A 57,671-nucleotide genomic window follows, 5' to 3' on the forward strand; every position below is an offset into this window, starting at 1 on the left:
CGCTGCGTGCCTCCCCGCTCCCGCTCGTGCCGCACGACGCCGACGGCGCGCGGGGCACCGGGGGGACGGGCGGCGCCGGGGGCAACGGCAGCACCGGGGCTGCCGAGGGGCCGGGCAGCCGACCCGGGTCGGCCCCCGCGCGCGGCCCGGAGGTCTCCGCGTGAGCCGCGGGGCACGGCGTACGCCCGTGGTGGCGGTGCTCCTCGCCCTGCTGCTCGCGGTGTCGGGGTGCGTCGGGCTGCCCGAGTCGGGGCCGGTCGTCGAGACCGGCGAGCGGGCGCGCGACGGGGTCGCGCCGGGCTACTCCTACGTGCCGCAGCCGCCCCAGGCCGGCGCCTCGCCGGGCGAGGTCGTGCGCGGCTTCCTCGACGCGATGACGGCGACCCCGCTGCAGACCGCGGTGGCGCGGCAGTTCCTCGCGGTCGACGCCCAGGCGACGTGGGAGCCCGAGCGCGGCACCGTGACCTACGACGAGGTGAGCGACCCCAGCGGGACCGGCACGGTCAGCGTGCGCCTGAGCGGCGGCGGCCGCCTCGACGCGCGCGGGGCCTGGCAGGGGCCGCTCTCGGCCGAGGCGAGCACCCTGGACTTCCCGATGGTGCAGGAGGAGGGGGAGTGGCGCATCGGCCGCGCGCCCGACGCCCTGGTGGTGCCCGAGTCGTGGTTCGGCCAGCGCTTCCGCAGCGTCGACCTCTACTTCCTCGACCCGACCGCGCGCGTGCTCGTGCCCGAGCCGGTCTTCGCGCCGCGCGGCGAGCAGCTCGCCACGACCCTGGTGCAGGGCCTCGTCGCCGGACCGGGCCCGGCCCTGCGCGGGGTGGCCCGCACGTTCTTCCCCGCCGGCAGCGCCGTCGAGCTGTCGGTGGTGGTGGCCGACGGGCTCGCGGAGGTGTCGCTGCAGGGCGACCCGCGCGCCCTCGACGGGCAGGCGGCCGAGCTGGTCCTCGCGCAGCTGGCCTGGACCCTGCGGCAGGACCCGGCGGTGCGCTCGCTGCGGCTGACCGTCGGGGGCGAGCCCGTCACCGTCGCGGGCGGGCCCTCGGCCACCGACGTCGACTCGGCCGCCGCCTACGACCCCACGGTCGTCACCTCCAGCTCGCAGCTCTTCGGGCTGCGCGACGGCGCCGTGGTCGTCGCCTCCCCCGGGGTCGAGGAGCAGGTGAGCGGCCCGCTCGGCACGGGCGACTACCAGCTGCGCGACCTGGCCGTCGACCTCGGCGCCACCCGCGTCGCGGGTGTGGCGGCCGACGGCAGTGCGGTGTGGGTCGCCCCGCTCGACGGCGTCGCCGGCGCCGGCGGCCGGGGCGGCGCCGGGGTGGTGACGTGGCCCGGCGCCGACCACCTGCGGCCCGGCTGGGACCACGCCGGCCGGCTGTGGCTGCTCGACGCGGGTCGGGGCGGGGCCGAGCTGTCGGTGGTGGTCGGCGGCCGGCGCCGGGTCGTCGAGGCGCCCGGCGTGACCGGGCAGCGGGTGCGCCAGCTGCTCGTCTCCCGCGACGGGTCGCGCCTGGTCACGGTGCTCGCCGGCGGTGGCGGCCGGGTGCAGGTGAGCCGGGTCCGCTACGACGAGCGCGGCCGGGTGCTGGGTGTCGGGCGCCCGGTGCGCCTCGGCCGGGGCGCGGGCGACCCGCTGGTGGTCCGCGACGTGGGCTGGGCCTCGCCGACCGACCTGCTCGTCGTGCACGCCGTGACCGGCGACCTGACCGAGCTGCGCTCGCTGCGCGTCGACGGCTCGCCGGCGAGCCTCGCACCCGAGGGCTCGGCCGACCTGCTGCGCGAGCGCGTGCGGCAGGTGGTGAGCTCGCCCGTCGCCGACGAGCCGCTGCTCGTCTCGACGCCGGCCGGCCTGCTCGACCCGCGCCTGCCGGCGGGCGAGGTGCTCGTGCCCCCCGACGTCACCGACGTCACCTACGTGGGCTGAGCGCGAGCCGGGCCGGCCCGGGCCGCCGGGTGTCCCCAGCGCACCGGGCGGGCCCCGCCGTCCCCAGGTCGACGCGCCGCGGGTGCACACGGGGCGCGCGCACGCTGGAGTGGGGCCGTGCCCGAGCCTGCTGCTCCCCGCCTCGAGCCCGCCGGGTGGTGGGACGCCCTGCTCGACCTCGCGCTGGGTGCCGCGTGCACGGTGTGCGCCCGGCCCGGGCGGGTGCTCTGCGCTGCCTGCCTCCGCGGGCTCCCGACCTCGGCCGGCCCCGCCCGGCCGACCCCGTGCCCCGACGGCCTGCCGCCGACCTGGGCCACCACGGCGTACGACGGGGCGGTGCGCGACCTCGTCCTCGGCCACAAGGAGCGGGGGCGGCTGGCCCTCGCCCGCCCGCTCGGCGCGCTGCTCGCGACCGCGGCCCTCGCCGCGGTGCGCGGTGCGGCGCGCGGGGCGGAGCCCGGTGACGCGCCTGTGGTCCCGGTGCTGCTGGTCCCCGTGCCGTCACGGCCGGGCGTCGACCGGGGGCGCGGCCACGCCCCGACCGCCGCGCTGGTCCGGGCGGCCGCCGCCTCGCTGCGCGCCGGCGGTGTGCCCGCGACGGTCGCGCCGCTGCTGGCCTCGCACCGCGGTGTCGCCGACCAGGCCGGCCTCGACGCCGCGGCGCGCGCGGCCAACCTGGCGGGCTCGCTGCACTGCCCCGCGGCGGGCCTGCGCCGCCAGGCCCGCCGCACGCCCCGGGCGCGGGTGGTGCTGTGCGACGACGTGCTCACCACCGGCGCCACGCTGGCCGAGGCCGCCCGCGCCCTGCGCGCCTGCGGCGTGCCGGTCGAGGCCGCGGCCGTCGTCGCCGCCACCCGGCGGCGCCTCCCGGCGGCGCCTCCCGCCGGCGACCCCACCCCGCGGGGGCCACCCTCGCGGGGGTCGCGGCGCGGACGACCCCGTGCCGTCCCTTCCCACGGGCCGGTGATGCGTCTAGCGTCGGTGCATGGAGTCCCCCTCGACCTGCCCGGGTCCTGACCACCGCGGCGGGTCGCTGCGGTGACCCCGGGCCGTCCACGGGGCCTCCACGCCCGACCCACACAACCCCAACCCCGGGAGGTTCCATGGACGTCGTGGTCACGAGTCGGCACTGCGAGGTGTCGGACCGGTTCCGCAGTCACGTCGAGGAGAAGCTGGCGCGGCTCGAGAAGCACGACCACCGCATCATGCGCGTGGCAGTCGAGGTCGCGAAGGAGCGCAACCCCCGCCAGCACGACCGCGCGGTGCGCGTCGAGCTGACGGCCTTCTCGAAGGGGCCGGTGATCCGGGCCGAGGCCGCCGCCGAGGACAAGATGGGCGCTCTCGACCTCGCCGTCGACAAGATGGCCGCGCAGATGCGCAAGGCCGCCGACCGCCGCCGCGTGCACCGTGGCCAGCACCGACCCGTCTCCGTCGGCGAGGCGCTCGCCGACGTCGTGCCCGACGGCTTGACGCCCCCCGCCGCCGACGACGAGGTCGCCGTGTCCGACCGCCAGGTCGGGCCCGTGGCCGTCGACGGCGACGGCCCGCTGGTCGTGCGCGAGAAGACCCACCCCGCCGCCCCGATGACGCTCGACCAGGCGCTCTACGAGATGGAGCTCGTCGGCCACGACTTCTTCCTGTTCGTCGACAAGGAGAGCGAGCGGCCCTCGGTCGTCTACCGCCGCCGCGGCTACGACTACGGCGTGATCTCGCTCGACCTCGACGGCGAGCAGGCCTGAGCCGGCCGCCCCGCTGCCCCGGCGGCCACCCCCGTGGCCGGTCCGGGGCAGCCGGGGCGCGTGCCATGATGCGGAGGTGGCAGACACGGACGAGGGGGGCTTCCCCGAGGTCGAGGAGGGCGACGCGGCGGTCCGCGTCGTCGTCGTCGACGACCAGGAGCTGTTCCGCCGCGGCCTGGTGATGCTGCTCGGCACCGAGCCGGGCCTCGAGGTGGTCGGCGAGGCCGGCGACGGCCTCGAGGGCACCGAGCTCGCCGCCGCCACCGTGCCCGACGTCGTGCTGCTCGACGTGCGGATGCCCAAGCGCTCCGGCACCGAGGCCTGCCGGTTGATCAAGGAGCGGGTCCCGGCGGCCAAGATCATCATGCTCACCGTCTCCGACGAGGAGTCCGACCTCTACGAGGCGGTCAAGGCCGGCGCCTCGGGCTACCTGCTGAAGGACTCCTCCATCGAGGAGGTCGCCCAGGCCGTGCGCGTCGTGGCCGAGGGCCAGTCGCTCATCAGCCCCAGCATGGCGGTCAAGCTGATCGACGAGTTCAAGCAGATGTCGCGCCCCGAGCGCGACCAGCAGCCGGGCCTGCGCCTGACCGAGCGCGAGCTGCAGGTGCTGCGGCTCGTCGCGCGCGGTCTCAACAACCGCGAGGTGGCCAAGCAGCTGTTCATCAGCGAGAACACCGTGAAGAACCACGTGCGCAACATCTTGGAGAAGCTGCAGCTGCACTCCCGCATGGAGGCGGTCATGTACGCCGTGCGCGAGAAGCTCCTCGACATCCCGTGAGGTCCGCGTGAGCCGGCCCGACCAGCTCTCCCGGGCGCAGGCCCGGCGCGTGGCCCTCGCGGCCCAGGGCTTCCTCGACCCGCCCCACGCCCGGCCGACGGCGGCGACGCTGGCGCGCACGGTGCGCCGCACCGGGGTGCTGCAGGTCGACTCCGTCAACGTGCTGCAGCGCGCCCACTACGTGCCGCTGTGGTCGCGGATGGGCGCCTACGACACCGACCTGCTGCACCGTGCTGCGGAGCGCCGGCCCCGCCGGCTCGTGGAGTACTGGGCGCACGTGCAGGCGCTGATGCCGGTCGAGCTGTGGCCGGCCATGCAGCACCGCATGGACGACTACCGGGCGGCTCGCGGGAAGTGGGCCGCCCAGGTCTCCGACGACGTCGCCGCGGGCCTCCTCGCCGCGGTCACCGACGCCGGGGCGAGCACCGCCCGCGAGCTCGACGACGGGGCGCCGCGCAGCACGGAGCACTGGGGGTGGAACTGGTCGGCGGCCCGCAAGGGTCTCGACTACCTCTACATGACCGGCCAGCTGGCCATCGCTGGTCGCACCCGTGCCTTCGAGCCGGTCTACGACCTGCCCGAGCGGGTGCTGCCGCCCGAGGTGCTCGCTGCGCCGACCCCCGACCGCGCCGAGGCGTCGCGCGAGCTGGTGCGCCGCGCGGCCCGCTCCCACGGCGTCGCCTCCCTGGCCTGCCTGCGCGACTACTACCGGATGGCCCTCGACGACACCACGACCGCGGTGGCCGAGCTGGTCGAGGCGGGCGAGCTGCTCCCGGTGACGGTCGAGGGGTGGCGCCGCCCGGCGTACCTCCACCGCGACGCCCGCCTGCCGCGCCGCGTCGAGGCGCGCACCCTGCTCAGCCCCTTCGACCCGGTGGTGTGGGAGCGCGACCGCACCGAGGCCCTCTTCGGCTTCCGCTACCGCATCGAGATCTACGTGCCGGCGCCGCAGCGCACCTACGGCTACTACGTCCTGCCGTTCCTCTTCGGCGACCGGCTGGTGGGTCGCGTCGACCTCAAGGCCGACCGCCGCACCGGCACGCTGCTGGTCCCCGGGGCGTACGCCGAGCCCGACGCGCCGCCGGAGACCGCGGCCGCGCTCGCCGCCACGCTGCACGACCTCGCGGGCTGGCTGGGGCTCACCACGGTGGCTGCGCCGGCCCGCGGCGACCTCGCCGAGCCGCTCGTCGCCGAGCTGGCCGCGGGTGCCGGAGGTCACGACCCGGCTGGGTAGCATGGACGGCGGTGTGCTCCCGGGTCTCGGGGGCCGACCTGCCACCGACGACTGGAGCTCCGCCCCGTGCCTGCCATCCTCGACAAGGTCCTCCGCATCGGCGAGGGCAAGATCACGCGCCACCTCGAGCAGGTCGCGCAGGCCGTCAACGCCATCGAGGACGACTTCACCGCGATGAGCGACGACGAGCTCCGCGGCATGACCGCGGAGTTCAAGAAGCGGCTCGAGGACGGCGAGACCGTCGACGACCTGATGCCCGAGGCGTTCGCGACGGTGCGCGAGGCCGCCCGCCGCGTGCTCGGCCAGCGCCCCTACGACGTCCAGGTCATGGGCGGCGCGGCGCTGCACCTCGGCAACATCGCCGAGATGAAGACCGGTGAGGGCAAGACGCTGGTCGCCACCCTCCCGGCCTACCTCAACGCCCTCGAGGGCAAGGGCGTCCACGTCGTCACCGTCAACGACTACCTCGCGCAGTACCAGTCGCAGATGATGGGCCGCGTCCACCACTTCCTCGGCCTGACCGTCGGCGTGATCCTGCCGTCGATGCGCCCCGCCGAGCGCCGCGAGGCCTACGCCTGCGACATCACCTACGGCACCAACAACGAGCTCGGCTTCGACTACCTGCGCGACAACATGGCCAGCTCGCTGGCCGACTGCGTGCAGCGCGGGCACCACTTCGCCGTCGTCGACGAGGTCGACTCCATCCTCATCGACGAGGCGCGCACGCCGCTGATCATCTCCGGCCCCACGCAGGACGAGGTCCGCTGGTACGGCGAGTTCGCCAAGATCGCGCGCAAGATGACCATCGACGTCGATTACGAGGTCGACGAGAAGAAGCGCACCATCTCGGTGCTCGAGCCGGGCATCACCAAGGTCGAGGACCACCTCGGCATCGACAACCTCTACGACTCCGTCAACACCCCGCTCATCTCCTTCATGAACAACTCCATCAAGGCCAAGGAGCTGTTCCGCAAGGACAAGGAGTACGTCGTCATCAACGGCGAGGTGCTCATCGTCGACGAGCACACCGGGCGCATGCTCGCCGGGCGCCGCTACAACGACGGCCTGCACCAGGCGATCGAGGCGAAGGAGGGCGTGGAGGTCCGCGAGGAGTACCAGACCCTCGCCACCATCACGCTGCAGAACTACTTCCGCCTCTACACCAAGCTCTCCGGCATGACCGGCACGGCGATGACCGAGGCCAGCGAGTTCGACAAGATCTACGGCCTCGGCGTGGTGCCGATCCGCACGCACCGCCCGATGGCCCGCGTCGACCAGCCCGACCTGGTCTACCGCACGGAGGAGGCGAAGTACCTCGCCGTCACCGAGGACATCGCCGAGCGCCACCGCAAGGGCCAGCCCGTGCTCGTCGGCACCGTCTCGGTCGAGAAGTCCGAGCTGCTCTCGGGTCTGCTGAAGAAGCGGGGCATCCCGCACAGCGTCCTCAACGCGAAGGTCCACGCCGACGAGGCCAAGATCGTCGCGATGGCCGGTCACAAGGGCGCGGTCACCGTCGCCACCAACATGGCCGGCCGCGGCACCGACATCATGCTCGGCGGCTCGGTGGAGTTCCTCGCCGACGCCGAGCTCCGCGAGCGCGGCCTGGAGCCGACCGGCGAGACCGCGGAGGCCTACGACGAGGCCTGGCCCGCGACGCTGGAGAAGATCAAGGCCCGGGTCGCGGCCGAGCACGACGAGGTCAAGGAGCTCGGCGGTCTCTACGTCGTCGGCACCGAGCGCCACGAGTCGCGCCGCATCGACAACCAGCTGCGCGGTCGCTCCGGCCGCCAGGGTGACCCCGGCGAGTCGCGCTTCTACCTCTCGCTGCAGGACGAGCTCATGCGGCTCTTCAAGTCCGACTGGGTCGACCGCGTCCTGACGGTGCTCAAGGTGCCCGACGACGTCCCGATCGAGAACAAGCGCGTCACCAACGCGATCGCCAACGCCCAGGGCCAGGTCGAGTCGCAGAACTTCGAGTCGCGCAAGAACGTCCTGAAGTACGACGACGTGATGGACCGCCAGCGCAAGGTCGTCTACGCCGAGCGCCGCCGGGTGCTCGAGGGCGCCGACCTGCGCGACCAGATCCGCGGCTTCGTCGACGACGTCGTCGCCGGCTACGTCAACGGCGCCACCGCCGAGTACGCCGAGGACTGGGACCTCGAGGCACTGTGGACCGCCCTGCGCCAGCTCTACCCCGTCTCGATGGAGTGGAAGGAGCTGGAGGAGGCCGCCGGCGGCCGCGAGCAGATGAGCCGCGACGTCCTCGTCGCCGACCTGCAGGCCGACGCGCAGGCGGCGTACGCCCGCCGCGAGGCCGAGGTCGGCGAGGAGGTCATGCGCGAGCTCGAGCGACGCGTCATCCTCTCCGTGCTCGACCGCAAGTGGCGCGAGCACCTCTACGAGATGGACTACCTGCGCGACGGCATCTACCTGCGCGCCTACTCCCAGCGCGACCCCCTCGTCGAGTACCAGCGCGAGGGCTTCGAGATGTTCGCCGCGATGATGGACGGCATCAAGGAGGAGGCCGTCGGCTTCCTCTTCAACCTCGAGGTGCAGGTCGAGCCCGAGCCGGGCCCGGGCCAGGAGGCGCTGGTGGAGGCGGCCGCCGACGGTGCCCCCGCCCTCGACACCGCGGCCCAGCCGGTGGGTGCTGCCGCGGCCCCGCAGATCCGGGCCAAGGGCCTCACCGCCCCGCCGCGCCCGCAGAACCTCTCCTACTCCGCGCCCACCGAGGACGGCGACGTCGAGGTGCACGCCGAGCAGGCGGCCGCGGAGGACGACGAGTTCGCGGGTGTCAGCCGCAACGCCGACTGCCCCTGCGGGTCGGGCAAGAAGTACAAGAAGTGCCACGGTGCGCCGGGCGGGCCGACCGGGATGACCACCCGCGCCGGGGGCTGAGCGGGCAGGGGTCTCGACCCCGGGCCTCGCAGGGTCGGCCGCGGTCAGGCGAACTCGAGGGCGGTGCAGGTCCAGCGGCCGTGGTCGCGCTCGAAGCGGGCGGCCACGGCCCGTGAGCGCTGGCCGTGGCGCACGTGGGCGCTGACCTCCACCGCGGTGGGTGAGACCACGCAGGCGTGCACCCCGAGCACGTGCGGTCGCACCTGCGGGTGTCGCCGGGCGGCCGGGGCGGCGGTGCCGTGCAGCCGGGCCCGTGCGACGAGCTGGGCGCGGCGGTCGAGGTCCTGGTAGACCTCCGTGCTGGTCCAGCGCAGCAGCTGCGAGACCGGCCGGTCACCGCCGGCGACCTCCACGGCCGCCTGCGTGAAGCGGTGGGCCCACGCCTCGACGTCGCGTCGCACCCGCACCGCACGTGGCTGGTCGAGCCCGAGGACCTCGGCCTCGCGGCGCGGCGGTGGGTCCAGGCGTGGCCACAGGTCGAGGGCCAGCGCCCCCTGCGTGCTGCGGGCCGCCGCGCTTGCCGGCGAGGCGGTGCGGACGGCGGTGGTCGAGCTGGTGCTCGAGCTGGTGGTGGAGCTGGTCGGTGAGGCGGTCGTGGGCACGGCTGCTCCTCTCACAGGGTCGGCAGCCGGAGCTGCTGGTCGGGGTGGATCAGGTCGGGATCGGCGCCGACGACGGCGCGGTTGGCGCGGTGCACTGCCTGCCAGGCTGCGGTGACCTCGGCGTCGTCGGCCCCGGGTGGCAGGTTGGCGGCGGCGATGCTCCACAGCGACTCGCCGGGCTGCACCACGTGGGCGCCCGACGCGGCGACCTTCGCGGACCCGTGGTCGACCGCCGTGGCCCGGGACGGCAGCGGCAGGCCGCTGAGGGCCGCGGCGCCGGACGAGGTGCCCGACGGCCAGGGCCGCAGGCCGGCGCTGCCGGCGCCCCCGGTCGCACCGGGGTCGGCGTGGGCGGGCAGCGCGAGACCGGTCGCGAGGGCGACGCCGCACGCGGTGAGCAGGGCGCGCCGCACGGCGCGCGGCACCCCTCCTGCGACCCGGTCGGTCTCGACGGTGCCCGGGCGGACCACCAGCGGCACGGCGACGAGGAGCGTCACCGCCCATCCCCAGGCAGCGGCGGCCGCGAGGGCGAGCGCGGCGAGCCAGGTCAGCAGCAGGGGGAAGGAGGCGTCGAGCACCGGCCCGGCGCCGTCCGAGGTCAGCAACCGGGCGGCGAGGAGCAGCTCTGCCACCGATGCACGCAGCAGCAGCCCGGCGGCGGCGGTGACGCCGACGGCGAGCGCGGTCGCGCGGAGGCGGACGAGGATCCGAGACATGCCGCGAACCTTTCGTTTGCGTGCGTTTGCCTCATTGAACGTCCGGTGTCGTGGCGCGTCAACCGCGCTTCCACAACCGGGGCACCGTCGCCGGACGGTGGCCGAGGGCACGGGGCGCCGAGGCACGGCGGCGCGCCGGGGCGGCGGCGCGGCCGGTCGGGGGGTGGTCGCGCGACCGACGGTCCGGGGAGGGGCAGCTCAGAAGCGGTAGTCGAAGAGCGCGAGGTCGTGCGCGTGCGCCTGCTCGACCAGGCGGCGGCCGGCGACGGTGTAGGAGCGCCAGTAGGCCCGGTCGCGGTCGGTGACGTTGGTGCGGGGCACCTGCACCTCGAGGCCGAGAAGGTCGCGCAGGTCGGCCTCGAGCGACTCCATGCGCAGCACGACGTCGGCCTCGTCGACGTGGCCGGCGTTGATGCGGCGAGGACGGCCGGGCTCTCCGACGGCCTTGACGAGCCAGTCGTCGAAGTCGAGCGTCACGGCGTCGACGACCTGGTCGAGCACGCCGGGCGTCGTGTGCACCCACGAGTCGGGCTTGCGGAGCTCCTCGACCCAGCGAGTGCGGGTGCGCTGGTGCTCGGCGACGTAGAAGTCGAACGGGTTGCGCGTCGTGGTGACGGTGCGCCGGGCGGGGTCGTCGTGCAGGAGCCCGGCGGCGACGAGCTGGCGGACCGTGCCGTGCTTGGCGTCGACGCCCGCCGCGCGGGCCCGCTCCGGGTCGGGCACCTGCACGGCGTCGCGCTGCGCCAGCAGGGCCTCGAGCAGCGCCGTGCTGCCGGTGCCGGGCGCGGCGGTCACCACGATCCCCGCCGCGCGGTCGAGGACGGCCATCAGCTGCGACCGCCACGGCGCGGCTGTCGGTGCGGGGTGTGCTCCACGTGGGCCAGGGTGCCAGCCGCTGCGGCACCGCAGGCCCACCCGGTCGCGCCACCCACCCGCCCGACCGCACCCACCCGGCGCGGGCGCCGCCCGGGTGGCCCCTACGCTTCCGCGCATGAGCTGGGAGCACGACCTCTTCGCCGCGCTCGACGACCTCGAGGGTCAGGCCGAGGGTGCCTTCGCCGCCGAGCGCGAGGCGGAGGTCGCCGACCGGGCCGCGGCCGAGTACGCCACGGTCCCGCTCGTCGCCCGCCTCATGGCGTCGGTCAACCGCGACGTGGTGCTCGGCGTGGTGGGGGTCGGCGTCGTGCGCGGCGAGCTGCGCCGGGTCGGCCCGGACTGGTGCCTGCTGGCCGCCGAGCAGCAGGAGTGGGTCGTGCGCGCCGCGGCGCTGACCACCGTGGTCGGCGCCAGCGACCGGGCGCGCCCGGAGGCGGCGTGGTCGCCGGTCGACCGGCTCGGGCTCGGGTCGGCGCTGCGGCGCCTCGCGCAGGCGGGCGAGCGCTGCGTGCTGCGCACCGTCGACGGCGCCGCGCACGAGGCCGTGCTGCGCCGCGTCGGCGCCGACTTCGTCGAGACCACCGACGGCCGGCTGCTCGGCTTCGCGGGCGTGGCCGCCGTGCAGTCGTGGGCCTGAGCCCGACCGCTCAGGTGGCCTCCACGTCGTACGGCGGGACCTCGCCCTCGCCGAGCACCGCACCGGCGCGCCGGCGGCGGCGACGCTCCTCGGCGTCGTCCTCCTCGGCGAGCGCCTCCATGACGTGCTTGCGCACGATGGCGCGCGGGTCGAGGTCGCGCAGCTCGAGGTCGGCGTAGGCCGGGCCCAGCTCGGCGCGCAGGTCGTCGCGCGCGCCGTTGGCCAGGTCGCGGACCCGGCGGATGAGGCGACCCGACTGCCGGGCGAACTCCGGCAGCTTGTCGGGGCCGAAGACGAAGATCGCCACGAAGGCGATCACCACCATCTCGGTGAGGCCGACCCCGAACACGTGCGCGACCCTACCGCGGGCGCTCGGTCAGAACTTCGCGGAGGGCGTCAGGCCGAGCTGCATCCCGGCCAGCCCGCGGCCGCGGCCGGCGAGGCCGTCGGCGATCCGCCGCAGCACGACGGCGGCCGGGGCGGTCGGGTCGGCGTCGACGATCGGCTTGCCGACGTCGCCGCCCTCGCGCAGCGAGGTGTCGAGCGGCACCGTGCCGAGCAGCGGCACGTCGTAGCCGAAGCGCTCCGAGAGCGTGCGCGCGACGCGCTCGCCACCGCCGGAGCCGAAGATCTCGAGGCGGTGCTCGCGTCCCTCCGCCGCGCAGTGCGGGCAGGGGAGGAAGCTCATGTTCTCGACGACGCCGACGACGCGCTGGTGCAGCATCGAGGCCATCGTGCCGGCCCGCTCGGCGACCTCGGCCGCGGCCTCCTGCGGGGTCGTGACGACCACGACCTCGGCACCGGGCAGGTGCTGGCCGAGCGAGATCGCCACGTCGCCGGTGCCCGGCGGGAGGTCGAGCAGCAGCACGTCGAGGTCGCCCCAGTAGACGTCGGAGAGCATCTGGACCAGGGCACGGTCGAGCATCGGTCCGCGCCACGCGACCACCTGGTCGCGGCGCGGCTTGAGCATGCCGATCGAGATCACCGAGACACCCGAGGCGGTCGGCACCGGCATGATGAGGTCCTCGACCTGGGTCGGGCGCGCGTCGGCGACGCCCAGCATCGCCGGCACCGAGTGGCCGTAGATGTCGGCGTCGACCACGCCGACCTTGAGGCCCTGCGCGGCCATCGCCAGCGCGAGGTTGACCGTCACCGACGACTTGCCGACGCCGCCCTTGCCGCTGGCGATCGCGAAGACCTTCGTGAGGTTGCCGGGCTGGGCGAAGGGGATCTCGCGCTGGGCCCGGCCGTCGCTGAGCACCTCCTTGAGGCGCCCGCGCTGCTCGGCGTCCATGACGCCGAGGGTGAGGTCGACGCCGGTCACGCCCGGCAGCGCCGTGACGGCGGCCGTGACGTCGCGGTTGATCGTGTCCTTGAGCGGGCACCCCGCGACCGTCAGCAGCACGGTCACGCGCACGGTGCCGTCGGTCTCGACGACGACGCTGTCGACCATGCCGAGCTCGGTGATCGGGCGCTTGATCTCGGGGTCCTGCACGCCGGCGAGGGCGGCCGTGACCTGCTCGACCGTGGGGGTGGCACTCATGCCTCCCAGCCTACGCGGGCCGGCCGTGCCGCCCGGGGGCGCCGGGGGTGACGCTCGCCTCAGCGCGGGCGGTCGGCGCCGGGCCCGGAGCCCCCCTCGCGGTCGTCCTCGCGGTCGTCGTCGGCCTCCTCGAGGTCGGCCCGCAGCGCGCGCAGCTCGGAGCGCAGGAAGTCGCGCGTGGCGACCTCGCCGAGCGCCATCCGCAGCGAGGCGACCTCGCGGGCGAGGAACTCCATGTCGGCGTGGGCGCGCGCGTTGGCCTGGCGGTCCTGCTCGGCGACCACCTTGTCGCGCTGCTCCTGTCGGTTCTGCGCGAGCAGGATCAGCGGCGCGGCGTAGGAGGCCTGCAGGCTCAGCATCAGCGTGAGGAAGATGAAGGGGTAGGCGTCGAACGCGGCGTCCTCGGGCGCCAGCGCGTTCCACGTGACCCACACGAGCACGAAGAGCGACATGTAGAGCAGGAACCGCGCCGTGCCCATGAACCGCGCGAACTGCTCGGCGAAGCTGCCGAAGGCGTCGGCGTCGTAGCTCGGGCGGCGCACCAGGCTGCGACGGGCCTCGCGCGGGGTGTCGAGCCGGCCGTCGGCCTGGCGTGCCTCCGGGCGTCGCTGCTCGGGCCGTCGCTGCTCGGGCCGTCGCTGCTCGGGACGGCGGGCGTCAGGACGGCGGGCGTCAGGACGGCGGGCGTCAGGACGGCGCTGGTCACGGCGGGGCTGGTCGCGGCGGGGCTGGTCGCGGCGGGGCTCAGACACGCGGCACCCCCCGCGGCGGCGTCACGGGCACCGTGCGGGCGGCGCGCTCGCGCCAGCCCTCCGGCAGCATGTGGTCGAGCAGGTCGTCCACGGTCACGGCGCCGAGGAGTCGGCCCTCGTCGTCCACCACGGGCGCGGCCACGAGGTTGTAGGCCGCGAGGTGCGCGGCGACCTCGTCGATCGTCATCTCCGGGCGCAGCGGGTCGAGCGACTGGTCGAGCGCGGCGGCGACCAGCGTCGAGGGCGGCTCGCGCAGCAGGCGCTGGATGTGGGCGACGCCCAGCAGCCGCCCGGTCGGCGGCTCGAGCGGCTGGCGGCAGACGTAGACGAGGGCGGCCAGCGACGTGGTGAGGTCGGGGTTGCGCACGTGCGCGAGCGCGTCGGCGACCGTGGCGTCGGGGCCGAGGATCACCGGCTCCGGCGTCATCATCGCGCCGGCGGTCTGCTCCTCGTAGGACATCAGCCGGCGGACGTCGGCGGCGTCGTCGGGCTCCATCAGCCCGAGCAGCTGCGCCGCCGTCTCCGGCGGCAGCCCGGCGATCAGGTCGGCCGCGTCGTCGGCCGACATCTCCTCCAGCACGTCGGCGGCGCGCTCGGAGTCGAGGTGCTCGAGGATCTCGACCTGGTCCTCCTCGGGCAGCTCCTCGAGCACGTCGGCGAGCCGCTCGTCGTCGAGGGCGGCGACGACCGCCGTACGCCGCTCGAGGGGGAGGTCGTGGATCATGCTCGCCGCGTCGGCCGGGCGCAGCTCGTTGAGCGCGGCCACGAGCTGCACGGCCGGCTGGGTCTCCTCGCGCCGGGTGAGGCCCTCGACGTCGCGCCACTCGACCACGTGGGTCTGGCCCTTGCGCCGGAAGCCGCGGCCGGCCTCGCGGGCGGCGACGCGGCTGAGGTACCAGTCGCGGGTGCGCGCCTGCTCCATCGCCACGTCGTAGACGGTGCCGGTCACGCGCTCGGCGTCGCTGCCCTCGCCCACGCGCACCGAGACCTCGCGGTCGAGCAGCTGACCCACGACCAGGGTCTCGGTCGGCCGCTGCTCGAAGCGGCGCATGTTCAGCAGGCCGGTCGTGTGCACCTGCGCGCCGTCGATCGCGGTCACCCGCGTCATCGGCACGAAGATCCGTCGGCGGCCGAAGACCTCCACCACCAAGCCGAGCACGCGCGGCTGGTCGGCCTCGGCGCGGATCGCCACCACGACGTCGCGCACCTTGCCGACCTGGTCGCCCAGCGGGTCGAAGACCGGCAGGCCCACCAGCCGGGCGGCGTAGACACGGGCGGGGGCGTTGCTCACGGTTCGCACGCTACCGGGCCGCAGGCGGCGTACGCTGGCCTGCATGCGGACCCGCGTGCCGACCACCTCGCTGCTCCCCGCCGTCCTGGCGGGGCTGCTCCTCGCCGGGTGCGGTGGGGACGGCGCCAGCCAGGCCGGGGACGGTGCCGACGACGCCGTGCCGAGCGACGGGTCGAGCGTCGGGCAGAGCGCGAGCCCCGCTGCGCTGCCGCAGCCGCAGTGCTCCGAGGTGTGGGTGACCGGCGCGACGCTGCCGGCCGGCTACGAGCTCTGCTACGACGGCGAGGCCCGGGTGGCGCCCGACGGCGCCTACTGCGAGGTCGGCAAGCCGCTGGTGACGCACGCCGGCCGCTGGTGGGCCGTGCGGGGCGGTGAGGTGCAGGAGGCCACCACCGACGGCCGCCTCGTCGAGGACCCCGGCTACGCCGCGGACCTGCGGACCTGCCGCGGATGACGCCTCTGCGCTGGTAGCCTGCCGCCGGGGGACAGGTGTGCGCGAGCGCGACCCCTGCGCCGGCGGCGCCCACCGCCACCGTCATCCCGGGAGACCCCAGCCGTGCCTCGCTCCACCTCCGCTGTCCTGCGTCACCGGGTCCGTGCCCGGGCCCGCTCCTGCGCCGCGGCGCTGCTCGCGGGCGGGCTCGTCGCCGCCGCGCTGAGCGCGCCCGTCACCGCGACCGCCGCCGCACCTGCCGCCGCACCTGCCGCCGTGGCGACCGCGCCGGCCGCCCTGGCCCCCTCGGCGCTGCGCGCGGCGGCCGTCTCGGCGCGAGCCCCGAAGCGCTACACGCCGCCGGTCGGCGTGCGCTTCAACGACCCGCTCGGCGGCCGCGACGCGCGCCGCAAGATCCTCGGTCACCTGATCCGCACGGTCGACTCGGTGCCGAGCCGCCAGGCGATCCGCATCGCGTCGTGGAACATCCGCAGCAACGACCTCGTCGACGCCCTGGTCCGCGCCCACCGCCGCGGTGTGTCCGTGCGCGTCGTCATCGACCGGCTCAACGCCAATCCCGACAACCCCAACGAGGGCTTCGACCGACTTGCGCGCGCCCTCGCCGGCAGCCGCAACGGTTCTCGGCCGCCCGAGCTCCGTTCGGTGACGCAGCGATGCGCTTCGGCCTGCCGCGGCCCGCGGGGCATCGCCCACGCCAAGTTCTTCCTCTTCTCCAAGGCCGGCAACGCGCGCTGGATCACGATGTTCGGCTCGGCCAACGCCACCGACCTCGCCGCCACGCACCAGTGGAACGACCTGTTCACCCTGCGCGACCGCCCGGGGCTCTACGAGCACTTCGAGCTGGTCTTCGACGAGATGGTTTCGGATCAGCACGCAACCCAGGGCTTCGTCACGGCCGACTTCGGGCCCTACCGCACGGCCTTCTACCCCTACCGCGACGAAGGCGCCGTGGGTGACCCGGTGCTGAACGAGCTGAACCGGACGCGGTGCGCGGGCGCCACCGGTGGTGCGGGCACGAAGGGCCGCACCCGCATCCGCATCGCCATGACCTCCTGGCACGGCGACCGCGGCATCGCGATCGCCGAGCGGCTGCGCCAGATGTTCGACCGCGGCTGCAACGTCAAGGTGGTCTACGCCGTCATGGGCAACGAGATCCTGCGCATCATGCGCCGCGGCGGCCCCCGGCCGATCCCGCTGCGCCAGATCGTGCAGGACTTCGACTCCGACGGCGTCTACGACCGCTACCTGCACATCAAGACGATGACGATCAGCGGCAACTACGACGGCGTCGGCGACGCCGAGGTCACCTTCAACGGCTCGGCGAACTGGACCCCCGTCGCGCTCGTCAGCGACGAGGCCGGCATGCGCATCTTCGGCCGCGGCGTCCGCGCGCAGTACGAGCAGTGGGTCGACCGGCTCTACGCCAACCCGCCCTACAACCCGGGTGGCGCCGGGGGCAGCGCGGGCGGGGCGGGTCGCACCGTCGCCGGTCGCACCACCGTGACCAGCCCTGCCCACGCCGGTCTCGCCCCTGCCGAGGTCGAGCAGCTGGCCCGGGCCCGCGGCGTCGACCCCTACCGCGAGGTGCAGGTCAACTGACGCCCGGCGGCCGTGCGGTGCAGTTGGCGGTGCAGTCGGTGGGGCAGTCGGCGGGGACGTCGGCGCGACAGCTCGCCGTCCTGCTGACGGCGCTGCCGGCGCTCGTGCTGACCGGGCTCGCGGTGGTGCTCGCCCCCGGCGGGCCCGCCGGCGCCGCCACGACCGGAGGGGCCGCGACCGGCGCCGCCACGACCGGGGACGGCGACGCCTGTGCCGCGGTCGTCGCAGTGGTGGCCGACGGCTCGGGTGAGCGACCCGCGGCCGGCGCCGCGGCAGGGGCGACGCCGACGGTGCTGCTGCGCGCACTCGCGGGAGCGCTTGCCGAGCGCCACGGTGCCCGGCTCGACGTACGCCGCGTCGGCGGCCGCACGCTCCCCGTCACCGCCCTGCTCGGCGGCCGGGTGCGGGCGGGCCGGGTGGACCGCCAGGCCAGCGCGGCCCGCGTGCGTCGCTGGCGCGAGGGCACCGACCGCACGACCACGGCGCTCGTCGCCACCACCCGCGCGCTCGCCGGCGACCGGGGGTGCCCCGACCGGCGCGTGCTCCTCGTGGGGCACGCCCAGGGGGCGGGCGCGGCCCACCGCGCCCTGCTCCGCCTCTCCGGCACCACCGCCGCCCGGCAGGTCGTCGGCGCGGTGCTGGTGGCCGACCCCGACCGGCGGCGCGGCACGCGGGCGCTGCGCCGCGGCGCGCCCGCGGCCCCAGCCGCCGCCCGCGGTGTCGTCACCCGCCGCCTCGCCCCGGCCCGCGACGTGCCGGGCCCCACAGCGCGCACGGCCGCCTGGAGCGTCTGCGCCGCCCGAGACCTGGTCTGCGACCTGAGCGCCGTGGGCGCCCGCCGAGCCGTCGCGGCCCACCGCTCCTACGCCACCGGGGCCGGGGCGGCGGCCCTGCGCGCCGTGGCGCGCGAGGTGGTCGCGCGGTTGCCGCGCACCGCCGAGCCGACCCCGACGCCCACCCCGACGCCCACCCCGACGCCCACCCCGACGCCCACCCCGACGCCCACCCCGACGCCGCCCGCGGCGACCGGGCGGCTCGTCACCGCGGGCGCCCAGGCGTCCTGCGCCGTGGACGCCGCCGGGGCGGCCACCTGCTGGGGGCGGGGACGGTGGGGCCAGCTCGGCGACGGCACGACCCAGGACCGGCTGCGCCCCGTCGCGGTGCAGGCCCCGGCCGACGGCGCCGGCTGGCGGGCGCTGTCGACCAGCGGCGGCAGCACCTGCGGCACCCGCTCGACCGGCACCCTGTGGTGCTGGGGCCGTGGCGACGACGGCCAGCTCGGCCTCGGCGACCGCGCCGACCGGTCGACGCCGGTGCAGGTCGGCACCGCGACGGACTGGGCGGACGTGTCGGTCGGCTGGTTCCACACCTGCGGCGTGCGCACCACCGGCCTGCTGCGCTGCTGGGGACTCGGCCACCGCGGCCAGCTCGGCGTCGGCGACACCCGCACGCGGAGCACGCCCGTGCGCGTCGGCACGGGCACCTGGCGCAGCGTCGCCGTCGGCGGCTTCCACACCTGCGCCGTGCGCACCGACGAGACCCTCTGGTGCTGGGGGCACGACGCCACCGGCCAGCTCGGCGTCGCCGGCCACCACGACCGGCTCGCCCCCGTCCAGGTCGCGCCCGAGCGCCGCTGGCGCTCGGTCTCGGCCGGGTGGAGCCAGACGTGCGCAGTCGCGAGCGACGCCACCGCCTGGTGCTGGGGGCTGGGAGAGCGGGGTCGGCTCGGTGACGGCACCACCGCCCGGCGCGACGCGCCCAGCCGGGTGCTGGACCCCGTCGCGGCGGGCGGGTCACCCGCCTGGACGCAGGTCGCCGTCGGCGACGGCCACGCGTGCGGGCTGACCACCGACGGCGCGCTGCACTGCTGGGGCAGCGCCCGCTGGGGCCAGGTCGGCGACGGCGAGCGCGGGCTGCGGCTGCGGCCCACCACCGTCGGCGGCGGCCCGTGGAGCGCCCTGGCCGTCGGGTGGGGCCACACCTGTGCCCAGCGCCCCGGCGGCCTCGCCTGCTGGGGTGACGGCGAGGGCGGCCAGCTCGGCCTCGGCGACCGCGCCGACCGCACGTCCCCCGGCGCCCCGCCCGAGCCGGACCCGGCCACCCCGACCGCTCCGGCCGACCCTGCCGAACCGACCGATCCGACCGCGCCGGCCGAGCTGACCCTCACCACCTTCAACGTGCTGGGCAGCCAGCACACGGCGCCCGGCGGGTCCGCGCCGCGCTACGCCCCGGGTCGCGTGCGCACCGAGTGGGCCGCCGACCTCGTGCTCGCGACCGGCTCCGACGTCGTCGGGATGCAGGAGGTGCAGGCCGACCAGGTCGCCACCCTGCGGCGCGTGCTGGGCGAGGCCTGGGAGTCCTGGCCCGGCGACGCGCTCGGCCGCCGCGGCGTGCCGACCACGATGATGTGGCGCACCGACCGGCTCGAGGCCACCTGGCGTGGCTCGATCACCATCCCCTTCGTCGACGAGGAGCGCCCGCAGCCCGTCGTGCGCCTGCGCGAGCGGGCCACCGGCCGCGAGCTCTACGTGCTCAACGTCCACAACTCCCCGCGCGGCGCCCAGGGACGCGAGGACGAGCGCGACCGCGCCACCGCCATCGAGGTCGCCGAGGTGCAGCGCCTGCGCGCCGAGGGGCTGCCGGTCGTCCTCCTCGGGGACCTCAACGAGAAGGAGGAGGTCTTCTGCCGGGTCACCGGCGAGACCGACCTCGTCGCGGCGCAGGGCGGCAGCAACGACGCGGCCGGGTGCCGCCCGCCCAGCCCGATGCGGGTCGACTGGATCTTCGCCTCGACCGACCTCGCGCCGAGCGGCTTCCGGCTCGACGACACCCCTCGCGCGCGGCGCATCACCGACCACGCCGTGCTCTCGACCCGCGTGACCCTGCCCGCCGTGCCCTAGGGTGGCCGACCGGGCCGCCACCGGCCCCGACCCACCCGACCGGCCCGACCCGCAGGAGCTGCACCCGCCGTGCCCGACCCGACCACCGGCCCCTTCGGGGTCGACGACGAGGGCGTGCGGGTGCCCGCGGACTTCGACGGCTCGGTCGACGTGCTCTTCGACGACCACCACGCCTGGTCCTTCACCGTGCACCGCGGCGACGACCGCGCCCCGGCGCCCGGCGGCAGCGCGCTCGTGGGGTGGCCGCCGCGGATGCGCGGGTGGCTGCAGGGCCGGGCCGAGGTGCGCCTGCTCGACGCCGGCGGCGACGACGCCGAGCGCGACGAGCTGTGGCGCGGCGAGGTCGCCCTCGGCAGCGGCGAGGGCCGGATCGCCTTCGTCGACAGGCAGGGCATCCCCGTCATGATCGACAAGTGGGGCCTGCTGCAGCGTCCCTTCTCGGGCCGCGGCCGCGGCGTCGTCGACCACATGGTCGACGTCACCGAGCAGATCCTGCAGGTGATGCGCGACGACTGCGGGCTCGAGGCGTGGATCGCCTTCGGCACCCTCCTCGGCGCCGCCCGCGAGGGCGGCGTGATCGGCCACGACTCCGACATCGACCTCGCCTACCTCAGCCACCGCACCACCCCCGCCGAGATGGTCGGCGAGCTCTACGACGTCACCCGTGCCCTCCGTGCGGCCGGGCTCGAGGTGCTCGCCAAGTCGGGCAGCTTCGTCACCGTGCTCTTCACCGCGCCCGACGGCGGCCAGGGCAGCATCGACGTCTACACGTGCTTCTACGTCGGCGACCTGCTGCACGAGACCGCGACCGTGCGCCAGGTCGTGCCCCTGACCGCGATCGAGCCGCTCGGCCAGCTCGAGTTCGAGGGCCGACTGCTGCCGGCACCGGCCGACCCCGACCGGATGCTGCAGGTCTCCTACGGCCCGTCGTGGCGCGTGCCCGACCCGTCCTTCCAGCACACGCCCGGGCCCGAGGTCACCGACCGGTTCCACGACTGGTTCGGCTCGCTGATGCGCCAGCGGCGCGACTGGGAGCGGGCCCTGGCCTCCGGCGCGGCCGAGGCGGCCCGCGAGGCCGAGCCCTCGGCGTACGCCGCGTGGGTGCTCGAGCGCACCGCCCCCGACGACCGGCTGGTCGAGGTCGGGTGCGGCAGCATGGCCGACGCGCTGGCGCTGGCGCGGGCGGGGCGCAGCGTGCTCGCCCTCGACTACGCCCGCTACGGCATGCGACCCGCCGCCCGGGCGGCCCGGCAGGAGGGGCTCGACCTCCGCTTCTCCCGGATGAACCTCTACGACCGGCGCGACGTGCTGACCCAGGCGGCCCTGGTCGCCCGCGACCGGCGCTCCCCGGGGCGCGCCGTGCTCGCGCGCGAGCTGCTCGAGGCGCTCGACCCCGACGGCGTCGAGGCGTTCTGGCGCTTCACCGCGATGGTCCTGCGCCCCGGGGGCCGGCTGCTGCTCGAGAGCACCTCGGCGCGACCGGCCGCGCTCGCGGAGCGCCGCGCCGAGCTGGGAGGGGGCCGACTGCGCGCCCTCGACCCGCGGCGCGTGGAGGCCGACGCGGTGGCCGCAGGGGGTCGGGTGGTCACGCGCGAAGGCGTGCTGGACGCCGCCGCGGCCCTGGCCGGCGGTCCGCCGGCGCGGTGGAGGATGGTCGTCGAGTGGGACGCGCCCCCGAGCAGTCGCGGCGCGACCGCGACCGGGGCGCCGCAACGAGCCGTGACCGAGGGACGGAGCACCACATGACCGAGCGGGTCCACCTCCACGTGGGAGCGCCGAAGTCCGGGACGACCTACCTCCAGCGGGTGCTGGAGACCAACCGCGAGGCGCTCGGCGCCGCGGGGGTGCTGGTCGTGGGGGAGCGCCACCTCGACCGGGTCCACGCCGCGATGGCCGTGCGCGAGGACCCCCGGCTCGAGTCGCTGCCGCCCGAGGCGGCCACCGCGTGGCAGCGCCTCGTCGCGCAGGTGCGCGCCTGGCCCGGCCCGAGCGCGGTGCTGTCCTACGAGCTCTTCGCCGGCGCCGACGCCGAGCAGGTCGAGCGGGCGCTGGCGGACCTCGACGGCCTCGAGGTGCACGTCGTCATCACCGCCCGCGACCTCGCCGCCGCGGTGCCGTCAGCGTGGCAGGAGCGGCTGAAGTTCGCCCTCACCACCCCGCTCGAGCAGTGGCGCCCGCGGCCTGAGTCGGCCGGTGCCCGCGCCGAGTGGGGGTGGCGCACCATGGACCCTGCGGGCGTCGCGGCCCGCTGGGGCGCCACCCTGCCGCCCGACCGGGTGCACGTCGTCACGGTGCCCAGGGCCGCCGCCGACCGCACCGAGCTGTGGCGTCGCTTCGCCGAGGCCTGCGACCTGCCGGTCACGGGGCTGGCGCTCGAGCCCCAGGCCGCCAACGAGTCGCTCGGGGTGGTCGCCGCGGAGCTGCTGCGCCGCGTCAACGAGCAGGTGGGCGACCGCATCAGCGGCAACCGGCAGCAGGCCCTGTGGCTGCGCGACACCCTGGCCCACGGCGTGCTCGCCGGGTTGGGACGCGAGCGCATCGGGCTCACCGACGACCAGCTGCGCGAGGCGTCCGAGCGGGCGGACGCAGCCGTCGAGGCGGTGCGCGCGGCGCGCTACTCCGTGCACGGCGACCTCGAGGACCTCCGCGCCCGCCCCGTCGAGGGGCGCACCCCCGGCCAGGTCACGGATGCCGAGCTGCTGCAGACCGCCACCGAGGCGCTGGTCCGGCTGCTGCTGCTCGTGCGGGAGCGCACCCGCGAGCGCGACGCCGCCCGCCGCGGCGACGGCGGTGCGCCCACCGGGCTGCGCGCCGTCGGCGCCGGGGTGGTGCGCCGCGTGACGGCACCGCGCGTCGAGGCGCGCACCGCCCAGCTGCAGCGGCGCATCGCGGAGCTCGAGGCCGAGGTCGCGCGTCAGCGAGCCCTGCACCTGCGCGTCGCCGAGCTCGGCGACGTGGTCACCGAGCTGCTGCTGCCGGTCGCGCAGCAGGACGCCCGGCTCACCTCGCAGGCGCTGCACGACTACCGCGAGCGGTCGCTGTGACCGCGCTCGAGCGCGCCCGGGCACGGGCCGACGCCCTGGCCCGGCGCACGGCCGAGACGACCGGCCTCGCCGAGCTGCGCGAACGGGAGGAGCGGCTGGCCGCGGTCGCGGAGGCGGTCGCCGAGTGCACCGCGCTGGCCGAGCCGCTCGCCGAGCAGGTCGCGCGCCTCGAGCAGGCCCTCGTGCCGCTGCTCGAGCGCGCCGTCGAGGGCCGCTGAGCCCCTCCGCGCCGGTCCCGCGGGCGTGGGATTCGCCACAGCCGCGCGTGTTACCGGCCGGTTAGGATCGCCGCACCCCGCGGGCGCTGCGCTGCGCCCGGACACCGGCACGACGAAGGGATCACCGACATGGGTCGCCTCTGCGAGACCGAGGGCCTCACCGACATCCAGGCAGAGATCCTGAAGACCGTCCGGCAGTTCGTCGAGCAGAAGATCCTGCCGGTCGCCACGGAGCTGGAGCACGCCGACGAGTACCCCACCGAGATCGTCGAGGGCCTCAAGGAGCTCGGCATCTTCGGCCTGATGATCCCCGAGGAGTACGGCGGCCTCGGCGAGTCGCTGCTGACCTACGCGCTCGTGGTCGAGGAGATCGCGCGCGGCTGGATGAGCGTCTCGGGCGTCATCAACACCCACTTCATCGTGGCCTACATGCTGATGCACCACGGCACCGAGGAGCAGAAGCAGAAGTACCTCCCGCGCATGGCGACGGGCGAGGTGCGCGGCTCCTTCTCGATGTCGGAGCCGGGCCTGGGCTCGGACGTCTCGGCGATCAAGACCAAGGCCGTCAAGCAGGACGACGGCTCCTACGCGATCACGGGCCAGAAGATGTGGCTGACCAACGGCGGCTCGTCGAACCTCATCGCGGTGCTCGTCAAGACCGACGAGGGGGCCGACTCGGTCTACCGCAACATGTCGACCTTCCTGGTGGAGAAGGAGCCCGGCTTCGGCGAGACCGCGCAGGGCGTCACCATCCCCGGCAAGATCGAGAAGATGGGCTACAAGGGCGTCGACACCACCGAGGCGGTCTTCGAGGGCCACCGCATCGGTGCCGAGCAGATCCTCGGCGGCGAGCCCGGCAAGGGCTTCTACCAGATGATGGACGGCGTCGAGGTCGGCCGCGTCAACGTCGCCGCCCGCGCGACCGGCGTCGCCAACCGCGCCTTCGAGCTCGGCGCCGCCTACGCCCAGCAGCGCGAGACCTTCGGCAAGAAGATCGCCGAGCACCAGGCCATCCTCTTCCGCCTCGCGGAGATGGCGACCAAGGTCGAGGCCGCGCACGCCATGATGGTCAAGGCCGCGCGCATCAAGGACAAGGGCCAGCGCAACGACGTCGAGGCCGGCATGGCGAAGTACCTCGCTGCGGAGTACTGCAACGAGGTCGTCGAGGCCTCCTTCCGCATCCACGGCGGCTACGGCTACTCCAAGGAGTACGAGATCGAGCGCCTCTACCGCGAGTCGGCGTTCCTGCTCATCGGCGAGGGCACGGCCGACATCCAGAAGATGATCATCGGCCGCTCGCTGCTGAAGGACTATCAGCTCTGAGCCACCTCGCGCCGACCCGCCTGCACTGACCTGCCGGCACCGACCCGCCTAGCCTGTCCGGCATGGCCTCCCGCGTCGTGCTCCACGTCGGGCTGATGAAGTCGGGCACGTCCTACCTCCAGCAGCGCCTCTTCGCCGGCCGCACCGCCCTCGGTGCGGCCGGCGTGCTGCTGTGGGGCGAGGGCTTCCGCGACCAGGTCCTCGCGGTCAGCGACGTGCTGGAGCGGGCGGCGGCCGGCCCGGCCGCGCGGGGTCGCTGGCAGGCACTGCGCGACGACGTCGCCGCCCACCCCGGCCCGGCGGTGGTCTCGATGGAGTTCCTCGGCCCGGCGAGCCCCGAGCGCATCGCCCGCGTCGTGGGCTCGCTCGCACCGGCCCGCGTCGAGGTCGTCCTGACGCTGCGCGACCTCGGCCGCGCCGTGCCGGCGATGTGGTCGGAGGCCCTGCAGCACGGCTCGACCGTCCCGTGGGGGGAGTACGCCGGGGGGCTCGCGGGGGGCGGCGGCTCCCGGCACGCGCGGGCCTTCTGGCGTCAGCAGGGCGCCGGCCGGATCGTCGACAACTGGGTCGACGGGGTCGGCGCCGACGCGGTCAGCCTCGTCACGGTGCCGCCGCCCGGCGCGCCCAGCGACCTGCTGTGGGAGCGGTTCTGCGCCGCGGCCGACCTGCCTCCGGCGGCCTGCCCGCCGGTGCCGCCGGCCAACACCTCGCTCGACGCCGCGTCGGCGCGGGTGCTGCTCGAGGTCAACCGCCTGCTCGCCCCGGAGGAGCTGCCCACCCGCGAGCACCACCGGGAGGTGAAGTTCCGCCTCGCGAAGAACGCCATGGCGGGCCGCGCCGGCGCCCCCGGGATCGCCCACGAGCCGAGCGCCGCGCTCCGCGAGCGCGCGGCGCGGGTGCGGGCACGGCTCGCGGCCAGCGGGGCGCGGCTGGTGGGTGACCTCGCCGACCTCGAGCCGGTGCCCACCCGCGGGCTCGACCCCGACCGCGTGCCCGACGACCAGGTCGCCCGGGCCGCGGTCGAGGCGCTCGCGCGCCGAGTGCTGCTCGACGTGCGTCGCTGACCGGTCCGCGGGCACGGCCGGGGAGCCCCCGGCCGTGCGGTCAGGCGCCCGTGCGCAGGTCTGCCGCGACCAGCCGCGCGGCGTCGGCGCGGCTGTCGTCGGGCTCGGCCTGCGAGGCCCGCTCCGCGGCGACCCGCTCGCGGTAGGCCCGCACCTCCCGAGCGGCACGCACCTGGTCCCAGCCGAGCACGGGGGCGACCAGCTCGGCCACCTCCTCGGCCGCCTCGACGCCTCGGTCGGGCACGGTGATGGAGATCCGCGTGCGCCGCGCCAGCACGTCGTCGAGGTGGAGCGCACCCTCGGCCCGCACCGCCTGGACGACCTCGGCCCGGAGGTGGTCCGGTGCGTGGGCGAGCGGGCGGGCCAGGTCGGGGTCGGCGCGCAGCAGCGCCAGCACCTCGTGCACCAGCGAGCCGTGGCGGTGCAGCAGGTCCTCGACCCGGGCGACGTGCAGGCCGTGCTCGGCGGCGAGGCGGTGGCGACGGTTCCAGTCGGCCTCGTAGCCGTCGGCGCCGACCAGCCGCACCTTCTCGGTGCACGAGGACGGCACGGCGTCGGGCAGCTCGGCCACGGCGGCGTCGACGGCGTCGCGGGCCATGACGCGGTAGGTGGTGTACTTCCCGCCCGCCACGATCGTGAGACCGGGCACGGGCGAGACCACCGCGTGCTCGCGGGAGAGCTTGCTGGTCGCGTCGGACTCGCCCGCGAGCAGCGGCCGCAGCCCGGCGTACACCCCCACGACGTCGTCGTGCGTGAGCGGGTGCGCCAGCAACCGGTTGGCCTGCTCGAGCAGGTAGTCGAGGTCGGCACGGCTCGCCGCCGGGTGCGCCAGGTCGAGCGACCAGTCGGTGTCGGTCGTGCCGATCACCCAGTGACGGCCCCACGGGATGAGGAAGAGCACGCTCGTGGCGGTCTTGCTGATCAGGCCGGTCGAGGACTGGATGCGCTCGCGCGGCACCAGGACGTGCACGCCCTTCGAGGCGCGCACCCCGAAGCTGCCGCGCCCACCGGCCATGTCCTGGATCTCGTCGGTCCAGACCCCGGCGGCGTTGACGACGTGCCGGGCGCGCACCTCGAGGTCCTCGCCCGTCTCGAGGTCGTGCACGCGCGCGCCGACGACCCGTCCGGCCTCGGTGAGAAAGCCGGTGACCCGGGCGCTGCTCGCCGCGAGCGCCCCGTGGTGCACGGCCGTGCGTGCCAGGAACATCGTGTGGCGGGCGTCGTCGACCTGGCCGTCGTGGTACTGGATCGCCCCGACGAGGGTGTCGGCGCGCAGGCCCGGGAACTCCCGCAGCGCCTGGCGGCGGCTGAGGTGGCGGTGGCCCGGCACGCCCTTGCGCCCGCCGAGGGTGTCGTAGAGGGCGATGCCGCTGCCGACGTAGAACCGCTCCCACACGCGGTGGGTCAGGGGGTAGAGGAATGGCACGGGCCGGGCCAGGTGGGGGCACAGGTGGTGCAGGATCAGCGAGCGCTCGCGCAGTGCCTCGCGCACGAGCCCGAAGTCGAGCTGCTCGAGGTAGCGCAGGCCGCCGTGCACCAGCTTGCTGGACCCGCTCGACGTGCCGGCCGCCCAGTCGCGGGCCTCCAGCAGCCCCACCCGCAGGCCGCGGGTCACGGCGTCGAGCGCGGCGCCCGTGCCGACCACGCCGCCGCCGATGACGAGCACGTCGAGCTCGCCCTCGGTCATGGCGCGCAGGTCGGCGGCGCGCTGCTCGGGGGAGAGCGGCCGTGCGGTGGTGGGCAGGTCGTGGGCGGCGCTCACGAGACGTCGACCCAGTCGATGGTCCGCTCGACGGCCTTGCGCCAGCCGCGGTAGCCCTCCTCGCGCTGCTCCTCGCTCCAGGTGGGCGACCAGCGACGGTCCTCGGCCCAGTTGGCGCGCAGCTCGTCGGTGTCCTTCCAGAAGCCGACGCCCAGGCCGGCGGCGTACGCCGCTCCCAGCGCGGTGGTCTCCGCGACCACCGGTCGCGACACCTCGACGCCCAGCACGTCGGCCTGCACCTGCATGCACAGCTCGTTGGCCGTCACGCCGCCGTCCACCTTGAGCACCTCCAGCTCGACCCCGGAGTCCTTGGCCATGGCGTCGGCCACGTCGCGGCTCTGGTAGCAGATCGACTCCAGGGTCGCACGCGCGATGTGGGCGTTGGAGTTGAACCGCGAGAGCCCGACGATGGCGCCGCGGGCGTCGGAGCGCCAGTAGGGCGCGAACAGGCCGCTGAAGGCGGGCACGAAGTAGACCCCGCCGTTGTCCTCGACCTCGCGGGCCAGCGTCTCGCTCTGCGCGGCGCCGCTGATGATGCCGAGCTGGTCGCGCAGCCACTGCACGGCCGAGCCCGTCACGGCGATCGAACCCTCGAGGGCGTAGACCGGCTTCTCCGCCCCGAGCTGGTAGGCGACGGTGGTGATGAGGCCGTTGTCGGAGCGCACCGGCTCCTCGCCGGTGTTGAGGAGCAGGAAGTTGCCGGTGCCGTAGGTGTTCTTGGCCTCGCCCGGTGCGAAGCAGACCTGGCCGACCATGGCCGCCTGCTGGTCGCCGAGGATGCCGGCCAGCGGCACCTCCCCGCCGAGCGGACCGGTGGGGCGGGTGCGGCCGTGCAGCTCGGGGTCCGAGGAGGGGCGGATCGTCGGCAGCATCGCGCGGGGGACGCCGAAGAAGCCGAGCAGCTCGTCGTCCCAGTCGAGGGTCTCGAGGTCCATCAGCATCGTGCGGCTGGCGTTGGTGACGTCGGTGACGTGCACGCCGCCGTCGGTGCCGCCGGTGAGGTTCCACAGCACCCAGCTGTCGGTGGTGCCGAAGAGCGCGTCGCCGGCCTCGGCGTCGCGCCGCAGCCGCTCGTCGTGCTCCAGCAGCCACTGCAGCTTGCCGCCGGAGAAGTACGTCGCGGGCGGCAGGCCGGCCTTGCGGCGGATGACGTCGCCGCGTCCGTCGCGGTCGAGGACGCTGGCGATCCGGTCGGTGCGGGTGTCCTGCCACACGATCGCGTTGCCGTAGGGACGCCCGGTGCGGCGGTTCCACACCACGGTCGTCTCGCGCTGGTTGGTGATGCCGAGGGCGGCGAGGTCGGTGGCGCACAGGCCGGCCCGGTTCAGCGCGGTCTGGATGGAGGAGCTGGTGCGCTCCCAGATCTCGACCGGGTCGTGCTCGACCCAGCCGGCGCGCGGCAGGATCTGCTGGTGCTCGAGCTGGTGGCGGGCGACCTCGCGACCGGCGTGGTCGAAGACCATGCAGCGGGTGCTGGTGGTGCCCTGGTCGACGGCGGCGACGAAGTCAGGCATGGGTGCTCTCCTCGGGCGAGTGGGGGCGGGGTGCGGGGACGGCAGGGGTGACGGGGGTGGCGGGCGTGGTGGCGGTGACGGGGTCGGCGGGCGTGCCGGCGGTGGCGTACGCCGTCGTGGCGGCGTGGTCGGGCACCCGGCCGGTCGGCATGTCGGCAGCCTCCTCCTCCGGCGGCAGGAACTGCTGGACCATGAGCTTGTAGAGGCCTGCGCCGAGGAGGCCGCCGACGAGCGGGGCGATGATCGGCAGCCAGAAGTAGAGCGTGCCGTCGGGGCCCTCGAAGGCGGTCTCGTAGCCGGTGAGGAAGGAGGCGACGCGCGGACCTAAGTCGCGGGCGGGGTTGATCGCGTAGCCCGCGTTGGTGCCCCAGGCCATGCCGATCGCCACGACCAGCAGGCCGATGGCGAACGGCGCGAACCAGGCGGTGGGCGCGTTGTTGCGGGCGTCGGTGATCGCCATGACGAGGAAGAGCAGGATCGCGGTGCCGACCACCTGGTCGGCGAAGGCGGTGGTGAGGCCGATGTCGAGCGAGCCGTTGCCGGGCAGGGTCGAGAAGATGCCCTGCGTCGCCATCGTGGTGTCGGGGTCGACGAGGGCGATCGCCTCGGCGTAGGTCGCCCGGACGACGAGGGCGGCGACGAATGCGCCGAGCGTCTGCGCCACGGCGTACGGCAGGACCTTGCGCCACGGGAAGTCGGCGAAGACGGCCAGCGCCAGGGTGACCGCCGGGTTGAGGTGGGCGCCACTGATGCGGGCGGCGGTGTAGACGCCGAGCATGACGCCGAGGCCCCAGGCCCACGCGATCGAGTCGTGGTCGCCGAGACCGCCGCCGCCGGTGACGACCTGGGCGACCACGCCGACGCCGAAGAGGATGAGGACGGCGGTGCCCATGAACTCGGCACAGAGCTCGCCGAGGAGGGGGCGCGAGGGGGCCGCGGAGGCGGCGCCGGCGTCGGCCGGCCGGGAGCCGGGCGGTGCGGTCGAGGTGTCCACGAGGTGACCTCCGGGGTGGGACGGTCCTGGTTGGGCCGTGCGGTGCCGACGACCGTAGGGAGGGGTGACGTGGGTCACCACCGGGCGCGTTCGACGATGCCGAACGTGGCGCCGTTCGACGATGTCGAACGTGTGTGTGACGCGCGTCACCGCGTCCTGCCTACGCTGGCGAGGTGCCAGGGACCGTGCAGTCGGTGGAACGAGCCGCCGCCATCCTCCGGCTCCTGGCCACCGAGCCCGAGCCGGTGCCCCTGGGTCAGGTCGCGACCGCGCTCGGGCTCGCGAAGCCCACCGCCCACGGCCTGCTGCGCACCCTCCAGGACGTGGGCTTCGTCGACCAGGACCCGCCCACCGGGGGCTACCTCGTCGGCGCCGACCTGCTGCACCTCGGCTCCACGCCGCTGGACCTCAACGAGCTGCGCAGCGCCGCGCTGAACTGGGTCGACACCCTCGCTGCGCGCACGGGCGAGGCCTCCCTGCTCGCGGCGTGGCGCGACGGCGAGGTGGTGGTGGCACACGTCGTGCTGGCGCCGGGGCCGGCGGGCGGGCGGCAGGTGCTGCCGCTGCACGCCAGCGCCCACGGCAAGGTGCTGCTCGCCTTCGACCCGGGCGCCGCCCGCAGCGTGCGGGGCCGCGAGCTCGAGGCCCACACCTTCCGCACGATCACCGAGCCCGCCGCCCTGCAGCGCGCTCTGGCCGACGTGCGCGACACCGGGTGGGCCGCGGTCGTGGAGGAGGCCGAGCCGGGGTGCGCCGCCATCGCCGCGCCGGTGCGCGACCGCGGCGGCTACGTCGTCGCGGCGGTGGGCCTGGAGGGACCGGTGGCGCGCATCTGCGACGACCGGCTCCGCCCGCGCGCCGACCTGGCCGCCGAGGTGGTGGCGGTCGCCCGCTCCACCTCACGGGCGCTCGGCCACGGGGCGCGGACGTGAGCCGCACGCTGGTCGCGGCGATCGACCAGGGCACCACGTCCACCCGCTGCCTGCTCTTCGACCGGCGCGGTCGGATGGTCGCCCTCGCCCAGCGCGAGCACGCCCAGCACCACCCGCGCCCCGGCTGGGTCGAGCACGACGCCGCGGAGATCTGGGCGGCCGTGCAGGCGCTGCTGCCGCAGGCGCTGCACGACGCCGGCGTCGACCCCGCGCGGGCGGCCGAGCACGTCGCGGCCCTCGGCATCACCAACCAGCGCGAGACCGTCGTCGTGTGGGACCGGCGGACGGGCGAGCCGGTGCACCGCGCCCTGGTGTGGCAGGACACGCGCACGGCCGAGTCCCTCGTGCAGCTCGCGACCCGCGTCGACCCCGAGCGGGTGCGCGAGCGCACCGGGCTGCCGCTGGCCACCTACTTCTCCGGACCCAAGATCGCCTGGTTGCTCGACCACGTGCCGGGCCTGCGGGCGCGCGCGGAGCGCGGCGAGGTGCTGGTCGGCACGATGGACACCTGGCTGGTCTGGAACCTCACCGGGGGGGCCGCGGGGCGGCCTGCACGTCACCGACGCCACCAACGCCAGCCGCACGATGCTGATGGACCTCGCCACCCTCGACTGGGACCCGGAGATGCTCGCGCTGCTCGGGGTCCCGCGCGAGGTGCTCCCCGACGTCCGGCCTTCGCTGGGCGTGGTGGGCGAGACCGTCGCCCCGGTCGCGGGGGTGCCGGTCGCGGCGCTCCTCGGCGACCAGCAGGCCTCGCTGCTCGGGCAGACCGGCTTCGACGTGGGCTCGGCCAAGTGCACCTTCGGCACCGGGAGCTTCCTGCTGCTCAACACCGGTGACCGGCCCGCCCGGTCGCGCCACGGCCTGGTCACGACCGTGGCCTGGACGCAGGCGGGGCGCCCCCCGGTCTACGCCCTCGAGGGCTCGATCGCGGTCGCCGGGGCACTGGTGCGCTGGTGCCGCGACGAGCTGGGCCTCATCCGGTCGGTGGCGGAGGTCGAGACCCTCGCCGCGACCGTGCCGGACACCGGCGGCTGCTACGTCGTGCCGGCCTTCGCCGGCCTCTTCGCTCCCTACTGGGAGCCGGAGGCGCGCGGCACCGTCGTGGGCCTCACGTCCTACGTCACGAAGGCCCACCTGTGCCGCGCGGTCCTCGAGGCGACCGCGTGGCAGACGCGCGACGTGGTGGAGGCGATGACGTCCGACGCCGCCGCGGCCGTCGGCTCGCCGGAGGCCGTCGCGCCGGCGTCGCTGGCCGTCGACGGCGGGATGACGGCCGACAACCTCCTCATGCAGATGCTCGCGGACGTGCTCGGCACCCGGGTGGTGCGCCCGCTCGTCGCCGAGACGGTGTCCTTGGGCGCGGCGTACGCCGCGGGGCTCGGCGCCGGCGTCTGGGCCGACCCCGACGAGCTGCGCCGCCACTGGCGCGAGGCCGCGGCCTGGGAGCCCGTGCTCGACCCCGCCGTGCGCGACGCCCGCTGGGCCGAGTGGCGCCACGCCGTCGGCCTCGCGATCGCGTGGGGCGACCGCCCCGGGGCGCAGGGCTCGGGTGTGCCGGCGCCGGTGCCGGGTACGACGGGGAGTCCGGTGAGTGCCCGGCCGCCGGACCCGACCACCGGAGGACACCGTGAGCCCTGAGGACCACCAGCCGCCCACCACCGAGGAGACCAAGGCCCGCCTGCGCGAGGTGCTCGACCACGAAGAGCCGCGCGAGCACCCCGACGACAGCCCGGAGGTGGGCGACGACGTGCGCGACTCCCAGGTGCTGGACGAGGTGTCGCAGAACGGCGTCGACCGACGCGTGGGGCGTGCCGGAGGCCAACCCACGTGAGGAACCGCACGCAGGTGCCACTCCCGCGGGCCCGCGGCTCCCGGCAGGATGTGGCGCGTCCCGACCCCGTCCCCTGAGGAGAGCCCGTGCAGTTCGGCCGCAGCTACGAGGAGTTCGAGGTCGGTGCGACCTACAAGCACTGGCCCGGCAAGACGGTCACCGAGTTCGACGACCACATGTTCTGCCTGCTCACCATGAACCACCACCCGCTCCACCTCGACCAGCACTACGCCGAGGAGACGACGCAGTTCGGTAAGAACGTCGTGGTCGGCAACTACGTCTACTCGATCCTCCTCGGCATGTCGGTCCCCGACATCTCGGGCAAGGCGATCGCCAACCTCGAGATCGAATCGCTGCGCCACGTCGCGCCGACCTTCCACGGCGACACCCTCTACGGCGAGACCACGGTGCTCGACAAGTGGGAGTCGAAGAGCAAGGACGACCGCGGTGTCGTCCACGTCGAGACGATCGGCTACAACCAGGACGGCAAGGTCGTGTGCATCTTCCGCCGCAAGGTGATGGTGCCCAAGGACAGCTACCTCGCAGCGCGGGGTGGCGAGCAGCCCGGCCGCCCGGTGCCCCAGCCCGACAAGAACTGGCCCGGCCCGCAGGGCGAGCAGGCCTGACGTCGTGACGGGCAGCGGGGGAGGGGCCGGTGAGCTGTGGCTCGTGCGCCACGGCCAGACCGAGTGGAGCCGCGACGGTCGGCACACCTCGGTCACCGACCTGCCCCTGCTGCCCGAGGGCGAGGAGGTCGCGCGCTCGCTCGCGCCGCGCCTCGACCGCCGCTTCGCGCAGGTGCTCACCAGCCCGCGGCAGCGGGCGCGACGCACCGCCGAACTGGCGGGGCACCCCGGCGCCGAGGTCGACGACGACCTCGTCGAGTGGGGCTACGGCGACTACGAGGGCGTCACCACGGCCGAGATCCGCGAGAGCGTGCCCGGGTGGTCCGTGTGGACCCACGCGGTGCCCGGCGGCGAGGACGCCACCGCGGTCGGCGCCCGGCTCGACCGCGTGGTGGCGCGTGCCCGCGCGGCCGACGGCGACACCCTGGTCTTCGCCCACGGCCACTCCCTGCGCGCCCTGGCCGCGCGGTGGCTGGGGCTGCCGGTCTCCGAGGGCCGCCTGCTGCGCCTCGACACGGCCACGGTGAGCGTGCTCGGCCACGAGCGCGACACCCCCGTCGTGCTGCGCTGGAACGCTTGACGGAGCCGGGTCCCTGCACCACCCTCGGGGCTGTGCCGCTCGTGGCCGGCTGTCCCCGCTGCGCGTCCCCCGTCACGGAGTGGGACGCCACCTGGGCATGCTCCGACCACGGACCGGTCACGCCGCTGTGGCGGCCGCGTGCCGCGTCGTACGACGACTTCGCCGAGGCGCTGCGCCGAGCCGCCCCGGTCCCCACCTACCTGCCGTGGCCGATGAGCCCGGGCTGGTCGGTCAGCGACTTCGGTGTGGTGGCTGCGGGCAGTGCCGGTGACGGTGGCGCTGGGGTCGGTGTCGGTGCCGGTGCCGGTGCTGGTGCCGGTGCTGGGGGTGGGGCGCTGGCGACGGTGACGTGCTGCTCGGGCACCAGCGAGCTCGACGGCCCGGTCGACGTCTTCGTGGTCGCGGAGGAGCCCGGCACCGGGGTCGGGGGGCGCTGCGCCGGTCTGCCGGTCAGCGACCCCGGGCCGCTGCTCTCCGACGGGCCGCCGACGGTCAAGGTGCGGATCGGCTCGCAGGCGGTGCCGCTGTGGCCGGTCTCGACGAGCGACGCGGGCGGTGACCTCGACCGCTCCGTCGTCGCCGGCGAGGCCGGCGGCCGCTGGCTGTGGATGGTCCTGCGTCCCGCCTCGGCGATCCTGCTGCTGCGCGACGACTGGATCCTCGCCGACGTCTCCGGCATCGGCGCCCCCCTCCTCGAGATGCCCTTCGGCGGACCCCCGCCCCCCTGGTGACCGTCCGGCCGACGGGTCGCGCGCTGCGCTCGCGTCGAGGGGTCACGCGCTGGGCTCGCGTCGAGGGGTCGCGCGCTGCGCTGGCGTGGAGGGGTCGCGCGCTGCGCTGGCGTCGAGGGGTCGCGCGCTGGGCTCGCGTCGAGGGGTCACGCGCTGCGTTGGCGTCGAGGGGTCACGCGCTGCGCGTCCGCCGAGGGGTCACGCGCTGCGCTGGCGTCGAGGGGTCACGCGCTGGGGCACTCGAGTCGTCGGGGTGGCCCGCCAAGGCCGTCTCGAGACCTGCGATTCGCGACCCGCGTGCGCCACTTCCCGTCCACAGGCGGTCGTCGTGGATTCGTTGTCCACAGGGCGATCCGGGCCGTCACGAGGTCGGGCGTGACTGTCGGTGGCGAGTGGTTGGGTGGGCGGTATGGCAGACCACCGCGACCCCGCACCGCAGCACCCGCTGCTGGTCGCGTTGGCCTGCCTCGACACCGACCTCGACCACGCCGCGGGTACGCCGACCTGGTCACTGACCCCGAGTGAGGCTGAGGCGGCGTTGGTGGAGCTCGCCCGGTGTCGTGCCCGCCTCGCCGCGCTCGAGCTCACCACCGTCGCTGCTGCGGACCGTGCGGGTGTCGGTGACGCCACGGGCGCGACCTCCACCGGGGCGCACTGGGCACGACTCACCCACCAGACCCGGGCGAAGTCAGTCGCCACCGTCCGCCACGCTGCGGCGCTCGAGGCACGGCACGGCACCGTGCTCGCGGCGATGAGCACAGGTGGGGTGTTGCCCGAGCAGGCCGAAGTGATCTGCAAGGCCGTTGACGCGCTGCCGGCCGATCGGGTCGGGGTCGCAGTGGTCGACGCTGCCCGCGCCCACCTGCTGGAGCTCGCCGGCATGTTCGACGCGGTCGAGCTGCAACGACTCGGTGACCGGATCCTCGACGTCGTCGCCCCCGACATCGCCGACGACGTCGAACGCGACCGCCTCGAACGCGAAGAAGCAGCAGCAGCCGCGGCAGCCTCGTTCACGATGAGCCGCGACGGCCACGGCAAGGCCCATGGCCGGTTCACCATCCCCGCCGCGGAAGCCGACATGCTCGCCGCCGCTCTCGACGCACTCACCGCACCCCGCCACCACCACGCCACCCACGGCACCGACCCGATCCCTTCCGATCAGCACGGCAACCGGCTCCCGCGGCCGCTGCGGCGGGGGCAGGCGTTCTGCGAGTACGTCCGCACCGCCACCGCCCCGCCGCCGACGCCGCTGACACCACCACCGCGACCCAGGCCGGTGGGGTCGACGCGACCGTCACCGTCACCCTCGACCTCGCACAGCTCACCGGCACCGGCCCCGGTGCCGACGCACCGGCCACCTTGTCGACCGGCACCCGCATCACTGCCGCGAAAGCACGGTTGTGGGCGTGCGGCGCTGGGATCGTCCCGATCGTGCTCGGTGGAGCGTCGCAGCCCCTCGACGTCGGACGGACCCGGCGGTACTTCACCAAGACCCAACGCCTCGCACTCGCACGCCTCCAAGGCGGCTGCACCGCCGACGGCTGCGACTGGCCGCCCTCGATGTGCCACGCCCACCACCGCACCCCCTGGCATGCAGGCGGCAAGACAGACCTCGACCAGGGCTACCTGCTCTGCCCCAGACACCACGCCAGGGCCCACGACCCCGCCTACGAGACCACCTACCACCACCACCGGATCACGTTCGCCCGCACCCGGCCCATGCGGACCTGAGACCAAGCGACGCCACCGGACCCACCCACACCGCCCGGCACGACGTACTCCCACACGTCTGTGCGAACGGTCTGACTCGGCACGGGCCGCCGACCCCCTTCGACCACCAGCCCGCTGCCAGCGCGTGACCCCTCGGCGCGTGCGCAGCGCGCGACCCCTCGGCGCGTGCCCAGCGCGCGACCCCTCGACGCATGCCCAGCGCGCGACCCCTCGACGCGCACCCAGCGCGCGACCCCTCGACCGCGTGCACAACGCGCGACCCCTCGACGCGAGCCCAACGCGCGACCCCTCGACCCGTGCCCAACGCGCGACCCCTCGGCGTGTGCCCAACGCGCGACCCCTCGGCGGTCGCGAGGCAGGCCCGGTTGCTCCCGGGCCACGCGGAGGCCGCAGGACCTGCGGGTCCCACCTAGGCTGGCGAGGTGCGCGTCGACCTCCACACCCACTCCCGCGTGAGCGACGGGACCCAGTCGCCGCGCGAGCTGGTGCAGGCGGCGAAGGCGGCCGGGCTCGACGTCCTCGCCCTCACCGACCACGACACCGCGGCGGGCTGGGCCGAGGCGGCGACCGCCGCGGAGGAGGTGGGGTTGCAGCTCGTCCCCGGCATGGAGGTCAGCACGACCTACCGCGGGCGCGGGGTGCACCTGCTGGCCTACCTGCCCGACCCCACCCACCCCGACCTGGCGGCCCTGCTGACCCGCGTGCTGCAGGGGCGCGACAGCCGGGTGCCGGAGGTGCTGGCACGCCTGCGGGCCCTCGGCATTGGCATCGAGCAGCACCACCTCGACGCCGTCTCCGGGGACGCCGCGGCGACCGGTCGCCCCCACGTCGCCGACGCGCTGGTCGCACTGGGCGCCGTCGCCGACCGCACGGAGGCCTTCGACCGCTACCTCGCGGCTGGGCGGCCCGCCTACGTCGACCGGTGGGCCGCGCCCCTGCTCGACACCCTCGCCGCGGTGAGCGCGGCCGGCGGCGTCGCCGTCGTCGCGCACCCGTGGGGCCGGCACGACCCGGGGGTGCTCGACGCCGAGGGGCTCGAGGTGCTGCGGGACGCCGGCCTCGTGGGGATCGAGGTGGACCACCGCGACCACGGCTCCGCCGAGCGCGCCGCCCTGCGCGGGATCGCGGAGGACCTCGACCTCGTCGTCACCGGGTCCAGCGACCACCACGGGCTCGGCAAGGTCGACCACGAGCTGGGGTGCCACACGACCGCGCCCGACCAGCTCGAGCGGCTCCTCGACCTCGCTGCGGGCGCGGCCGCCGCGTCGGGGCGGACCACGCCGACGGTCGTCGGGCGCTGACTAGTGCCGCCCGAGGCCCTGCAGGCGCTGCAGCGCCGCGTTCGGCACGGCCCGGCTGACCGCCACGATCGCCTTGTAGCGCTTGCTGGGCACCGACACCGCCCGACCTCGCCCGAGGTCGGCGAGCGCGTCGTCGACGAGGCGGTCGGCATCCAGCCACAGCGCGGCCGGCGCGGAGTCCTGGGAGACCTGCATCCGCTCGTGGAACTCCGTGCGCACGAACCCCGGGCACAGCGCCATGACGGTGACGCCGTGCGGGCGGTACTCGTGCGCGGCCCACTGGCTGAAGCTGGTGACCCAGGCCTTCGCCGCGCTGTAGGTCCCGCGCGGCAGGTAGCCGGCCACGCTCGAGACGTTGACGACCGCGCCGCTCCCGCGGGACGTCATGCCCCGCAGTGCCGCGTGGCTCAGCCGCATCACCGCGACCACGAGCACGTCGAGCATCGCCTGCTCGGACTCCACGTCGTTGTCGAGGAAGCGTCCCTTCAGGCCGAAGCCCGCGTTGTTCACCAGCAGGTCCACGGGCCGTGCGTCGTCGGACAAGCGGGCCTCGACCCGCGCCAGGTCGTCGCGGTCGGCCAGGTCGGCGCGCAGCACTTCGACGTGCACGGCGTACGCCGCGCGCAGCTCCGCGGCCACGCCCTGCAGGCGCACCTCGTCGCGGGCGACCAGCACGAGGTCGTCGCCCCGGCGGGCGAGGCGGCGAGCGAAGGACAGACCGATGCCGGCGGTCGCGCCGGTGACGAGGGCAGTGGTGGGCACGACACCATCCTGGCCCATCCCTCGGGCACAATGTCGCCCCGTGACCACCGTGCTCGCGATCGCCAACCAGAAGGGTGGCGTCGCCAAGACCACCACCGTCGCCTCCCTCGGCGCGGCGCTCGCCGAGCGCGGGCAGCGGGTGCTGCTGGTCGACCTCGACCCGCAGGCGTGCCTCACCTTCTCGCTCGGCGTCGACCCGGAGGACCTCGAGCTCTCGGTGCACCAGGTGCTCACCCAGGGCCTGGCGCCCGCCGAGGCCGTGATCACGACCGAGGACGGCGTCGACCTGCTCCCGGCCACCATCGAGCTGGCGCGAGCGGAGGCCGAGCTCCTCACCCGCACCGGCCGCGAGCACGTGCTCAAGAGCGCGCTCGAGGACCTCGCCGAGGCCGACGGTCCCGACCACGCCTACGACTGGGTGCTGCTCGACTGCCCCCCGTCGCTCGGGGTGCTCACCGTCGCCGCCCTCACCGCCGCGCAGGGCGTGCTGGTGCCGCTGCAGTGCGAGACGCTGTCTCACCGCGGGGTGGGCCAGCTGCTCGACACGGTCCACGACGTACGCCGTTTCACCAACCGGCGCCTCGAGGTCTGGGGGGTGCTCCCCACCCTCTTCGACGGACGCACCAACCACGCGCGCACCGTGCTCGAGACCATCTCCTCGACCTACGAACTCGAGGTGGTCGAGCCGCCGATCCCGAAGACGATCAAGTTCGCCGAGGCGCCGGCGGCGGGCCGCTCCATCCTGTCGACCCAGCGCACCGGCAAGGGCGCGCAGGCCTACCGCGAGGTCGCCGGCAACCTCGTTGCGCGGGCGCAGCGCCCGCGTCGCTGACGCGGGCGCCGCGGCGACGAGGGACCCCGCCCGGGCCGGCTCAGTCGGCGGCGGTGGCGCTCGCCTCGCCGGCACCCGCGCCGGCGGCCCCGCTGCCGCCGCGGCCGCTGCCGCCGCGGCGCCGTCGGCGGCGGCGCGGTGCACCTGCCTCGCCGTCGCCCGACGCGACCGGGGTCTCGGCGCCGCCGGTGGCCGGAGCCGCCGTGCTCGCCGCCGCGCCGTCGACGGGCTCGCCCGCGCGGGTGCGGGTGCGGGTGCGGCTGCGCGCGGGCCGCTCACCGCGATCGCCACCGCGCTCGCCACCACGGCCACCGCGGCCACCGCGCTCGCCGCCACGACCACCGCGGTCGCCCCGGTCCGCGCGGGGCTCGCGCGGGGACTCCGGCTTCAGCCGGCCCTTCGTGCCCTCCGGGATGCCGAGGTCGTGGTAGAGGTGCGGCGAGGTGGAGTAGGTCTCCTGCGGCTCGTCGAACGGCAGGTCGAGGGTCTTGTTGATCATCTTCCACCGGGTCACGTCGGCCCAGTCGACGAAGGTGATCGCGGTGCCCGTCGCGCCCGCGCGGCCCGTGCGGCCGATGCGGTGGACGTAGGTCTTGTCGTCCTCGGGGCAGGTGTAGTTGATGACGTGGGAGACGCCGCGCACGTCGATGCCGCGCGCCGCGACGTCGGTGGCGACCAGCACCCGGATCTTGTCCTCGCGGAACTTCGTCAGCGCCTTCTCGCGCGCGACCTGCGCCATGTCGCCGTGCAGCGGGCTGGCGGCGAACCCGCGGTCGACGAGGTCGTCGGCGACGCGCTGCGCCTGGCGCTTCGTGCGGGTGAAGACGATGACCTTCTCGGCGTCGTCGGCCTGCAGGACCCGGCCGATGATCTCGGGCTTGTCGAGGTCGTGGGCCTGGTAGATGAACTGCGCGGTGGCCGGGACGGTCGCGTTCTCGTAGGACGACTCCGCGCGGATGTTCATCGGGTGGCGCATGTGGGTGCGCGCCAGCGACACGATGGCGGACGGCATGGTCGCCGAGAACAGCATCGTCTGCCGGGTCTCGGGCGTCAGCGACAGGATGCGCTCGACGTCGGGCAGGAAGCCCAGGTCGAGCATCTCGTCGGCCTCGTCGAGCACCAGCGACTTGACGTGCGACAGGTCGAGGGCGCGGCGGTTCGCCAGGTCGATGAGACGCCCCGGCGTGCCCACGACGACGTCGACACCGCGCTCGAGCGCCTCGAGCTGGCCGTCGTAACCGACCCCGCCGTAGACCGTGAGCACACGGATGCCGCGGTCGGCGCCGGCGAGCTCGAGGTCGTTGGAGACCTGCAGCGCGAGCTCGCGGGTGGGGGCGACCACGAGCGCCTGGGGCTTGCCCTCGGGCAGGTCGACGTAGTCGGGGTCGTGGGGGGCCACGGCACGCTGGATGATCGGGATGCCGAAGGCCAGGGTCTTGCCGGTGCCCGTGCGGGCCTGGCCGATGAGGTCGGTGCCCATGAGGGCGACCGACAGCGTCATCTCCTGGATGGCGAAGGGCTCGGTGATGCCCTTGCGCTCGAGCGCGTCACAGATCTCGGGCAGGACCCCGAGCTCGCGGAAGGTGGTCACGGGTCGTCACTCTCGGTCGATGGTCACGGTGGAGCGGCGGACGCATCGTCGGAGGACGGTCTGCCGCGCACATGCGGCGGCCGCCGGGCGGCGGCCGTCGGCCCTCCCGCTCGCGCGGCGCCGGGGGCGCCTGGGCTGCAGCGGGCAGCGCCGGTGGCCCGAGCCTATCGGTAGGGTGCGCCCATGCCTGCATCCCCGGCGGAGGAGCACCCCGTCGCCTTCGACGACCCGCACTACCGCGCCGCGGTCGTCGACCTGCTCGGCGCCATCGGGTACGGCGAGGTGTCGGCCTTCGAGCGCCTCGCCGAGGACGCCGCCCTGGCGCCCACCCTGGAGGACAAGCTCGCGCTGGCCGCGATGGCGGCCGCCCAGGTGGGGCACCTGGTGCGGCTGCGCGACCGGCTCACCGAGCTGGGGGCCGACCCGTTCGAGGCGATGGAGTCCTTCCGGGTGCCGATCGACGACTTCCACCGCCACACGGCGCCGTCGGACTGGCACGAGGGCCTCGTCAAGGCCTACGTCGGCGACGGCCTGGCGGCCGACTTCTACCGCGAGGTCGCCGCGTTCCTCGACGCCGGCACGCGCGAGCTCATCGTCGAGAGCCTCGAGGACGCCGGCCACTCGGCCTTCGTCGTCGACCGGGTGCGCGCCGACATCGCCCGCGACCCGCGGCTCGGGGGGCGGCTCGCGCTCTGGGGACGGCGCCTCATGGGCGAGGCGCTCACGCAGGCGCAGCGGGTCGCCGCCGAGCGCGACGCGCTGTCCGCCCTGCTGGCCGGCGGTGTCGACCGACCGGGGCTCGACCTCGCCGCCCTGGGTCGCATGTTCACCCGGATCACCGAGCGCCACGCCGCCCGGATGCAGGAGCTCGGGCTCGACTCCTGACCCGGCGGCCTGACCCGGCGGCCTGACCCGGCGGCCTGACCGGGCGGCGGGATGGTCAGCTGCGGAAGCCGACCTGCCCGACGGTGCCGCCGCCGATCTCGACGTAGGCGATCTTGGCGCCCGGCACGACGATGCGGCGCTTCTTGGAGTCGGTGAGGGCGAGCACGGAGCCGTCGGCGACGGCCTGGTGCACCAGCGCCTCGACCTCCTCCTGGGTCTGGTCGGTCTCGACGGTGAGCTCACGCGCGGCGTGCTGGACGCCGATCTTGACCTCCACGGGGGGTCCTCCTGGGTTGTCGGTCGTGCGGGGGCTGGGCTGGTCGCGCAGGTCGGTCAGTCGACCGGCTGGTCGTCGCTCCGGGGGTAGCCGCGGATGCCGCGCCACGCGAGGCGGGAGACCAGGTCGGCTGCCTGCTGGCGGTCGATGCCGGCGGTCTCGGAGAGCCAGAACCGCGCGCTGACCTGGGCCATTCCCACGAGCGAGACCGCGAGCAGCCGGGCCGCCTCGTCGGGGAGGCCGGTGTCGCCGTGGATGACGCGGGCGATGATGTCGGCGCACTCGGTGGTGACGCGCTCGACCTGCTCGCGCACGGCCGGCTCGTTGGTCAGGTCCGACTCGAAGACCAGGCGGAAGGCACCCGAGTCGTTCGCGACGTACTCGTAGAAGACCTTCATCGTCGCGTCGACGCGCTGGCGGTTGTCCTCGGTGGACTCCAGCGCCTGGCGGCAGTTGTCGATGATCGCCGTGCACGACTGCTCGAGCAGGGCGAGGTAGAGGTCGAGCTTGCTCGGGAAGTGCTGGTAGAGGACGGGCTTCGAGACGCCGGCGCGCTCGGCGATGTCGTCCATGGCGGCGGCGTGGTAGCCCTGCGCGACGAAGACCTCGAGGGCCGACTCCAGCAGCTGCACCCGGCGCTCGCGCCGCGGCATGCGGGCCCCGCGCGGCCGGGCGACGTCCTGCTGCTCTGCGGTCACGGTCCTGCTCCTCCTCGTGTGCGGTGCACGGCCGGCGACGCCCCGAGCCGGGTACGGCGTCGGTCGCGGCGGCCGCGGGCAGCCTATCCCGCGGGGTGGGCGCGGCCCGACGGCGCGTGCGGCGGTGCGGGAACATGGTGGAGCGGTCGGGTGTTGTGCCCGACGCACGTCCACCCCCACCCTTCGAGGAGCCCGTCGTGACCTTCCCGCCGCTCGTGGAGCCGGCTGTCGAGCTGACCGTCGACGAGGTGCGCCGCTACAGCCGCCACCTCATCATCCCGGACGTCGGGATGGCGGGGCAGAAGCGGCTGAAGAACGCCAAGGTCCTCGTGATCGGCGCCGGCGGCCTCGGCAGCCCGGCGCTGCTCTACCTCGCCGCCGCGGGCGTCGGCACGCTCGGCATCGCGGAGTTCGACGAGGTCGACGAGTCCAACCTGCAGCGCCAGGTCATCCACGGCCAGTCCGACGTCGGCAAGTCGAAGGCGCTCTCGGCGAAGGAGTCGATCGCCGAGACCAACCCGCTCGTCGAGGTCGTGCTGCACGAGCAGCGCCTCGACAACGACAACGTGCTCGACGTCTTCCGTGGCTACGACCTCATCGTCGACGGCACCGACAACTTCGCGACGCGCTACATGGTCAACGACGCCGCGTACTTCCTCGGCATCCCCTACGTCTGGGGCTCGATCTACCGCTTCGACGGCCAGGCGTCGGTCTTCGCGCCGACGATGGCCGACGACGCCCCGTGCTACCGCTGCCTCTACCCCGAGCCCCCGCCGCCGGGCATGGTGCCGAGCTGCGCCGAGGGCGGCGTGCTCGGCGTGCTGTGCGCCAGCATCGGCTCCATCCAGGTCAACGAGGCCATCAAGCTGCTGACCGGCATCGGCGAGCCGATGATCGGCAAGCTGATGATCTACGACGCCCTCGAGATGGAGTACCGCAAGCTCAAGGTGCGCAAGGACCCCAACTGCGCCCTGTGCGGCGAGCACGCCACCGTCACCGAGCTCATCGACTACGACGCCTTCTGCGGTGCCGTGTCGGAGGAGGCCGCCGACGCCGCCGCCGGCTCGACGATCTCGGTCACCCAGCTCGAGCACATGCTCAAGGAGCGCGAGGAGGGCAGCCGCGACTTCGTCCTCGTCGACGTGCGCGAGCCCAACGAGTTCGAGATCAACCGCATCCCGGGCTCGGTGCTGATCCCCAAGGGCGAGTTCCTCAACGGCAACGCCCTCGAGCAGCTGCCGTCGGACAAGCAGGTCGTGCTGCACTGCAAGAGCGGGGTGCGCTCGGCCGAGGCGCTGGCGGTCCTCAAGGGCGCGGGCTACGGCGACGCGGTCCACGTCGGCGGTGGCGTGGTGGCCTGGGTCAACCAGGTCGACCCCAGCCAGCCGTCGTACTGAGCGGTTCGACCGGCGGGACGAGGACTGGAGGTTTCGCTCTCGTTACCGCAGGGTAGGTGGGAGGGCCACGGCGGCGGGTGACCGGCGGCGTGGCCACCACCAGTGCCGCCATCACGGGAGCGGCACCGACCCAGGAGGACCTCCCCATGCTCCGCAGCCTGTCCCGCCCGGCGCGTCTCGGCGCCGCCGCGGCGACCGCCGCGTGTCTCGCCGCGGCCTTCGTCGCCACCACGCCCGTCACCGCCACCTCGGCGCCGACCTGGGCCCCGGCCGACTCGGCCGCCATCCACCCCGGCGTGCAGATGTACACCGAGGGCGCCCAGTGCACGGCCAACTTCGTCTTCACCGACGCCGCCAGCAACGTCTACGTCGGCTACGCGGCGCACTGCGCGGGCACCGGTGCGGCCACCGACACCGACGGCTGCAGCGCCGGCTCCCTGCCGCTCGGCACGCGCGTGGAGTTCGTCGAGGGCGGCTCCCTCGTCGGCGCCGGCTCGACCGTCGGTGAGGGCACGCTGGCCTACAGCTCCTGGCTGGCGATGGACCGGGCCGGCGAGACCGACGCCGACGCCTGCGCCTACAACGACTTCGCCCTGGTGAAGGTGGACGCCGACGACGTGGCCGACGTCAACCCGTCGGTGCCCTTCTGGGGTGGCCCGACCGGCATCGACCGCGACGGCTCCCCGGCCGGCGAGCGCGTCTACTCCTTCGGCAACTCCAGCCTGCGCGCCGGCATCGAGGCGCTCTCGCCCAAGACCGGCCTGAGCCTGGGCACCGGCGGCAACGGCTGGACCCACCCGGTCTACACGCTGACCCCGGGCGTGCCCGGCGACTCCGGCTCGGGCTTCCTCTCCCGCGACGGCTCCGCCCTCGGCACGCTGTCGACGCTCGCCCTGGCGCCGCTCGCCGGCTCCAACGGCGTGGGCGACCTGTCGCGCGAGCTGGCCTACGCCCAGCGCACCAGCGGCATCGACGGCCTGCAGCTGGCCCTCGGCACGGAGCCCTTCAGCCCCGTCCTGTGAGACCACGCGCCCGGGGGCACCCGGGCGCCGCCCCCACCCTGACCGGCCCTGGGAGCAGGGCAGCAGCCCCGTCCGTGACGGACGGGGCTGCTGCTCGTTGTGCAGGCATGCCCCGCCGCGCCGGCCCGACCCTGCCCGCCCTCGCGCTCGCGGTCATCGCAGCAGTGCTCGTCGCGCTGCTGCCGACCGGCCCGTCCGGCGCCGCCGAGCGGGCCCGCCGCTGGGCCCCGGCCGCGGCGGCGACCATCACGCCCGGCGTGCAGATGTTCACCGCCGGGGCGCAGTGCACGGGCAACTTCGTCTTCACCGACGACCGCGGTCGGGTCTACGTCGGTTACGCGGCGCACTGCGCGGGCCTGGGGGAGGCCACCGACACCGACGGCTGCGCGACCGGCTCGCTGCCCCTCGGCACACGGGTGCGCTTCGCTCGGGGCGCGACCCTGGCGTCCCCCGGCGAGACCGTCGGCGCCGGCCGCCTCGTCTACTCCTCCTGGCGCACCATGCAGCGCCTCGGCGAGCGCCGCGCCGCCGTCTGTGCCGCCAACGACTTCGCCCTCGTGCGCGTCGGTGACCCGCACGTGGGCAAGGTGAACCCCTCCGTGCCGTTCTGGGGCGGCCCCACCGGCCTGGGCACGACCCTGGCCGCCGGCGAGCGCACCTTCTCCTACGGCCAGTCGAGCCTGCGCCCGACCACCGCCCTGTCGCCGAAGACCGGGGTCGCGCTGGGCGCGACGTACGCCGGGTGGGGCATCGACGCCTACACCCTCACCCCGGGCGTGCCCGGCGACTCGGGCTCGGGCTTCCTCGACCCGCGGGGCCGCGCCGTCGGCACCCTGTCGACCGTCGCGCTCGCCCCGCTGCCGCTGTCCAACGGGCTGGGCAACCTGCGTCGTGAGCTGGCCTACGCCCAGGCCCACGCCGGCATCCCCGGCCTGCGCCTGGTGCGCGGCACGGAGCCCTTCGACCCGGTCCTCTGACCCGGCTCTCCGACGTCGCGCCGGCGCGGCGCCCCGACCTAGGCTGGCGGGCGTGCCGAGCCACCCCGAGGACTACGTCGAGCAGGTGCTCGCCGCGGTCGAGTCCGTCCCGCCGGGCCGCGTCACGACGTACGGCGCGATCGCCGACGCCGTGGGCCGCTTCGGGCCGCGACGCGTCGGCAACGTGCTGTCCCAGCACGGCGGGTGCGTGCCCTGGTGGCGGGTCGTGCGCGCCGACGGACGCCCGCCGCCGTGCCACGACGGCACCGCCCACCTGGCCTACGCCGAGGAGGGCACGCCGCTGCGGCCCTCCGGCCGCGTCGACCTCGTCGGCGCGTTCTGGGCGCCGGATCGGCTGACCGACGGGTAACCACGACACTGGCGAGGTGATGCCGTCGTGATGTACGCCGTCCTGCACCGTACCGTCCCGCCGCTCGCCCGCGCGGTGTGGCGCCCGGAGGTGACCGGGCTGCACCACGTGCCGCGCACCGGCGGCGTCCTGCTGGCGAGCAACCACCTCAGCTTCGCCGACAGCGTGGTGATCCCGGTGGTGGTGCCGCGGCGGGTGGTCTTCCTGGCCAAGTCCGACTACTTCACCGGCCGCGGCGTGCGCGGCGCGCTGACGCGCGCCTGGTTCACCGGGCTCGGCATGCTGCCGGTCGACCGGGACGACTCGCGCGCCGCGCTCGCGAGCCTGGACACGGCGCTGGAGGTGCTGCGGCGCGGTGAGGCCTTCGGGATCTACCCCGAGGGCACCCGCTCGCGCGACGGCCGGCTCTACCGCGGCCGCACCGGCGTGGCCCACCTCGCGCTCACCGCAGGCGTGCCCGTGGTGCCCGTGGGGCTGCGCGGGACGCAGGACCTGCAGCCCGTCGGGGCCCGGCTGCCCCGGCTGGCCCGGGTCTCGGTCGCCTTCGGCCCGCCGATCACGGTGGCAGGCCGCTTCGACGGGGTCGCGCCCGGTCGGGCGCGCCGTCAGCTGACCGACGAGGTCGTCGACGCGATCGCGGCGCTGAGCGGGCAGGAGCGCGCCCCGGGCTACAACGACCGACCCGTCGAGGCCTGAGGGCGGTGCCCGGGCGGTTGTCGGAGCCGGGTGCTGTGATGTCCTCGTGAGCCCGACGACCCCCGCCCGCAGCCCCGCCAGGACCGGTGCGACCGGTCCCCGAGGCCGCTCGCGGTCCGCCGCACCGACCGGCCCGGCCTACCGCCTGGTGCGGCCCGGTGCCGAGGCGGGTGCGGCGCCACCACCGGTGCTCGACGCCGAGCAGCAGCGCGTCGTCGACCACGAGGGCGGTCCGCTGCTGGTGCTCGCCGGGCCCGGCACCGGCAAGACGACGACCCTCGTCGAGGCCGTGGTGCGCCGGGTCGAGCAGGGCGCGCGGCCCGAGGAGGTGCTGGCCCTCACCTTCTCGCGCAAGGCCGCGGAGCAGCTGCGTGACCGGGTGACCGCACGGCTGGGGCGCACGACCGCCGCGGCCCCCAGCTCGACCTTCCACTCCTTCGCCTACGGCCTGGTCCGCGCCTACGCCCCCGCGGAGCTCTACGAAGCCCCGCTGCGGCTGCTCAGCGCACCCGAGCAGGACGTCGTGCTCCGCGAGCTGCTCACCGACAGCCCCGAGTCGGTCGACTGGCCGCCCGGCCTGGCCCGCGCGCTCGGCACCCGCGGCTTCGCCCGCGAGGTGCACGCCGTGCTCTCCCGTGCGCGGGAGAAGGGCCTCGACGGCGCGGCCCTGACCGCGCTGGGGCGAGAGCACGACGCGCCGGAGCTGGTCGCCGCCGGACTCTTCCTCGACCAGTACCTCACCAACCTCGACGCCCAGGGCGCCACCGACTACGCCGACCTCATCCGGCGTGCGACGATCGAGGCGCGCGCCCACCGCGACGAGCTGCGCCGCCGCTTCCGCCACGTCTTCGTCGACGAGTACCAGGACACCGACCCCGGCCAGGTGGCGCTGCTCCGCGAGCTCGCGGGCGACGGCCGCGACCTCGTCGTGGTCGGCGACCCCCACCAGTCGATCTACGCCTTCCGCGGCGCCGAGGTGCGGGGCATCCTCGACTTCCCCCGCGAGTTCCCGACCCTCGACGGCCGCCCCGCAGAGGTCGTCGCGCTGCGCACGACCCGCCGCTTCGGGCCCCGGCTGCTCGTGGCCACCCAGCGGGTCGCCGCCCGGCTGCCGCTGTCGGGCAGCATCGACGCCGCCGCGCGCGAGGCCTTCCTGGCGCCGCAGGCGACCACCGGTGCGCTGGGGGAGGGGCGCGTGGTGGTGCGCACCTTCGACACCGAGCGGGCCGGGGCCGAGCACCTCGCCGACCTGCTGCGCCGCGCCCACCTCGAGGACGGCGTGCCGTGGGACGAGATGGCCGTGCTGGTGCGCTCCGGCCGGGCGTCGATCCCGCCGCTGCGCCGCGCCCTGGGGGCGGCGGGCGTCCCGGTGGAGGTGGCCGCCGACGAGGTGCCGCTCGTGCGCGACCCGGCGGTGCTGCCGCTGCTCGACGCACTGCGCACCGTCGCGGAGGGGGACTCCGCCGTCGACGGTGCGCGCGCGGAGTCGCTGCTGACCGGGCCGCTCGGGGGCCTCGACGCCGGTGACCTGCGTCGGCTCGGCCGGGCGCTGCGCACCCGGGAGCGGGCCCGGGCGCTGCGCGAGGGCGCGTCGCCGCGGCCATCAGGTGAGCTGGTGCGCCTCGCCGTCCTCGACCCCACGCTGCTCGACGGCCTCGACGAGCCCGCGGCCGGCCGTGCGCAGGCGCTCGCGGGGCTCCTGGCCGCCGCCCGCGAGGACCTCGCTGCCGGCGCCACCGCCGAGGAGGTGCTGTGGTCGCTGTGGTCCGGCACCTCGTGGCCGGCCCGGCTGCGGCGTGCGGCGGAGCAGGGCGGGCCGGCGGCGCGTCGTGCCCACCGCGACCTCGACTCCGTCTGCGCCCTCTTCGACCTCGCGGCCCGCGCCGAGGAGCAGCGCGACCACCGCGGTGTGCGGGCCTTCCTCGCGACGCTCGTCGCGCAGCAGATCCCCGGTGACACCCTGGCGGAGCGCGGCGCGCGCGGCGCCGCCGTGCGCCTGCTGACGGCGCACCGCTCGAAGGGGCTGGAGTGGCGGCTCGTGGTGCTGGCCCACGTCCAGGAGGACGCCTGGCCCGACCTGCGGCGCCGCTCGACGCTGCTGCAGGCCGACCGCATCGGCACCGACGGGCTGGTCCCGCCGGTGTCGGTGCGCAGCCTGCTCGCCGAGGAGCGCCGCCTCTTCTACGTCGCCTGCACCCGCGCGCGGCAGCGGTTGGTGGTCACCGCCGTCGCGTCCGGCGACGACGAGGGCGAGCAGCCGTCGCGGTTCCTCGACGAGCTGGGGGTGCCGGTGGAGGCGGTCGTGGGCCGCCCGGCGCGGCCGCTGTCCGTCGACGGCCTGGTGGCCGAGCTGCGACGCACGCTCGCCGACCCCGCCCAGCCCGAGCCGTTGCGCGAGGCGGCCGCGCGCCGCCTCGCGCGGCTCGCCGCCGAGACGGTCGGCGACCGCGCACTGGTGCCGCACGCCGACCCCTCCACCTGGTGGGGCACGCGTGCGGCCACCCGGTCGGTGCAGCCCGTCCGCGACCCCGAGCGGCCCGTGCCGCTCTCGGCCAGCGCGCTGGAGGGCATCGTGACCTGCCCGATGCGCTGGTTCCTCGAGCGCGAGGCCGGCGGCACCGCCCGCGCCCACCAGGCGGCCAACCTCGGCCAGCTCCTGCACGCGCTCGCCCAGCGGGTGGCGACCGGCGACCTGGACGCCGGTCCCGACGACGTGGGAGTGCTGATGGCCCACGTCGACGCCGTCTGGGACCGGCTGGAGTTCCGCACGCCGTGGTCGCGCGCACGGGAGCACGACCGCGTCCGCGCCGCGCTCGAGCGCTTCCTGCGCTGGCACCACCGCACCGGTCGCCGGCTGCTGGCGACCGAGGCGCCCTTCGACACCGTCGTCGAGCTGCCCGACGGCGAGCAGGTGCAGCTCACCGGCTACGCCGACCGTCTCGAGCTCGACCGCGACGGTCGGGTCGTGGTCGTCGACCTCAAGACCGGCCGCACCGCCCCGTCCACGAGCTCGGTGCAGCAGCACCGCCAGCTCGCGCTCTACCAGCTCGCGGTCGACCACGGGGCAGTGGCGGAGCACGCGCCCGACGCGCCCGCCGGCGGTGGCGAGCTGGTGCAGCTCGGGCTGCTCGACGGCGGCCCGGAGGCCGTGGTGCAGCCCCAGCGGCGGCACGCCGACGACGGCCCCGAGCGCGCGGTCCTGCGCGGCGAGCTGCAGCGGGCCGCGGTGGTGCTGCGGCGCGAGGGGTTCCCGGCCGCCGCGGGGGCGCACTGCCGCGACTGCGCCTTCACGTCGCTGTGCCCGGTCAAGGGCGCCGGGTCGGTGGTGGCGTCGTGACCGGTCCTCTCGCACCCGTGGTGCCGATCGAGTCACCCGAGGACCTCCAGCGCGTCATGCAGACGCCCTACGCGCCGAGCCCGCAGCAGTGGCGCGCCATCTCGGCCCCCCTGTCCCCGGCGGTCGTCGTCGCCGGCGCCGGGTCGGGCAAGACGACGCTGATGGCCGCCCGGGTCGTGCACCTGGTGGTCACCGGCCAGGTGCGCCCCGAGGAGGTCCTGGGGCTCACGTTCACCACGAAGGCCGCCAGCGAGCTGCGCGCGCGCATCCGTGCCGCGCTGCGCACCGCCGGCGTGCTGCCCGAGGCCGGCCGGCCGGCGGGCCGGGGCGGTCCAGGTGGGCCGGGCGTCACCGACGACGACGCGGGCGAGGAGGTGCTGGAGCCCACGGTGCTGACCTACAACGCCTACGCTGCGCAGCTGCTCAGCGAGCACGGCCTGCGCATCGGCCACGAGCCCGACACCCGCGTGGTCACCGACGCCGCGCGCTTCCAGCTCGGCGCCCGGGTCGTCGAGCGCCACACCGCCGCGGTGCACCAGCTCTCCGACCACCCTGAGACCGTCATCCAGTCGCTGCTCGCGCTCGACGGCGCGATGAGCGAGCACCTCGTCGCGCCCGACGACGTGCGACGTGTCGACGCGGAGGCACGGCGCGGCTTCGAGCGCGCCCTGGCCGAGGAGCGCGCCGGCAAGGCGCGCTCGACGTGGTGCCAGGCGGTCGAGAAGGCGATCTCGGCGATCGACCGCCGTGCCGAGCTCCTCGGGCTCGTGGAGGACTACCGCCGGCTCAAGCGCGACCTGGGGCTGATGGACTTCTCCGACCAGATCGAGCTCGGGGCGCGCCTCGCGGTCGAGCAGCCCGACGTCGGCGCCGCCGAGCGCGCGGTGCGCAAGGTGGTCCTCCTCGACGAGTACCAGGACACCTCCGTCGCGCAGGCGACCATGCTCTCCCGGCTCTTCTCGGGGCCCGACCCGGCGCGTGGGCTCGGCCACGCGGTCACCGCGGTCGGCGACCCCAACCAGGCCATCTACGGCTGGCGCGGCGCCTCGGTGTCCAACATCCTCGGCTTCGCCGAGACCTTCCCGGCCGCGCCGGGTCCCGACGGGACCCCGGGCGAGGTGCCGGTCCACCCGCTCACCGTCAACCGCCGCTCCGACCGGCTCGTCCTCGACGTCGCCAACCGGCTCGCGGAGCCGCTGCTGGAGGCCTACGACCAGGTCGAGCCGCTCGAGGCGGCGCCCGGGGCGGCGGAGGGCAGCGTCGAGGTCGCGGTCCACGAGACCCACGCCGACGAGCTGGCGTGGTTGGTGGAGGCGGTGCAGGACGCACACGCGGGGGTCCGCGACGACGGCTCGCCCCTCCTGTGGTCCGACCTGGGCGTGCTGGTGCGCGACAACGCCCACGCCGAGGACGTCTTCGACGCGCTGACCTCGGCCGGCGTCCCGGTCGAGATCGTCGGGCTCTCCGGGCTGCTGCGCCTGCCCGAGGTGGCCGAGGTGGTCGCGACCCTCCGGCTGCTGCACGACGTGACGGCCAACGCCGCGCTGCTGACGCTGCTCACCGGTCCGCGCTGGGCGGTGGGTCCGCGCGACCTGCGCCTGCTCGGCCGGCGGGCCGCCCAGATCGCGGGAGGCCAGCTGGCCCGGCCCGACGACGCGAGCGACGTGGCTGCGCACCTGCTGGCCGTCGCCGACGGCGTCGACCCGGCCGAGGTGCCGTGCCTCGACGACGCCCTGGCCGACCCGGGGGACCCGGCGGAGCACCCCTTCTCCTCCGAGGCGCGCGAGCGCTTCGCCCTGCTCGCCGCCGAGCTGCGCCAGCTGCGCGGCCACGTCGGCGAGCCGGTGCTCGACGTGGTGCGCCGCATCGTCGACGCCGCCGGCACCGACGTCGAGCTGGCCTCCGCGGTGAGCCCGGCGGCGGCCGCGCGTCGCGACAACCTCGACCTCTTCCTGCGCGCGGTCGCCGACTTCGAGGCGGTCGACGGCGACGTCACGCTGCCGGCGCTGCTCGCCTACCTGACCGCGGAGGACGACCAGGGCAACGGCCTCGACCTCGCGACGCCGACGCAGGCCGACTCGGTCAAGCTGCTCACGGTGCACCGCTCCAAGGGCCTCGAGTGGCACACCGTCTTCCTGGTGGGTGCGTGCGAGACCCGCTTCCCCTCCAACCGCTCGCGCACCTTGTGGACCACCTCGCCGGCGGTGCTCCCCGCGCCGCTGCGCGGCGACGCCCACGACCTGCCGCAGCTCGCCGGCCACGACAAGCCGGCCCTCGACGCCTACCGCGCGGCCACCCGGGCCCACGACGCCGAGGAGGAGCTGCGCCTCGGCTACGTCGCGCTCACCCGCGCCGCGCACCGGCTGGCCGTCACCTCCTACTGCTGGAGCCCGCGCGCCACGCCGTTCGGGCCCTCGTCCTACCAGCAGGTCGTGCGCGAGGTGCTCGAGGAGCGCGGGCTGCCCGTGCACTGCTGGCGCGAGAAGCCGGAGAAGGGCGCCGCGCACCCCTACGCCGACGTCGACGCCACCCGCCCCTGGCCACCGACCGAGGCCGGGCGCGAGGCACTGCTGCGCCGCGAGGCCGCCGAGCGCGTGCGCGCCGCCGCGGCGCGGGTCGGTGCACCCGACGACGACCTCGACGTGGTCTCCGCGGCGCGGGTCGCCGAGTGGGACGCCGAGCTCGACCGGCTGCTCGCCGAGCTGCGCCGCGACCGTGCCGACGAGGTGACGGTGGCGCTGCCGGCCAGCCTGTCGGCCACCGCGGTCTCCCGGCTGCGCGACGACCCCGACGGCTTCGCCCGCGACCTGGCGCGCCCCGTGCCGCGACGGCCGTCGTCCGCCGCTCGCTTCGGCACCCGCTTCCACGCCTGGGTCGAGGCGCGCTTCGGCCAGCAGGACCTCTTCGACTACGACGACCTGCCGGGGCGCGCCGACGCCGGCATCGACGACGACACCGACCTCAAGGCGCTCGTCGAGGCCTTCGAGGCCGGACCGTTCGCGACCCGGGTGCCCCACGCCGTCGAGGCGCCCTTCGCGCTCGTGCTCGCGGGCCAGGTGGTCCGCGGCCGCATCGACGCCGTCTACGCCGAGCCCGACGGCAGCTTCCTGGTCATCGACTGGAAGACCGGCCGCAGCCTGGACGCCGATCCGCTCCAGCTCGCGCTCTACCGCCTGGCCTGGGCCGAGCTGCACGACCTGCCGCTCGACCGGGTGCGCGCCGCCTTCTGCCACGTGCGCACCGGCGACGTGGTCGCCCCGCCGGACCTCCTCGACCGCGCGGGTCTCGAGGCGCTCCTCGGTGGGGACTAGCCTCGCCGACGTGCCGACCCCCGACCCGACACCCCGCCCGCCGGCCCCGGCGTCGCCCCGCACCCTGCCCCACGTCGCGCTGTCGCAGCACGCCCACGACCGGCACGGGGCGCACCGCAGCGACGAGGCGTGGCACGCCGCGCGGTGGGCCGACCCCACCACGCGCGTCCTGGTGCTCGCCGGCTCACGGCTGCGCGTCGTCGACGGCCGCGTCGCCTGGACCACGCCGGCCGAGGCGCCCGCGGGCACCCGCCTGCTGCTGGGGGAGCGCGACGGCACCACGGCGTACGCCGTCGTCGTCGACCCCGCGGACGCGCCTGGCCCGCGCGAGGAGTGGGTCGTGCTCCGCGCGGCGCTCCAGCACGTGGCCGACCCGGCCGATCCCGACGCCGCGCGCGACGCCCCGCTGGTGCTGCACGCCGTCGGTCTCGCCGAGTGGCTGTGGGCGACGCGGCACTGCCCGCGCTGCGGAGGTGCGCTCGAGGTCCGCAAGGCGGGGCACGAGCAGGTCTGCACCGCGTGCGGCAAGCCGCAGTTCCCCCGCACCGACCCCGCGGTCATCATGCTGGTCGCCCACGGCGAGCCGGGGTCCGACGACGAGCGGTGCCTGCTCGGGCGCAGCCCCGCGTGGCCGCCCGGGCGCTACTCCACCCTCGCGGGCTTCGTCGAGCCCGGGGAGACGATGGAGGACGCCGTGCGCCGCGAGGTGCACGAGGAGACCGGGGTGCTGGTCGGCGCGGTCGACTACTTCGGCAGCCAGCCGTGGCCGCTCCCGGCCAGCCTCATGGTCGGCTTCACCGCGCGCGCGAGCTCCACCGCCGTCGCGGTCGACGGCGAGGAGGTCGAGGACGCGCGCTGGTGGACCCGCGACGAGCTGCGCGCGGAGGCCGAGTCGGGCGCGCTCGTGCTGCCCGGCGGCGTCTCGATCTCGCGGTCGCTCATCGAGGGGTGGTACGGCGGTCCGCTGCCGGGCCAGTGGTGACGCCCGCCCGGCGGCCCGGCCGAGCAGGCCGGGGGGACGGTCTCAGGCCAGCGAGGCCAGCTTCTCCTTGACCTGCGCCAGCGAGGGGTTCGTCATCGCCGTGCCGTCGCTGTAGACGAGGGTCGGCACGGTCTGGTTGCCGCCGTTGGCCTGCTCGACGAGCTGCGCGGCCGCGGGGTCCTGCTCGATGTCGACCACGTCGAAGGGGATGCCCTCACGGTCGAGCTGGCCCTTCAGGCGGTGGCAGTAGCCGCACCAGGGCGTGCTGTACATCGTGAACTGGGCGCTCATCGCGGGGTCTCCTCGTCGGGTCTCGGGGGTGTCGGAGCCGGCGTCTAGGGTCGGGTCCGCACCTGGGCCAACCACCTGCTCCGAGGAGATGTTCCCTCATGCCGCACGCCGACGACCTGCTCGCCGCGCTCGACCCCGAGCAGCGTGCGGTCGCCGAGGCGCTGCGTGGGCCGGTGCGCGTGCTGGCCGGCGCCGGCACGGGCAAGACCCGCGCCATCACCCACCGCATCGCCCACGGGGTGCGCACCGGTGTCTACGAGCCCACCGAGGTGCTCGCGGTCACCTTCACCACGCGCGCGGCCGGCGAGATGCGCGGGCGGCTGCGCTCGCTGGGCGCCGGCGGGGTGCAGGCGCGCACCTTCCACTCCGCCGCGCTGCGCCAGCTGCGCTACTTCTGGCCCCGCGTGCACGGCAGCGAGCTGCCGACCCTCACGGAGTCCAAGCTCGGCCTGGTCGCGACCGCGGCCCGGCGACACCGGCTGCCCACCGACCAGGCGCTGCTGCGCGACCTCGCCTCCGAGGTCGAGTGGGCCAAGGTGAGCAACGTCCACCCCGACGACTACGTCCGCGTCGCGGCGTCGCGCGGCCGCTCGGTGGCCAAGGCCGACCCCGAGGTGGTCGCGCGGGTGCTCTCGACCTACGAGGACGTCAAGCGCAGCGCGGGCCGCATGGACATGGAGGACGTGCTGCTGCTGTGCGCGGGCGTCCTCGCCGACGACGAGCGGGTGGCCGCGCAGGTCCGCCGACAGTACAAGTGGTTCGTCGTCGACGAGTTCCAGGACGTCTCGCCGCTGCAGCAGGCGCTGCTCGACCTGTGGCTGGGCGGTCGCCACGAGATCTGCGTGGTCGGCGACCCCGCCCAGACGATCTACTCCTTCGCCGGAGCCGACTCGACCTACCTGCGCGACTTCGCAACCCACCACCCCGGCACGACCTCGGTGGAGCTGGTGCGCAACTACCGCTCCACCCCCGAGGTCGTCTCGGTCGCCAACCGGCTGCTGTCCGGCAGCCCCAGCGAGGGCGTGCGGCTCACTGCCGTGCGCGACGGCGGCCCGGCGGTGTCGTGGGCGCAGCGCGCCGACGAGGTCGAGGAGGCCGAGGCGGTCGCGGCCCGGGTGCTCGAGCTGCGTGCGGCCGGGGTGCCGCTGTCCGAGGTGGCGGTGCTCTTCCGCATCAACGCCCAGTCCGAGGCCTTTGAGGAGGCGCTCGCCGCCCGCGGCCTGCCCTACGTCGTCCGTGGCGCGGCCCGCTTCTTCGACCGCCCCGAGGTGCGTCAGGCGGTCACCCTGCTGCGCGGCACCGCGCGCGGCGGTGGCGGGGGCACCGCCGACGACCTCCTCGACGACGTGCGCGCCACGCTGTCCGGCGTCGGCTGGACCACCGACGCGCCGACCGCCCGCGGGCAGACGCGCGACCGGTGGGAGTCGCTGCAGGCGCTGGTCGACCAGGCGGCCGAGTTCGCCCGGACCGCCGCCGAGCGCGACGAGCCCGCCGACCTCGGGGCCTTCGTCGACGACCTCGACCGCCGTGCCGCCGAGCAGCACGCCCCGGTCGCCGAGGGCGTCACCCTCGCGAGCCTCCACGCCGCGAAGGGCCTCGAGTGGGACGTCGTCTTCCTCTGCGGCCTGCAGGACGGCACCCTGCCCATCAGCTACGCGATCGAGACCGGTCCCGGGGCCGTGGAGGAGGAGCGGCGCCTGCTCTACGTGGGGGTCACCCGGGCCCGCCGGGAGCTGCACGTGTCGTGGGCGCTCGCGCGCCAACCCGGAGGGCGGGCCTCGCGCAAGCCGTCGCGCTTCCTCGACGGCCTGCGCCCCGCTGGCCTCGACGACGGCGGGGGCCAGCGCGAGCGCGGCCGGTCCCGGCGACGTCAGCCGGCCCACTGCCGTGAGTGCGGCAGGCCACTGGAGACGCCCGCGGCGCGCAAGACCGGGCGGTGCGAGGACTGCCCCGCGTCCTACGACGAGGAGCTCTTCGAGCGGCTGCGGGCCTGGCGGCTCGCCAAGGCCGCCGACGAGAGCGTCCCGGCCTACGTCGTCTTCACCGACGCCACCTTGCAGCTCATCGCCGAGCACCGCCCCCGGTCACCGCAGGCACTGCTGGCGCTCAGCGGCATCGGCCGGGGCAAGCTCGAGAAGTACGGCGAGGAGGTCCTGGAGCTGCTCTCCTGAGGCCGCCGGGCGGCGCCGGAGGAAAATTTCGTTGTAATACCCGTAAATTCGATTGCCCATGACACTGCGGACCCGCTACGGTCCTCACCAACGCCCGGCGACCAGGGTCCCTGCCACGGACCTCGCCCCGACCCACCGGAGGAGGTGGACCAGATGATGACGATCGCGACGACCGCGAAGCCGATGTCCCTGACGGGGACGTCGCGCGCCCTCGTGCCCACCTGCGCCCACGCCTCCCTCGTGGCCGTCCAGGGCACCCGTGCGCCCATCGCCGCCCAGCGCGCCGACGTCGTCGGCGTGCGCACCGGCGTCGAGGCCCGCGGCGGCGCCGCCCTCGTGCCGGCCACCCCGTTCTGGGGGACCCCTGCCTGGAGACCACCGACCAGCTGACCAGCTCAGCTCGCCGGCACCCTCCAGGCCGCGGATCCCCACCGGGATCCGCGGCTTTTCTGTTTCCCGCACCACACACGACCAGGTC

General features: G+C 75.4%; 51 protein-coding genes and 2 pseudogenes (1 of these 53 running past the window's edge). 38 read left to right on the forward strand and 15 right to left on the reverse strand.

Annotated elements, in window-relative coordinates:
* The 7 genes from mtrB to secA form a co-directional block, all read left to right on the forward strand.
* A protein-coding gene (gene mtrB, locus BJ989_RS07645; RefSeq protein ID WP_179517695.1) for an MtrAB system histidine kinase MtrB crosses the window boundary here: on the forward strand, positions 1-164 show its 3' portion. Its footprint begins 1,537 nt before the window's first position; only the last 164 of its 1,701 coding nucleotides appear in the window; its start codon lies beyond the left edge, outside the window; the stop codon is at positions 162-164.
* Positions 161-1,921: an LpqB family beta-propeller domain-containing protein gene (locus BJ989_RS07650; protein WP_179517696.1), complete on the forward strand. Its 1,761-nt coding sequence runs from the start codon at positions 161-163 to the stop codon at positions 1,919-1,921. Before mtrB ends, BJ989_RS07650 begins: the two co-directional genes overlap by 4 nt.
* A gap of 117 nt (positions 1,922-2,038) precedes the next feature.
* The gene (locus BJ989_RS07655) at positions 2,039-2,938 is read left to right on the forward strand and encodes a phosphoribosyltransferase family protein (RefSeq protein ID WP_179517697.1); all 900 of its coding nucleotides are present in this window, start codon (positions 2,039-2,041) and stop codon (positions 2,936-2,938) included.
* An 86-nt stretch (positions 2,939-3,024) separates the two neighbouring features.
* Entirely contained in the window at positions 3,025-3,660 is a 636-nt protein-coding gene (gene hpf / locus BJ989_RS07660; protein ID WP_179517698.1) for a ribosome hibernation-promoting factor, HPF/YfiA family, read from the forward strand.
* A 76-nt stretch (positions 3,661-3,736) separates the two neighbouring features.
* A complete protein-coding gene (locus BJ989_RS07665; protein ID WP_343049175.1) occupies positions 3,737-4,438 on the forward strand; it encodes a response regulator in 702 nt (233 codons plus the stop codon).
* A 7-nt stretch (positions 4,439-4,445) separates the two neighbouring features.
* Complete coding sequence (locus BJ989_RS07670; RefSeq protein WP_179517699.1) at positions 4,446-5,672, forward strand: DNA glycosylase AlkZ-like family protein; 1,227 nt, start codon at positions 4,446-4,448, stop codon at positions 5,670-5,672.
* 66 nt (positions 5,673-5,738) lie between these two features.
* Positions 5,739-8,570, forward strand: a complete 2,832-nt coding sequence (secA, locus tag BJ989_RS07675) for a preprotein translocase subunit SecA (protein WP_179517700.1) — start codon at positions 5,739-5,741, stop codon at positions 8,568-8,570.
* Between the two features lie 44 nt (positions 8,571-8,614).
* Here secA and BJ989_RS07680 read toward each other — a convergent pair whose 3' ends face one another.
* The 3 genes from BJ989_RS07680 to BJ989_RS07690 form a co-directional block, all read right to left on the reverse strand.
* The gene (locus BJ989_RS07680) at positions 8,615-9,172 is read right to left on the reverse strand and encodes an Rv3235 family protein (RefSeq protein ID WP_179517701.1); all 558 of its coding nucleotides are present in this window, start codon (positions 9,170-9,172) and stop codon (positions 8,615-8,617) included.
* 11 nt (positions 9,173-9,183) lie between these two features.
* Positions 9,184-9,888, reverse strand: coding sequence for a LysM peptidoglycan-binding domain-containing protein (locus tag BJ989_RS07685; protein ID WP_218848760.1), 705 nt, complete (start codon positions 9,886-9,888; stop codon positions 9,184-9,186).
* A gap of 198 nt (positions 9,889-10,086) precedes the next feature.
* A complete protein-coding gene (locus BJ989_RS07690) occupies positions 10,087-10,716 on the reverse strand; it encodes a hypothetical protein (RefSeq protein ID WP_179517702.1) in 630 nt (209 codons plus the stop codon).
* 163 nt (positions 10,717-10,879) lie between these two features.
* Here BJ989_RS07690 and BJ989_RS07695 point away from each other — a divergent pair, with 163 nt between their 5' ends.
* Positions 10,880-11,401: a hypothetical protein gene (locus tag BJ989_RS07695; RefSeq protein WP_179517703.1), complete on the forward strand. Its 522-nt coding sequence runs from the start codon at positions 10,880-10,882 to the stop codon at positions 11,399-11,401.
* A 10-nt stretch (positions 11,402-11,411) separates the two neighbouring features.
* On the opposite strand, the gene BJ989_RS07700 is transcribed toward BJ989_RS07695, so the two are convergent.
* From BJ989_RS07700 to BJ989_RS07715, 4 genes are all read right to left on the reverse strand, one after another.
* The gene (locus tag BJ989_RS07700; protein ID WP_179517704.1) at positions 11,412-11,750 is read right to left on the reverse strand and encodes a sec-independent translocase; all 339 of its coding nucleotides are present in this window, start codon (positions 11,748-11,750) and stop codon (positions 11,412-11,414) included.
* A 27-nt stretch (positions 11,751-11,777) separates the two neighbouring features.
* Positions 11,778-12,944, reverse strand: coding sequence for an Mrp/NBP35 family ATP-binding protein (locus BJ989_RS07705; protein WP_179517705.1), 1,167 nt, complete (start codon positions 12,942-12,944; stop codon positions 11,778-11,780).
* 59 nt (positions 12,945-13,003) lie between these two features.
* On the reverse strand, positions 13,004-13,489 hold the full coding sequence (locus BJ989_RS07710; RefSeq protein ID WP_218849191.1) for a DUF1003 domain-containing protein: 486 nt from the start codon (positions 13,487-13,489) through the stop codon (positions 13,004-13,006).
* Positions 13,490-13,688: 199 nt separating this feature from the next.
* Complete coding sequence (locus tag BJ989_RS07715) at positions 13,689-14,987, reverse strand: magnesium transporter MgtE N-terminal domain-containing protein (protein ID WP_179517707.1); 1,299 nt, start codon at positions 14,985-14,987, stop codon at positions 13,689-13,691.
* A 43-nt stretch (positions 14,988-15,030) separates the two neighbouring features.
* On the opposite strand from BJ989_RS07715, the gene BJ989_RS07720 reads away from it, so the two are divergent.
* The 8 genes from BJ989_RS07720 (at position 15,031) to BJ989_RS07755 (ending at position 25,589) form a co-directional block, all read left to right on the forward strand.
* Positions 15,031-15,441, forward strand: a complete 411-nt coding sequence (locus tag BJ989_RS07720; protein ID WP_179517708.1) for a hypothetical protein — start codon at positions 15,031-15,033, stop codon at positions 15,439-15,441.
* 102 nt (positions 15,442-15,543) lie between these two features.
* Positions 15,544-17,040 carry a phospholipase D-like domain-containing protein gene (locus BJ989_RS07725; RefSeq protein ID WP_179517709.1) on the forward strand — a complete coding sequence of 499 codons (1,497 nt, stop codon included), beginning with the start codon at positions 15,544-15,546 and terminating at the stop codon, positions 17,038-17,040.
* A 29-nt stretch (positions 17,041-17,069) separates the two neighbouring features.
* Positions 17,070-19,940 (forward strand): RCC1 domain-containing protein, encoded by a 2,871-nt coding sequence (locus BJ989_RS07730; protein ID WP_179517710.1) that lies wholly within the window; start codon positions 17,070-17,072, stop codon positions 19,938-19,940.
* A 69-nt stretch (positions 19,941-20,009) separates the two neighbouring features.
* Positions 20,010-21,686: a class I SAM-dependent methyltransferase gene (locus BJ989_RS07735; protein ID WP_179517711.1), complete on the forward strand. Its 1,677-nt coding sequence runs from the start codon at positions 20,010-20,012 to the stop codon at positions 21,684-21,686.
* Positions 21,683-22,984, forward strand: a complete 1,302-nt coding sequence (locus BJ989_RS17610; RefSeq protein ID WP_179517712.1) for a DUF6752 domain-containing protein — start codon at positions 21,683-21,685, stop codon at positions 22,982-22,984. The genes BJ989_RS07735 and BJ989_RS17610 overlap by 4 nt, the downstream gene beginning before the upstream one ends.
* Complete coding sequence (locus tag BJ989_RS07745; protein WP_179517713.1) at positions 22,981-23,202, forward strand: hypothetical protein; 222 nt, start codon at positions 22,981-22,983, stop codon at positions 23,200-23,202. The genes BJ989_RS17610 and BJ989_RS07745 overlap by 4 nt, the downstream gene beginning before the upstream one ends.
* 129 nt (positions 23,203-23,331) lie before the next feature.
* On the forward strand, positions 23,332-24,525 hold the full coding sequence (locus BJ989_RS07750) for an acyl-CoA dehydrogenase family protein (protein ID WP_179517714.1): 1,194 nt from the start codon (positions 23,332-23,334) through the stop codon (positions 24,523-24,525).
* 62 nt (positions 24,526-24,587) lie between these two features.
* Entirely contained in the window at positions 24,588-25,589 is a 1,002-nt protein-coding gene (locus BJ989_RS07755) for a hypothetical protein (protein WP_179517715.1), read from the forward strand.
* Between the two features lie 40 nt (positions 25,590-25,629).
* Here BJ989_RS07755 and BJ989_RS07760 read toward each other — a convergent pair whose 3' ends face one another.
* From BJ989_RS07760 to BJ989_RS07770, 3 genes are all read right to left on the reverse strand, one after another.
* Positions 25,630-27,276, reverse strand: coding sequence for a glycerol-3-phosphate dehydrogenase/oxidase (locus BJ989_RS07760; protein WP_179519466.1), 1,647 nt, complete (start codon positions 27,274-27,276; stop codon positions 25,630-25,632).
* 71 nt (positions 27,277-27,347) lie between these two features.
* Positions 27,348-28,865, reverse strand: coding sequence for a glycerol kinase GlpK (gene glpK, locus BJ989_RS07765; protein ID WP_179517716.1), 1,518 nt, complete (start codon positions 28,863-28,865; stop codon positions 27,348-27,350).
* Complete coding sequence (locus tag BJ989_RS07770; protein ID WP_343049178.1) at positions 28,858-29,859, reverse strand: MIP/aquaporin family protein; 1,002 nt, start codon at positions 29,857-29,859, stop codon at positions 28,858-28,860. Before BJ989_RS07770 ends, glpK begins: the two co-directional genes overlap by 8 nt.
* Positions 29,860-30,032: 173 nt before the next feature.
* Between BJ989_RS07770 and BJ989_RS18740 the strand changes: the two genes are divergently transcribed.
* From BJ989_RS18740 to BJ989_RS07815, 10 genes and pseudogenes are all read left to right on the forward strand, one after another.
* A complete protein-coding gene (locus tag BJ989_RS18740) occupies positions 30,033-30,791 on the forward strand; it encodes an IclR family transcriptional regulator domain-containing protein (RefSeq protein ID WP_179517717.1) in 759 nt (252 codons plus the stop codon).
* Positions 30,788-31,261: pseudogene (locus BJ989_RS18220) on the forward strand (FGGY family carbohydrate kinase); the annotation flags it as partial. The gene BJ989_RS18740 and the pseudogene BJ989_RS18220, both read left to right, overlap by 4 nt.
* A gap of 121 nt (positions 31,262-31,382) precedes the next feature.
* Positions 31,383-32,432, forward strand: coding sequence for an FGGY family carbohydrate kinase (locus tag BJ989_RS17620; protein ID WP_281363160.1), 1,050 nt, complete (start codon positions 31,383-31,385; stop codon positions 32,430-32,432).
* Positions 32,422-32,625 carry a hypothetical protein gene (locus BJ989_RS07785; protein ID WP_179517718.1) on the forward strand — a complete coding sequence of 68 codons (204 nt, stop codon included), beginning with the start codon at positions 32,422-32,424 and terminating at the stop codon, positions 32,623-32,625. Before BJ989_RS17620 ends, BJ989_RS07785 begins: the two co-directional genes overlap by 11 nt.
* A gap of 86 nt (positions 32,626-32,711) precedes the next feature.
* Entirely contained in the window at positions 32,712-33,251 is a 540-nt protein-coding gene (locus BJ989_RS07790; protein ID WP_179517719.1) for a MaoC/PaaZ C-terminal domain-containing protein, read from the forward strand.
* Positions 33,252-33,255: 4 nt separating this feature from the next.
* A complete protein-coding gene (locus BJ989_RS07795; protein WP_179517720.1) occupies positions 33,256-33,831 on the forward strand; it encodes a histidine phosphatase family protein in 576 nt (191 codons plus the stop codon).
* 32 nt (positions 33,832-33,863) lie between these two features.
* The gene (locus BJ989_RS07800; RefSeq protein ID WP_179517721.1) at positions 33,864-34,562 is read left to right on the forward strand and encodes a DUF6758 family protein; all 699 of its coding nucleotides are present in this window, start codon (positions 33,864-33,866) and stop codon (positions 34,560-34,562) included.
* Positions 34,563-34,971: 409 nt separating this feature from the next.
* Positions 34,972-35,691 (forward strand): annotated as a pseudogene (locus BJ989_RS19000) (DUF222 domain-containing protein); the annotation flags it as partial.
* Positions 35,692-35,993: 302 nt separating this feature from the next.
* A complete protein-coding gene (locus BJ989_RS07810) occupies positions 35,994-36,293 on the forward strand; it encodes an HNH endonuclease signature motif containing protein (RefSeq protein ID WP_179517722.1) in 300 nt (99 codons plus the stop codon).
* Between the two features lie 422 nt (positions 36,294-36,715).
* Positions 36,716-37,594 carry a PHP domain-containing protein gene (locus BJ989_RS07815; protein ID WP_179517723.1) on the forward strand — a complete coding sequence of 293 codons (879 nt, stop codon included), beginning with the start codon at positions 36,716-36,718 and terminating at the stop codon, positions 37,592-37,594.
* Here BJ989_RS07815 and BJ989_RS07820 read toward each other — a convergent pair whose 3' ends face one another.
* Positions 37,595-38,356 (reverse strand): SDR family NAD(P)-dependent oxidoreductase, encoded by a 762-nt coding sequence (locus tag BJ989_RS07820; RefSeq protein WP_343049179.1) that lies wholly within the window; start codon positions 38,354-38,356, stop codon positions 37,595-37,597. It abuts the gene before it with no gap.
* Positions 38,357-38,396: 40 nt separating this feature from the next.
* Between BJ989_RS07820 and BJ989_RS07825 the strand changes: the two genes are divergently transcribed.
* Complete coding sequence (locus BJ989_RS07825) at positions 38,397-39,188, forward strand: AAA family ATPase (protein ID WP_179517725.1); 792 nt, start codon at positions 38,397-38,399, stop codon at positions 39,186-39,188.
* A gap of 40 nt (positions 39,189-39,228) precedes the next feature.
* Here the strand turns inward: BJ989_RS07825 and BJ989_RS07830 are convergent, their stop codons facing one another.
* Positions 39,229-40,779 carry a DEAD/DEAH box helicase gene (locus BJ989_RS07830; RefSeq protein ID WP_179517726.1) on the reverse strand — a complete coding sequence of 517 codons (1,551 nt, stop codon included), beginning with the start codon at positions 40,777-40,779 and terminating at the stop codon, positions 39,229-39,231.
* A gap of 183 nt (positions 40,780-40,962) precedes the next feature.
* Between BJ989_RS07830 and BJ989_RS07835 the strand changes: the two genes are divergently transcribed.
* A complete protein-coding gene (locus BJ989_RS07835; protein ID WP_179517727.1) occupies positions 40,963-41,664 on the forward strand; it encodes a ferritin-like fold-containing protein in 702 nt (233 codons plus the stop codon).
* Positions 41,665-41,719: 55 nt separating this feature from the next.
* Here the strand turns inward: BJ989_RS07835 and BJ989_RS07840 are convergent, their stop codons facing one another.
* Together BJ989_RS07840 and BJ989_RS07845 are read right to left on the reverse strand one after the other, a co-directional pair.
* Complete coding sequence (locus BJ989_RS07840; RefSeq protein ID WP_179517728.1) at positions 41,720-41,941, reverse strand: DUF3107 family protein; 222 nt, start codon at positions 41,939-41,941, stop codon at positions 41,720-41,722.
* 56 nt (positions 41,942-41,997) lie between these two features.
* Positions 41,998-42,594, reverse strand: coding sequence for a TetR/AcrR family transcriptional regulator (locus BJ989_RS07845; protein WP_218849198.1), 597 nt, complete (start codon positions 42,592-42,594; stop codon positions 41,998-42,000).
* A 242-nt stretch (positions 42,595-42,836) separates the two neighbouring features.
* Between BJ989_RS07845 and moeZ the strand changes: the two genes are divergently transcribed.
* The 8 genes from moeZ (at position 42,837) to nudC (ending at position 54,731) form a co-directional block, all read left to right on the forward strand.
* Entirely contained in the window at positions 42,837-44,036 is a 1,200-nt protein-coding gene (moeZ, locus tag BJ989_RS07850) for an adenylyltransferase/sulfurtransferase MoeZ (protein WP_179517730.1), read from the forward strand.
* A gap of 146 nt (positions 44,037-44,182) precedes the next feature.
* A complete protein-coding gene (locus BJ989_RS07855) occupies positions 44,183-45,058 on the forward strand; it encodes a hypothetical protein (RefSeq protein WP_179517731.1) in 876 nt (291 codons plus the stop codon).
* A 107-nt stretch (positions 45,059-45,165) separates the two neighbouring features.
* Positions 45,166-46,035 (forward strand): hypothetical protein, encoded by an 870-nt coding sequence (locus tag BJ989_RS07860; protein ID WP_179517732.1) that lies wholly within the window; start codon positions 45,166-45,168, stop codon positions 46,033-46,035.
* Between the two features lie 52 nt (positions 46,036-46,087).
* Positions 46,088-46,405, forward strand: a complete 318-nt coding sequence (locus BJ989_RS07865; RefSeq protein WP_179517733.1) for an MGMT family protein — start codon at positions 46,088-46,090, stop codon at positions 46,403-46,405.
* Positions 46,406-46,435: 30 nt separating this feature from the next.
* Entirely contained in the window at positions 46,436-47,101 is a 666-nt protein-coding gene (locus BJ989_RS07870) for a lysophospholipid acyltransferase family protein (RefSeq protein ID WP_179519468.1), read from the forward strand.
* 46 nt (positions 47,102-47,147) lie between these two features.
* Complete coding sequence (locus BJ989_RS07875; protein ID WP_343049180.1) at positions 47,148-50,438, forward strand: ATP-dependent helicase; 3,291 nt, start codon at positions 47,148-47,150, stop codon at positions 50,436-50,438.
* Positions 50,435-53,749, forward strand: a complete 3,315-nt coding sequence (locus BJ989_RS07880) for an ATP-dependent helicase (protein ID WP_343049181.1) — start codon at positions 50,435-50,437, stop codon at positions 53,747-53,749. Before BJ989_RS07875 ends, BJ989_RS07880 begins: the two co-directional genes overlap by 4 nt.
* A gap of 10 nt (positions 53,750-53,759) precedes the next feature.
* Positions 53,760-54,731 (forward strand): NAD(+) diphosphatase, encoded by a 972-nt coding sequence (gene nudC / locus BJ989_RS07885; protein WP_179517734.1) that lies wholly within the window; start codon positions 53,760-53,762, stop codon positions 54,729-54,731.
* A 42-nt stretch (positions 54,732-54,773) separates the two neighbouring features.
* On the opposite strand, the gene BJ989_RS07890 is transcribed toward nudC, so the two are convergent.
* The gene (locus BJ989_RS07890) at positions 54,774-55,022 is read right to left on the reverse strand and encodes a mycoredoxin (RefSeq protein WP_179517735.1); all 249 of its coding nucleotides are present in this window, start codon (positions 55,020-55,022) and stop codon (positions 54,774-54,776) included.
* A 98-nt stretch (positions 55,023-55,120) separates the two neighbouring features.
* Here BJ989_RS07890 and BJ989_RS07895 point away from each other — a divergent pair, with 98 nt between their 5' ends.
* Positions 55,121-57,193 carry an ATP-dependent DNA helicase UvrD2 gene (locus BJ989_RS07895; RefSeq protein WP_179517736.1) on the forward strand — a complete coding sequence of 691 codons (2,073 nt, stop codon included), beginning with the start codon at positions 55,121-55,123 and terminating at the stop codon, positions 57,191-57,193.
* Positions 57,194-57,346: 153 nt separating this feature from the next.
* Positions 57,347-57,583 carry a hypothetical protein gene (locus BJ989_RS07900; protein WP_179517737.1) on the forward strand — a complete coding sequence of 79 codons (237 nt, stop codon included), beginning with the start codon at positions 57,347-57,349 and terminating at the stop codon, positions 57,581-57,583.
* Positions 57,584-57,671 lie beyond the last annotated feature (88 nt).

The sequence above is a fragment of the Nocardioides perillae genome, assembly GCF_013409425.1.
In the GTDB taxonomy this organism is placed as follows: Bacteria; Actinomycetota; Actinomycetes; order Propionibacteriales; family Nocardioidaceae; genus Nocardioides; species Nocardioides perillae.

Bases quoted from the DNA above. Each gene is read 5' to 3' on its own strand.
- hpf (WP_179517698.1), top strand. From the start codon at position 3,025: ATGGACGTCGTGGTCACGAGTCGGCACTGCGAGGTGTCGGACCGGTTC.
- BJ989_RS07685 (WP_218848760.1), bottom strand. From the start codon at position 9,888: ATGTCTCGGATCCTCGTCCGCCTCCGCGCGACCGCGCTCGCCGTCGGC.
- BJ989_RS07690 (WP_179517702.1), bottom strand. From the start codon at position 10,716: ATGGCCGTCCTCGACCGCGCGGCGGGGATCGTGGTGACCGCCGCGCCC.
- BJ989_RS07695 (WP_179517703.1), top strand. From the start codon at position 10,880: ATGAGCTGGGAGCACGACCTCTTCGCCGCGCTCGACGACCTCGAGGGT.
- BJ989_RS07705 (WP_179517705.1), bottom strand. From the start codon at position 12,944: ATGAGTGCCACCCCCACGGTCGAGCAGGTCACGGCCGCCCTCGCCGGC.
- BJ989_RS07720 (WP_179517708.1), top strand. From the start codon at position 15,031: ATGCGGACCCGCGTGCCGACCACCTCGCTGCTCCCCGCCGTCCTGGCG.
- BJ989_RS17610 (WP_179517712.1), top strand. From the start codon at position 21,683: ATGACCGAGCGGGTCCACCTCCACGTGGGAGCGCCGAAGTCCGGGACG.
- BJ989_RS07750 (WP_179517714.1), top strand. From the start codon at position 23,332: ATGGGTCGCCTCTGCGAGACCGAGGGCCTCACCGACATCCAGGCAGAG.
- BJ989_RS07755 (WP_179517715.1), top strand. From the start codon at position 24,588: ATGGCCTCCCGCGTCGTGCTCCACGTCGGGCTGATGAAGTCGGGCACG.
- BJ989_RS07760 (WP_179519466.1), bottom strand. From the start codon at position 27,276: ATGACCGAGGGCGAGCTCGACGTGCTCGTCATCGGCGGCGGCGTGGTC.
- glpK (WP_179517716.1), bottom strand. From the start codon at position 28,865: ATGCCTGACTTCGTCGCCGCCGTCGACCAGGGCACCACCAGCACCCGC.
- BJ989_RS17620 (WP_281363160.1), top strand. From the start codon at position 31,383: ATGGACCTCGCCACCCTCGACTGGGACCCGGAGATGCTCGCGCTGCTC.
- BJ989_RS07835 (WP_179517727.1), top strand. From the start codon at position 40,963: ATGCCTGCATCCCCGGCGGAGGAGCACCCCGTCGCCTTCGACGACCCG.
- BJ989_RS07845 (WP_218849198.1), bottom strand. From the start codon at position 42,594: ATGCCGCGGCGCGAGCGCCGGGTGCAGCTGCTGGAGTCGGCCCTCGAG.
- BJ989_RS07855 (WP_179517731.1), top strand. From the start codon at position 44,183: ATGCTCCGCAGCCTGTCCCGCCCGGCGCGTCTCGGCGCCGCCGCGGCG.
- BJ989_RS07860 (WP_179517732.1), top strand. From the start codon at position 45,166: ATGCCCCGCCGCGCCGGCCCGACCCTGCCCGCCCTCGCGCTCGCGGTC.
- BJ989_RS07870 (WP_179519468.1), top strand. From the start codon at position 46,436: ATGTACGCCGTCCTGCACCGTACCGTCCCGCCGCTCGCCCGCGCGGTG.
- BJ989_RS07890 (WP_179517735.1), bottom strand. From the start codon at position 55,022: ATGAGCGCCCAGTTCACGATGTACAGCACGCCCTGGTGCGGCTACTGC.
- BJ989_RS07895 (WP_179517736.1), top strand. From the start codon at position 55,121: ATGCCGCACGCCGACGACCTGCTCGCCGCGCTCGACCCCGAGCAGCGT.
- BJ989_RS07900 (WP_179517737.1), top strand. From the start codon at position 57,347: ATGATGACGATCGCGACGACCGCGAAGCCGATGTCCCTGACGGGGACG.